At 41.7% G+C, this 54,764-nt stretch carries 49 protein-coding genes, 3 tRNA genes and 2 pseudogenes; 20 read left to right on the forward strand and 34 right to left on the reverse strand.

The features are described from left to right. The 4 genes and pseudogenes from BUB92_RS05200 to BUB92_RS05215 form a co-directional block, all read right to left on the reverse strand. Positions 1–233: pseudogene (locus tag BUB92_RS05200) on the reverse strand (recombinase family protein); the annotation flags it as partial. A 120-nt stretch (positions 234–353) separates the two neighbouring features. Further along, positions 354–2,057, reverse strand: coding sequence for an adenine deaminase (gene ade / locus BUB92_RS05205; RefSeq protein WP_073091167.1), 1,704 nt, complete (start codon positions 2,055–2,057; stop codon positions 354–356). A gap of 95 nt (positions 2,058–2,152) precedes the next feature. Further along, entirely contained in the window at positions 2,153–3,478 is a 1,326-nt protein-coding gene (locus tag BUB92_RS05210; RefSeq protein WP_073091054.1) for an NCS2 family permease, read from the reverse strand. Positions 3,479–3,759: 281 nt separating this feature from the next. Continuing rightward, on the reverse strand, positions 3,760–4,542 hold the full coding sequence (locus BUB92_RS05215) for an enoyl-CoA hydratase/isomerase family protein (RefSeq protein WP_073091057.1): 783 nt from the start codon (positions 4,540–4,542) through the stop codon (positions 3,760–3,762). Positions 4,543–4,727: 185 nt separating this feature from the next. Between BUB92_RS05215 and BUB92_RS05220 the strand changes: the two genes are divergently transcribed. Next, a complete protein-coding gene (locus tag BUB92_RS05220) occupies positions 4,728–5,540 on the forward strand; it encodes an MBL fold metallo-hydrolase (RefSeq protein ID WP_073091059.1) in 813 nt (270 codons plus the stop codon). A 52-nt stretch (positions 5,541–5,592) separates the two neighbouring features. On the opposite strand, the gene BUB92_RS05225 is transcribed toward BUB92_RS05220, so the two are convergent. The 10 genes from BUB92_RS05225 to BUB92_RS05270 all read right to left on the reverse strand — a co-directional run bounded on the left by BUB92_RS05225 (position 5,593) and on the right by BUB92_RS05270 (position 15,157). After that, positions 5,593–5,979 carry a bacteriohemerythrin gene (locus BUB92_RS05225; RefSeq protein WP_073091061.1) on the reverse strand — a complete coding sequence of 129 codons (387 nt, stop codon included), beginning with the start codon at positions 5,977–5,979 and terminating at the stop codon, positions 5,593–5,595. A 125-nt stretch (positions 5,980–6,104) separates the two neighbouring features. Beyond that, positions 6,105–6,191 (reverse strand) — tRNA-Leu (locus BUB92_RS05230). Between the two features lie 105 nt (positions 6,192–6,296). Continuing rightward, positions 6,297–7,913: an ABC transporter substrate-binding protein gene (locus BUB92_RS05235; protein ID WP_073091064.1), complete on the reverse strand. Its 1,617-nt coding sequence runs from the start codon at positions 7,911–7,913 to the stop codon at positions 6,297–6,299. A 105-nt stretch (positions 7,914–8,018) separates the two neighbouring features. After that, on the reverse strand, positions 8,019–8,585 hold the full coding sequence (locus tag BUB92_RS05240) for a lytic transglycosylase domain-containing protein (protein WP_073091066.1): 567 nt from the start codon (positions 8,583–8,585) through the stop codon (positions 8,019–8,021). Between the two features lie 46 nt (positions 8,586–8,631). Then, the gene (coaE, locus tag BUB92_RS05245) at positions 8,632–9,234 is read right to left on the reverse strand and encodes a dephospho-CoA kinase (protein ID WP_073091068.1); all 603 of its coding nucleotides are present in this window, start codon (positions 9,232–9,234) and stop codon (positions 8,632–8,634) included. A 16-nt stretch (positions 9,235–9,250) separates the two neighbouring features. Then, positions 9,251–9,883, reverse strand: a complete 633-nt coding sequence (gene ytaF / locus BUB92_RS05250; RefSeq protein ID WP_073091071.1) for a sporulation membrane protein YtaF — start codon at positions 9,881–9,883, stop codon at positions 9,251–9,253. A gap of 78 nt (positions 9,884–9,961) precedes the next feature. Next, a complete protein-coding gene (gene mutM / locus BUB92_RS05255) occupies positions 9,962–10,768 on the reverse strand; it encodes a bifunctional DNA-formamidopyrimidine glycosylase/DNA-(apurinic or apyrimidinic site) lyase (RefSeq protein ID WP_073091073.1) in 807 nt (268 codons plus the stop codon). Between the two features lie 14 nt (positions 10,769–10,782). Beyond that, positions 10,783–13,404 (reverse strand): DNA polymerase I, encoded by a 2,622-nt coding sequence (polA, locus tag BUB92_RS05260; protein WP_073091075.1) that lies wholly within the window; start codon positions 13,402–13,404, stop codon positions 10,783–10,785. Between the two features lie 113 nt (positions 13,405–13,517). Beyond that, positions 13,518–14,540 (reverse strand): zf-HC2 domain-containing protein, encoded by a 1,023-nt coding sequence (locus BUB92_RS05265; protein WP_073091078.1) that lies wholly within the window; start codon positions 14,538–14,540, stop codon positions 13,518–13,520. Between the two features lie 35 nt (positions 14,541–14,575). Further along, positions 14,576–15,157, reverse strand: a complete 582-nt coding sequence (locus BUB92_RS05270; RefSeq protein ID WP_073091080.1) for an RNA polymerase sigma factor — start codon at positions 15,155–15,157, stop codon at positions 14,576–14,578. A 227-nt stretch (positions 15,158–15,384) separates the two neighbouring features. On the opposite strand from BUB92_RS05270, the gene BUB92_RS05275 reads away from it, so the two are divergent. From BUB92_RS05275 to BUB92_RS05290, 4 genes are all read left to right on the forward strand, one after another. Beyond that, positions 15,385–15,468 (forward strand) — tRNA-Leu (locus tag BUB92_RS05275). A 123-nt stretch (positions 15,469–15,591) separates the two neighbouring features. Next, the gene (locus BUB92_RS05280; RefSeq protein ID WP_073091082.1) at positions 15,592–16,089 is read left to right on the forward strand and encodes a peptidoglycan-binding protein; all 498 of its coding nucleotides are present in this window, start codon (positions 15,592–15,594) and stop codon (positions 16,087–16,089) included. Positions 16,090–16,444: 355 nt separating this feature from the next. Further along, positions 16,445–17,299: a 3-hydroxyacyl-CoA dehydrogenase family protein gene (locus tag BUB92_RS05285; RefSeq protein WP_073091170.1), complete on the forward strand. Its 855-nt coding sequence runs from the start codon at positions 16,445–16,447 to the stop codon at positions 17,297–17,299. A 34-nt stretch (positions 17,300–17,333) separates the two neighbouring features. Beyond that, a complete protein-coding gene (locus BUB92_RS05290) occupies positions 17,334–18,131 on the forward strand; it encodes an enoyl-CoA hydratase/isomerase family protein (RefSeq protein ID WP_073091085.1) in 798 nt (265 codons plus the stop codon). A 149-nt stretch (positions 18,132–18,280) separates the two neighbouring features. Here BUB92_RS05290 and pyk read toward each other — a convergent pair whose 3' ends face one another. The 5 genes from pyk to BUB92_RS05315 all read right to left on the reverse strand — a co-directional run bounded on the left by pyk (position 18,281) and on the right by BUB92_RS05315 (position 24,402). Continuing rightward, positions 18,281–20,026 carry a pyruvate kinase gene (pyk, locus tag BUB92_RS05295; protein WP_073091087.1) on the reverse strand — a complete coding sequence of 582 codons (1,746 nt, stop codon included), beginning with the start codon at positions 20,024–20,026 and terminating at the stop codon, positions 18,281–18,283. Between the two features lie 60 nt (positions 20,027–20,086). Beyond that, positions 20,087–20,332: a trp RNA-binding attenuation protein MtrB gene (mtrB, locus tag BUB92_RS05300; protein ID WP_073091091.1), complete on the reverse strand. Its 246-nt coding sequence runs from the start codon at positions 20,330–20,332 to the stop codon at positions 20,087–20,089. A 21-nt stretch (positions 20,333–20,353) separates the two neighbouring features. Beyond that, positions 20,354–23,749: a DNA polymerase III subunit alpha gene (locus tag BUB92_RS05305; RefSeq protein WP_073091093.1), complete on the reverse strand. Its 3,396-nt coding sequence runs from the start codon at positions 23,747–23,749 to the stop codon at positions 20,354–20,356. A gap of 88 nt (positions 23,750–23,837) precedes the next feature. Further along, a complete protein-coding gene (locus BUB92_RS05310; RefSeq protein WP_242939007.1) occupies positions 23,838–24,026 on the reverse strand; it encodes an alpha/beta-type small acid-soluble spore protein in 189 nt (62 codons plus the stop codon). Between the two features lie 76 nt (positions 24,027–24,102). Further along, complete coding sequence (locus tag BUB92_RS05315; RefSeq protein ID WP_073091096.1) at positions 24,103–24,402, reverse strand: carboxymuconolactone decarboxylase family protein; 300 nt, start codon at positions 24,400–24,402, stop codon at positions 24,103–24,105. A 120-nt stretch (positions 24,403–24,522) separates the two neighbouring features. Here BUB92_RS05315 and BUB92_RS05320 point away from each other — a divergent pair, with 120 nt between their 5' ends. Further along, positions 24,523–25,683, forward strand: coding sequence for an ATP-binding protein (locus BUB92_RS05320; RefSeq protein ID WP_073091099.1), 1,161 nt, complete (start codon positions 24,523–24,525; stop codon positions 25,681–25,683). A 48-nt stretch (positions 25,684–25,731) separates the two neighbouring features. Here BUB92_RS05320 and BUB92_RS05325 read toward each other — a convergent pair whose 3' ends face one another. The 3 genes from BUB92_RS05325 to BUB92_RS05335 all read right to left on the reverse strand — a co-directional run bounded on the left by BUB92_RS05325 (position 25,732) and on the right by BUB92_RS05335 (position 30,071). Further along, positions 25,732–27,501 (reverse strand): hypothetical protein, encoded by a 1,770-nt coding sequence (locus BUB92_RS05325; RefSeq protein WP_073091102.1) that lies wholly within the window; start codon positions 27,499–27,501, stop codon positions 25,732–25,734. Between the two features lie 35 nt (positions 27,502–27,536). Beyond that, entirely contained in the window at positions 27,537–28,352 is an 816-nt protein-coding gene (locus BUB92_RS05330) for a sulfite exporter TauE/SafE family protein (protein ID WP_073091105.1), read from the reverse strand. Between the two features lie 126 nt (positions 28,353–28,478). After that, positions 28,479–30,071 (reverse strand): aldehyde dehydrogenase family protein, encoded by a 1,593-nt coding sequence (locus tag BUB92_RS05335; protein WP_073091107.1) that lies wholly within the window; start codon positions 30,069–30,071, stop codon positions 28,479–28,481. Positions 30,072–30,411: 340 nt separating this feature from the next. On the opposite strand from BUB92_RS05335, the gene BUB92_RS05340 reads away from it, so the two are divergent. The 8 genes from BUB92_RS05340 to hydF all read left to right on the forward strand — a co-directional run bounded on the left by BUB92_RS05340 (position 30,412) and on the right by hydF (position 38,488). Beyond that, positions 30,412–30,858 (forward strand): NADH-quinone oxidoreductase subunit NuoE family protein, encoded by a 447-nt coding sequence (locus BUB92_RS05340; RefSeq protein ID WP_073091109.1) that lies wholly within the window; start codon positions 30,412–30,414, stop codon positions 30,856–30,858. 60 nt (positions 30,859–30,918) lie between these two features. Beyond that, a complete protein-coding gene (nuoF, locus tag BUB92_RS05345; protein ID WP_073091112.1) occupies positions 30,919–32,142 on the forward strand; it encodes an NADH-quinone oxidoreductase subunit NuoF in 1,224 nt (407 codons plus the stop codon). 33 nt (positions 32,143–32,175) lie between these two features. Continuing rightward, on the forward strand, positions 32,176–33,900 hold the full coding sequence (locus BUB92_RS05350) for an NADH-dependent [FeFe] hydrogenase, group A6 (RefSeq protein WP_143156874.1): 1,725 nt from the start codon (positions 32,176–32,178) through the stop codon (positions 33,898–33,900). Positions 33,901–34,048: 148 nt separating this feature from the next. Further along, the gene (locus BUB92_RS05355; protein ID WP_073091116.1) at positions 34,049–34,297 is read left to right on the forward strand and encodes a TM1266 family iron-only hydrogenase system putative regulator; all 249 of its coding nucleotides are present in this window, start codon (positions 34,049–34,051) and stop codon (positions 34,295–34,297) included. Between the two features lie 156 nt (positions 34,298–34,453). After that, a complete protein-coding gene (gene hydG / locus BUB92_RS05360; RefSeq protein ID WP_143156873.1) occupies positions 34,454–35,923 on the forward strand; it encodes a [FeFe] hydrogenase H-cluster radical SAM maturase HydG in 1,470 nt (489 codons plus the stop codon). Positions 35,924–35,943: 20 nt separating this feature from the next. Next, the gene (locus BUB92_RS05365) at positions 35,944–36,243 is read left to right on the forward strand and encodes a hypothetical protein (RefSeq protein ID WP_073091119.1); all 300 of its coding nucleotides are present in this window, start codon (positions 35,944–35,946) and stop codon (positions 36,241–36,243) included. Continuing rightward, a complete protein-coding gene (gene hydE, locus BUB92_RS05370; protein ID WP_073091121.1) occupies positions 36,230–37,285 on the forward strand; it encodes a [FeFe] hydrogenase H-cluster radical SAM maturase HydE in 1,056 nt (351 codons plus the stop codon). The genes BUB92_RS05365 and hydE overlap by 14 nt, the downstream gene beginning before the upstream one ends. 3 nt (positions 37,286–37,288) lie before the next feature. After that, positions 37,289–38,488 (forward strand): [FeFe] hydrogenase H-cluster maturation GTPase HydF, encoded by a 1,200-nt coding sequence (gene hydF, locus BUB92_RS05375; RefSeq protein WP_073091124.1) that lies wholly within the window; start codon positions 37,289–37,291, stop codon positions 38,486–38,488. A 35-nt stretch (positions 38,489–38,523) separates the two neighbouring features. On the opposite strand, the gene BUB92_RS05380 is transcribed toward hydF, so the two are convergent. The 6 genes from BUB92_RS05380 to BUB92_RS05405 all read right to left on the reverse strand — a co-directional run bounded on the left by BUB92_RS05380 (position 38,524) and on the right by BUB92_RS05405 (position 44,656). Beyond that, positions 38,524–39,330: an enoyl-CoA hydratase/isomerase family protein gene (locus BUB92_RS05380; RefSeq protein ID WP_073091127.1), complete on the reverse strand. Its 807-nt coding sequence runs from the start codon at positions 39,328–39,330 to the stop codon at positions 38,524–38,526. Between the two features lie 240 nt (positions 39,331–39,570). Beyond that, positions 39,571–39,647 (reverse strand) — tRNA-Pro (locus BUB92_RS05385). Positions 39,648–39,807: 160 nt separating this feature from the next. Beyond that, complete coding sequence (locus BUB92_RS05390; RefSeq protein ID WP_073091130.1) at positions 39,808–40,764, reverse strand: HD-GYP domain-containing protein; 957 nt, start codon at positions 40,762–40,764, stop codon at positions 39,808–39,810. A gap of 139 nt (positions 40,765–40,903) precedes the next feature. After that, a complete protein-coding gene (locus BUB92_RS05395; protein WP_073091133.1) occupies positions 40,904–41,179 on the reverse strand; it encodes a hypothetical protein in 276 nt (91 codons plus the stop codon). A gap of 65 nt (positions 41,180–41,244) precedes the next feature. Continuing rightward, a complete protein-coding gene (locus BUB92_RS05400; RefSeq protein WP_073091136.1) occupies positions 41,245–43,578 on the reverse strand; it encodes a PAS domain S-box protein in 2,334 nt (777 codons plus the stop codon). Positions 43,579–43,828: 250 nt separating this feature from the next. Continuing rightward, positions 43,829–44,656, reverse strand: a complete 828-nt coding sequence (locus tag BUB92_RS05405) for a pyruvate, water dikinase regulatory protein (protein WP_073091139.1) — start codon at positions 44,654–44,656, stop codon at positions 43,829–43,831. A 508-nt stretch (positions 44,657–45,164) separates the two neighbouring features. On the opposite strand from BUB92_RS05405, the gene BUB92_RS05410 reads away from it, so the two are divergent. Continuing rightward, positions 45,165–46,346: a DUF763 domain-containing protein gene (locus BUB92_RS05410; protein WP_073091142.1), complete on the forward strand. Its 1,182-nt coding sequence runs from the start codon at positions 45,165–45,167 to the stop codon at positions 46,344–46,346. 41 nt (positions 46,347–46,387) lie between these two features. Here the strand turns inward: BUB92_RS05410 and BUB92_RS05415 are convergent, their stop codons facing one another. Then, the gene (locus BUB92_RS05415) at positions 46,388–48,088 is read right to left on the reverse strand and encodes an acyl-CoA dehydrogenase family protein (protein ID WP_073091145.1); all 1,701 of its coding nucleotides are present in this window, start codon (positions 48,086–48,088) and stop codon (positions 46,388–46,390) included. Positions 48,089–48,389: 301 nt separating this feature from the next. Here BUB92_RS05415 and BUB92_RS05420 point away from each other — a divergent pair, with 301 nt between their 5' ends. The 5 genes from BUB92_RS05420 (at position 48,390) to BUB92_RS05435 (ending at position 51,215) form a co-directional block, all read left to right on the forward strand. Next, positions 48,390–48,989: a hypothetical protein gene (locus BUB92_RS05420; protein WP_073091147.1), complete on the forward strand. Its 600-nt coding sequence runs from the start codon at positions 48,390–48,392 to the stop codon at positions 48,987–48,989. Positions 48,990–49,077: 88 nt separating this feature from the next. Beyond that, a complete protein-coding gene (locus BUB92_RS11530; protein WP_159432309.1) occupies positions 49,078–49,236 on the forward strand; it encodes a hypothetical protein in 159 nt (52 codons plus the stop codon). A gap of 283 nt (positions 49,237–49,519) precedes the next feature. After that, positions 49,520–50,332 carry a septum site-determining protein MinD gene (gene minD / locus BUB92_RS05425; RefSeq protein WP_073091150.1) on the forward strand — a complete coding sequence of 271 codons (813 nt, stop codon included), beginning with the start codon at positions 49,520–49,522 and terminating at the stop codon, positions 50,330–50,332. Positions 50,333–50,350: 18 nt separating this feature from the next. Then, positions 50,351–50,602: a cell division topological specificity factor MinE gene (gene minE, locus BUB92_RS05430; protein WP_073091152.1), complete on the forward strand. Its 252-nt coding sequence runs from the start codon at positions 50,351–50,353 to the stop codon at positions 50,600–50,602. A gap of 10 nt (positions 50,603–50,612) precedes the next feature. Continuing rightward, positions 50,613–51,215, forward strand: coding sequence for a septum site-determining protein MinC (locus BUB92_RS05435; RefSeq protein WP_073091155.1), 603 nt, complete (start codon positions 50,613–50,615; stop codon positions 51,213–51,215). 14 nt (positions 51,216–51,229) lie between these two features. Here the strand turns inward: BUB92_RS05435 and BUB92_RS11355 are convergent, their stop codons facing one another. From BUB92_RS11355 to BUB92_RS05460, 5 genes and pseudogenes are all read right to left on the reverse strand, one after another. Beyond that, positions 51,230–52,600: a nucleoside recognition domain-containing protein gene (locus BUB92_RS11355; protein ID WP_073091157.1), complete on the reverse strand. Its 1,371-nt coding sequence runs from the start codon at positions 52,598–52,600 to the stop codon at positions 51,230–51,232. After that, entirely contained in the window at positions 52,597–53,355 is a 759-nt protein-coding gene (locus BUB92_RS11360; RefSeq protein WP_073091160.1) for a FeoB small GTPase domain-containing protein, read from the reverse strand. The genes BUB92_RS11355 and BUB92_RS11360 overlap by 4 nt, the downstream gene beginning before the upstream one ends. A gap of 23 nt (positions 53,356–53,378) precedes the next feature. Then, positions 53,379–53,600, reverse strand: a complete 222-nt coding sequence (locus BUB92_RS05450; protein ID WP_073091162.1) for a FeoA family protein — start codon at positions 53,598–53,600, stop codon at positions 53,379–53,381. Between the two features lie 175 nt (positions 53,601–53,775). After that, positions 53,776–54,357: an NAD(P)H-dependent oxidoreductase gene (locus tag BUB92_RS05455; protein WP_073091165.1), complete on the reverse strand. Its 582-nt coding sequence runs from the start codon at positions 54,355–54,357 to the stop codon at positions 53,776–53,778. 129 nt (positions 54,358–54,486) lie between these two features. Further along, positions 54,487–54,764: pseudogene (locus BUB92_RS05460) on the reverse strand (UPF0236 family protein); the annotation flags it as partial.

A 54,764-nucleotide genomic window follows, 5' to 3' on the forward strand; every position in this document is an offset into this window, starting at 1 on the left:
GTTGCAAATTCTAAAAGCCTGGCTACCTGCCTGTCTAAGTCTGCTTTCTGGTCGGCACTTGATACTCTTGCGTATATAGCCGTTTTGCCTCCCTCCTTTTCTTCGCCGACCTTAACCAGTATTGTCCCGGTTGGGGTCTGGTAAGCCGGGACAGGCAGCTTGCCTTCTTTATACCACTTCCAGGCGGTTTTATAGTTAATTCCTTGTTTTTTTGCCCATTCGCTTAGTTTCATGTAGATATTATATCATAAAAAGTAATATTTTAACATATTTTTGTTAACAGTTGGGAACCCCCTTTAGCTATACAGGCAAAAACCCTGCCCTATTCAGGCAGGGTTTTTGCCTTAACCTGCCTATACCCATAAGGAAGTAAATTCAATTTTGCTGCTGTCAATAAGTCCACGATCAGAAAGACGCAGATTGGGGATTACAGGTAGAGCAATAAAGCCCAGGCTCAAAACCGCGTCAATCTCCGGCTTTACTCCCAGGTTTTCGGCTCTTTTCAGGATTATCTTCAGCCGGTCTTTCACTTCTTCCAGGGGAAGGGTGCTCATAAGGCCTCCTATGGGCAGAGGCAGTTCATAAAACTCCTCCTCATCCCAGAGGACTATGCCGCCTTTTATTTCTCTGAGCCGTTCCACTACTTTCAGGATCGCTTCATCTGCAACCCCAACCGCCACTATGTTATGGGAATCATGGGATATAGTCTGGGCAATAGCACCTTTTTTGAGGCCATATCCGGTTAAAAAGCCGGCTGCCATGCCGCCATTTTTGCCATGCCTTTCTATAACGGCTACTTTTAATATATCCCTTTGCGGATCAGCCTGTAAAAGCCCTCCTTCTACCCGGGGTTCTACTATCTCACATTCGGTTATAATCTGATGGGGCAAAAGCTTAATAGCCTTTACTTTATTGCTCCTGGCCGGAATATCAAGATTTAAGCTGCTTACATCTACATGTACGGTATTAGGGAAGCTATCATACAGATTGCGCTTTAACCCATCAGCAATTTCTCCATCTTTGACAATAAGCCTTCCTCTCTTAAATACCATTTTGGGAGTAAATTTTTCCAGATCCTCAAAAACATTGAGGTCTGCTAGCTTACCTGGAGCAATAATCCCTCGATCCTTAAATCCAAAATAGCGAGCCGGATTGATAGTGGCCAGCCTTAAGGCGATAACCGGATCAATTCCTTTTTTCACCAGAAAAGACAGATGCATATTAAGATGTCCTTCATTAAGGAGATCTTCGGGATGTCTATCATCTGCGCACAGGAGTAAAAACTCGGAGGTTTTTTCATTTACCAGGGAGTAAAGGTTAAAAATATCTTTAGCTGCCGAACCATAGCGCAGGAGTACATACATGCCGTAGCGCAGCTTTTCTAAGCCTTCTTCAACTGTCGCCACTTCATGATCAGATTGTACTCCAGAAGCCAGATAAGCATTAAGCCATTTATCTCCTATCATAGGAGCATGACCGGCTACTTCCATGCCCATAGCTTTAGTCTTTTCAATCTTAGTTAAAAGGTCATCATCTCCCAGAACTACCCCTGGGAAATCCATGACCTCCCCTAATCCCACTATCCGGGGATATTTGAGAGCAGCTTGCACCGCGCCCTCATCTAATTCCGCCCCGGCAGTTTCCAGAGAAGTAGCAGGAACACAGGAAGGAACCTCTAGAAATAGGTCTATTATAGCATTTTTACTGTCTTCCAGCATAAACTTTATACCTTCAAGCCCCATAACATTAGCTATTTCATGAGGATCAGCTACTACGGTAGTCGTGCCGTAAAGGGCTACCGCCTTTAAAAACTCCAAAGGAGTAACCAGCGAACTTTCAATATGCACATGGCTTTCAATAAATCCCGGAGTAACATAAGCACCGTTTAAGTCTATCACTTCATAAGCTTCATAATCTCCTAACCCCGCAATAACCCCTTCACATATAGCAATATCTTTCTCTATTATTTCACCGGTAGGCAAAAATACTACTTTCCCATTTTTGAGTAAGAGATCAGCAGGTTTTTCTCCTCTCGCCACTTCTAAAACCCGGCGCATATCCACCTTATTTTCCCCCTTTTGCTGTTAAATACCTGCTTTTATAGGCGGTATAACAAAAAAGAGGGGAGCCCCCTCTTTTTTGCCCAAACAGTTTAGTGTAAGCGCATAGCAAAGTTGATGACAAACAGAATAGCAATTATATACATCATCCAGTGCAGTTCTTTATAGCGTCCAGTTAAGATTTTAACTGCAGCATAAGCGATGAAGCCCAAACCCAATCCGGTAGCAATGCTGTAGGTCAGAGGCATTCCTATTACCATTAAGAATGCCGGAAACGCGTCAGTAAAGTCTTCAAAGTTTACATGAACGATTTCAGAGAGCATGAGGGCTCCAACGATAATCAGAGCAGGAGCTGTCGCAAACCCTGGAACCAGCCCTACCAGAGGAGCAAAAATTAGAGCCAGGATAAAGAGCACAGCAACCGTAACAGCCGTAAGTCCAGTTTTACCACCTTCAGCAATACCGGCTGCACTTTCAATATAAGAAGTCACTGTACAAGTTCCTACAACTGCACTAGTCATAGTCCCAATAGAGTCGCTTATAAATGCTTTGCCTAATTCCGGAGGCTGTCCTTCATCACCCATAAGTCCGGCTTTACGCAAAAGTCCCATCAGGGTTCCCATATTGTCAAACAGCTCAACGATAGTAAAGGTGAATATAATGTTAAATAATCCAAACTGTAAAGCTCCTTTAAGATCAAGTTGACCAAAAGTAGGTGCAAGACTAGGCAATTTAAAGCTCATAATATCACTTATGCCTTTGGGAGCAGGAACCGCCCCTACTATCATACCAGCAACGGTAGTAGCTAAAATTCCTATAATAAGGGCACCTTTTACCCTGAGGGACATAAGAACAACAGACACAATTATACCAAATATAGCTAAAAGCGCTTCCGGAGAGCCTAGGTCACCCAAGCCTACAGAAGTAGCTTCATTTGATACAACTATGCCTGCACTCTTAAGGCCTATAAAAGCTATGAACAAACCTATACCAACCGGAATAGCTGCCCTTAAAGAAGGGGGAACTGCATCAATAATCCAGGCCCGTACCTTGGTTACGGTCAGGATAAAGAACAGAACCCCGGAGAAGAATACCGCCCCTAAAGCAACTGTCCAATGCAAGCCAAAACCTAAAACAACCGTATAGGTAAAGAAGGCGTTAAGCCCCATACCAGGTGCAACGGCAATCGGATAGTTGGCTAGAAAAGCCATCAAAAGTGTTGCAATAACGGTAGCTACGATAGTTGCAGCAATAGCTGCCTCTTTGGGTATTCCAGCATCAGCCAGAATTGCCGGGTTAACAAAGATAATATAACCCAGGGTTACAAAAGTAGTAATCCCAGCAAGAATCTCGGTTTTTACACTTGAGCCGCGCTCACTGATCTTAAAAAACTTGTCCAGGGCATGTGCGTTTCCCAAAGCAATCCCTCCTGCAAATTATTTGTGCTTTAAACTGCGGGTTCCGGAACCCACTTAAATATTTTGCAATAAACATGCCAACTGCTTAACCCGCAATAACTAACATTTATAGGCTGCGGGACAGAAAAAATTACTCAGAATAATTTTCCTCCTTAGAAAATTATTCACCGCCTTAATAAAATCGAGAATTAGGAATTTTTAATACTTGATTCCCTTCTCTTGGTCCTTTCCTTAGTATGTACTGCCCATAGCTAAATATGCGAAATAGCTTTTATAAATAGCTACCTCTCTTTAAATTCCGGCCTGCGCTTTTCAAAAAATGCCCTTATAGCCTCCTTCTGGTCTTCGGTTCCACAGCAGAAGATGGATTGGATTTGTTCTAAAAGCATTCCTCCGGCTATGCTGCTGTCCAGAGAGGCATTTATCGCTTTCTTGCCAAACCTCACTGCCCAGGGCGGATTATTAACAATCCTTTTGGCCATTTTAAGTGCCCTTTCATAAAGCTGTTCTCTGGGAACTACTACCTCAACAAACCCTATTTCCCTGGCTTCCCTGGCATCTATCTCCTCACAGGCCAAAATGAGCCTTTTGGCCTGTCCTGGACCTATAAGGCGCGGCAGTCTCTGGCTTCCACCCATATCCGGCGATAAACCAAACCTTACTTCCGGTATGGCAAACCGGGCATCCTCGGAAGCTATCCTTATATCCATGCAGGTAATAAGCTCAAAACCTGAACCATAACATAAACCATGTACAGCTGCAATGCTTACCGCATTCATCTCCTGCCATCTGTTGTAAAGCCTTTGCAGCCAGGCTATATTATCTGCCACCCAGTAGGAATCAACTTTTTCTAAATCTTTTAAATCAATGCCGGCACAAAAATGTTCCCCTTCCGCTTTGATGATAACTGCCCTTACCTCCCGATGGGCATCAATCTCATCCTGAATAACAGCCATTTCCTTCCACGGCCCATATCCCATCGTATTCAAGCGATCGGGACGATTTAAAGTAATGATGGCAATAGGCCCATCCAGAACTAAATCATAAAACTCATACTTGCCCATTTTTTAGCCTCCTTTAATTTACATACAAATATAATACACCTTAAAATATTTTAGCATAATAATTAAATAAGAGAGTAAATTGCAAGCAGCCAGGCGAATAAAATAAAAAAATAAAAGGAATTATGGCTTGCACCGCGAATTTATCATCACAACCTGTTAAATTAAACTGCAGGGGGCTTGGCCAAATGGAAAAAAGCTATTTTAAGTTTACCGACTTTAACCTTCATGTTATAAGAGGATATATATGCAATATATTTCTAGTAGAGTATCCCCACGGTCTTCTACTGCTTGACTCCGGATCAATAAATGATGTAAAACGTATTGAAAAATACTGCCATGAACATTTAGGCTGTTCTCCCCATGCTATCAGACTGGCCATCGTCTCCCACATGCATCCTGACCATTCCGGAGGAGCTAATACTTTAAGGCGAAAATACGGCATACCGATTGCCGCCTATCACACTATAGACAACTGGTACAGCGGCATAGGCGGAAGACTGCAGCATAAACTGGACTGCATCATGGCTCAATCAGTTGCCCGGGGACAAAAGCGCCGTTTGGAAAGAACCTTCTTTGATCCCAGAATAAATCCAGAATATCCCTTGCAGGACGGAGATTATCTGCCTTTTTTCCCGGACTGGCAGGTTCTTTATGTGCCAGGCCATACTCTGCATGACATAGTCCTGTTTAACCGCAGGGAAGATATAATGTACATAGCAGATGTAATAGTCAATATAAAAGACAAATTCCTTTTGCCCCTTCCCGTACTGTTTAGGGATAAAATGTCTTCTTCCCTAGAAAAAATAGCCCAAACCCAGGCCTCCTTGCTTTTGCCTGCCCATGGTAAATTTATAGAAATGGAAAAAAACCCGCATCTTTTTTCCCATATGCAAAAACTTCTCTTGAAACCTCCCAGCAGCTTTGAAAAAAGAGTACACCTGCTCTCCATATACTCACCTGAGATCTGGAAAGAAAAAAAAGCTTCGTCCAAAAGCTAATTTAAAAAAAGTAAAAGCATATACCCTTTGCGGATATATGCTTTTAAAAACCTTACTTTATCATCTTATCCATGCCCAATATATGTTTATCAATCCAGTTAACTATAAAATCCAAAAGCTCCAGTATAAACTTATCCTGCTCCTCATCAACCTTTTCTAAATCGATGCTGTTTATTTTTTCTATAAAATCATTATGCTCTACCTTATGGGACAAAAACTTTTTATAGCCTATACTCTGCATATACTCTTCTTCCGATTGGAAATGATAGACAGTGTACTCTTTAAGTTCCTGCAGAATGGCCACAATCTGGTCATACTTATCAATACTCACATCATCACGCATCACCTGATAAGCCCGGCCTGCAATTTCAAAAAGCCTGCGGTGCTGTTCATCAATATGTTCTACCCCGATAGTATAATCTTCTTTCCAGTTTATCACTGCTTTCAACCTCCTTTTTTTAAATCAGCATTCATAAATTAGTTCCATCTATCATGCCCCAATTCCTTTTTACATCTATGAAAATAAAAAAGCTGCAGCTTTTACTGCAGCTCTCCCTGGCATTATGGTGCGGTGAGAGGGATTTGAACCCTCACTCCCTACTGGGAACTTGCCCCTCAAACAAGCGTGTCTGCCTATTCCACCATCACCGCATATCTTTTTTATATTAACCGGCAAAAGTTATTATATATCAATTTATCCGCAGCTGTCAACACTTAATAACTTAAACTCTGCAGATAAACCAGGGTTCGTTCCCATTAAGTTTTTTCCCCCCCTATCGGTTTTAACAATTCTATTTCATGCCAGTTGAGCATTCCCATAGAGTCTAATTTCAGGTTATTTACTTCTTTCCCTTTAAGAGCAAACTTTCTATTCTGGAACAGAAATAGACAGGCTGCATCATCAGTGATTATCTCTTCCGCCCTTTTCAAAAGTTTAATCCTTTCTCCATTGCTTTTTACTTCCGCTCTGGCTGCGTTAAGCAGCTTATCTACCTGGGGATTATAATATCCTGTATAATTGGTAAGCCCTATCATCTTACTATGGAACATGCTATACAAAAAATTATCCGCATCAGGATAATCAGCATACCAGCCCAGGCGGAAGAAAACAAAATCCCTTTCCTGCAAGCCTTTCTTAAACTCTCCCCATTCTAATGGCCTCATCCTAACCTGAATCCCTATATTCCCTAACTGTTGGGCTATGGACTCTGCTACCATCCTGTGTCCTTCATCTAGGTTATAACTGAGTATCAGAGGAGGCAGCCCTTTCCCTTCAGGATACCCTGCCTCTGCTAAAAGTTTCTTCGCCTTATCCGGATCATAGGTATATCCCCACATCTCACTCCGGTAGCTTCCCAAACCTTCCGGCACCACTCCTTTAAGCGGAATACAAGATCCTGCCAGTACATTTTCGATAATAGCCTTGCGGTCAATCGCATAATTTACCGCTCTTCTAAGCTGATAATTATCCATAAAAGGCTCCCTGTGCAAATTAAATCCTATACAGTAGGTAGCAAAAAGCTTCTTCTCTACCCAAAGGCCTTTATATTCATCCCCGGCTTTTAAGTTTTTTATCTCCGGCAAAGGAACCTTATCGAGATAATCTAGTTTACCAGCTTTATATTCATTTAAAGCTGAATAAGGATCTTTAAACCATCTTATGTTCAGAACAGAAATTCGTGGCTCCTGGCGGTGGTACTTCTCATTCTTTACCAGGATTATGCTCCCATCTTTATCCTCTTTAAACATAAAGGGCCCGGTTCCTGGAGCAACTTTTACTTTATCATCCAGATCGTATATATAAAAAACAGGATTAGTCAGCATAAAAATAAAAGCAGAATTAGGCTCTTTAAACCTTACTCTTACTGTATACTTATTTATAACTTCTATACCCGAAATTTCCGTGCTCTTCCCTTTAAGCCTCTCTTCACTGCCGGCAATCGATAAAAACATACTCATATCTGATACTTCTTTAGTGTTAATAAAACTATTTTCGAAGGATTTTTTTACATCATAGGCAGTAAATATCTTACCATTATGGAACCTCACATCAGGCTTTAAGTATAAAAGCAGGCTTTTTCCATCATTAGCATATTTCCAGTTAACTGCCAAGTTAGGCCTTATGCTTTGGCTTTCCTCATCATAACATACCAGGCCTTCATACATAGCAGAAGCTATCATCTTTTCCTCCGGGCTGGAAAACAGAGGAGGAGAAATATTATAAATATTTCCAACCACTCCGACATTAAACGGCCGTTCTTCCAGGTTGGATACGGAAATTATTCTGTTTTGCGCCCATACGATACCTATTATTAAAATAAACAAGCCCAAAAAAGATGTAATTACTGCTGCCTGTCTAAATTTTATATACAAAAATATCCCCCCATCGCATTCAGGCTATCAACAATATATTCCCACATAAGCAAATTTATTCCTTCAAGGTCCAAAAAAATAACCGGATATCCGGTTAGCTCTTTTCTATTCTTCATATATAGCTTTATAAGCTTCATAAGCTTTCAGCACATTGCGCACATAAGTCCTGGTTTCGGGAAAAGGTATTTTATCAAGCTCCTTAAGATTACCATTCCATCTTCCTTCATTCAACCATTCCCTCACATTTCCCCGTCCTGCATTATATGCTGCTATAACCAGAGGCAAATTGCCTTTATATTCCCGGGAAAGATCAGCCAGATACCAGCAGCCAAAAGCTATATTAACCTCGGGATCATACAAAGAAGTTATATCAAAATTATTAATACCTTTCTGTTTGGCTATCCAAAACGCAGTATCCGGCATAATCTGCATTAGTCCCCTGGCTCCGGCTGAAGATTCAGCTGCTGTCTGATATTTACTTTCAGTGCGCATGATGGCAAAAACCAGATATGGATCTATATTGTTCTTGCCCGCTTCAGCAAATACTATTTCACTATGCGGTTTAGGGTAAAAAAAGGTAATCCATTTGGGAAAAGTTAAAACAAGTGCTAAAAATACCAAAATAGAAATCCATATTATAACTTCTAACGGCGAAGACTTTTTTCTTCTCAAATCTAAACCTCCAGGCTCAATATATACTTATACTTAATAATTTATTTTAAGGATCTCCCACTATTTCATTAAAATATTTAACAGTTTTAGCCATGGTCTCTTCCAAGCTGTGACGATTATCTATTACCACCTTGGCTCTCCTGGCTTTCTCATCCAACGGCATTTGAGCACTAATCCTCTTAACCGCATCCTCAACACTTATCTTATCTCGCCTGCACAGCCTCTCTATTTGCGTTTCATAGTCTACCCATACTACCCAGACTTCATCACATATGCGGTCCATATGGGTTTCATACAATAAAGGCACTTCCAGAACTATAACTGAATCGCTCTTCTCAGCCTTAAGCCTTTGTATCTCCTCCTTAAAAAACTCCATAATCCGCGGATGGGTTATGTTGTTTAATTTTTGTAAAAGGTCAGGATTATTGAATACTATCTTCCCTAATCTTTCACGATTTACAGTCTTATCAGCATTTAACACCTCTTCCCCAAATTCTTCAACAATATCATACCAGGCCGGTTTATAAGGTTCTATTATCATATGGGCAACCTTATCTGCATCAATAACATAAGCCCCCAATTGCGCAAGTTTTTTAGCTACCGTACTTTTCCCACTGGCAATCCCGCCAGTTAATCCTATTATTTTCACCTATTATCACCATCTCTTAAAAGAATTCCAGCATGCCAATAGTTATAAAAATCAAACCTGAAACTAATGCCGATAAATGTTTATATTTATGGCTCTGAACCAAATTTCCTGCCCCAAGCCCAACCTTTACTAAGATAAATTTTATCATACCAACCAGGGCAGCAGTAAACAAAATATCAAAACCAGCCATGGCCAGACCTATCCCGGCCCCGAAAGCATCCATAGCCAAAGCCATACCTAAAAAGAAAGCTTCCCGGCTGCTTATCTCGCCTGAACAATCAAAATCAGCCTTCACAGGTTCCTTCAATATCAGGATAATTATTCCCAGTGATTTTATGCTAAAAGTCAACAGAGGCTCATCTTCTTGTGGCCATGCTGATATCCTTTCCCGGCAGGCACAAAACAAAAAATAAAGGCCTACTAATACCAGCATAAACCCTCCTGCCATCTTCGCCCCTTGTGGAGATAAAAAAAGGCTTAATCCTTTGCCACACAACATGGAAAGGGTTACAGCACCTGCAGAAGCTAAGGATATAACCAGGAGAGAAAGCAGGGGGATCTTTATCTTTCTTATTCCATATGCCGTTCCTACCATAAAGCCATCTGCGCTCACCGCCAGGGAAAACAGCAAAATAGATAAAAGCTCCATATAAATTCCACTCCTATCCAGTTAGTAATTTTGTAAGCACTATATATATATGGATAAGAGCGGTAAAGTGTGAAACCCCTACTTCTGGCATTCCGGGCAAAAATAGCTGCTTCTTCCCCCTATCTTTTCCCGGCTAATCTTAGCACCGCAGCGTGGACAGGCCTCACCTTCCCGTCCGTACACGGCAAGAAAGTTTTGGAAATTGCCCTTTCTCCCATATCCATCCCTGTAATCGCGAAAAGTAGTACCTTTTGCTTCTATGCTCCTCAATAAAACTTCCTTTATTGCTTTACATAAAGCTTCTACTTCATCATGGGTTAGGCTGCACGCTTTTCTATCCGGCCTTATCCCGGAAGCAAAAAGCGCTTCATCGGCATATATGTTGCCTATACCGGCTACCACCTTCTGCTGGAGCAAAAGGCTTTTAATCGCCGTCTTATGCCTTTTGGCTATTTCACTCAGATAGGCACAGTTGAAATCATCATGCAGGGGTTCTTTCCCCATACAGCTAAAAAAACTTTCCCGGTCTTTAACCAGCCAGATCCCGCCAAAACGCCGGGGATCCTGATAAACAAGCTTGTAAGCATTGTCCAAATAAATTATGCAGTGGATATGGGGCTGGTCTATTAAAATTTCTTCCTCAACGACAAAAAAACGTCCACTCATGCCCAAATGCAAGATAATATGCAAATCTTTTTCCAGTTTTAAAATCAGAAACTTGCCCCTGCGCCCGATATCCTCTATTTTTTGCCCATAAAGCTCTTTAAAATCATAATCTTTGCTCCGTACAACATCTTCCCGCCGCATATCGACATGTCTGATGCGGGCTCCGCATAAAAAAGCCAGCGATCTTCTTATAGTTTCTACTTCCGGCAATTCAGGCAAAGCTATACCTCCTACTAAGACTTCCCTAATTCTAAAGGCTGCATATCATACCAGTTAGGTCCAACTTTAATCGCTACTTCCAGGGGCACTTTAAGCCTTATAGCATTCTCCATGCCCTGCTTTATAAGAGCTGCCGTTTCTTCCAGCTCGTCCCTGGGCACTTCGAAAATCAGGTCATCGTGTACCTGCAAAAGCATTTTGGCTTTTAAGCCTCGTTTTTTTAGCTCTTCATCAATCCTGAGCATCGCCAGCTTAATTATATCGGCCGAAGTGCCCTGTATAGGCGTGTTAAGTGCCATACGCCTGGCTAAAGCCTGCAAAGTTTTATTGGGGGAATTAAGTTCCGGCAAATACCGCCTTCTTTTTAATATCGTCTCTACATAACCATATTTTTTACCCATCTCAACTATTTCTTCCATATACCTCTTGACCCCAGGATAACTGTTAAGGTATTTTTCAATATATTCTCTAGCTTCCTTCCGGCTTACTCCGGTATCCCTGGCCAATCCAAAATCACTTATACCATAAATAATACCAAAATTAACTGCTTTGGCCCGCCTTCGCAATTCCTCGTCCACCTTCTCCAGGGGAACCTTAAATATTTCACTTGCGGTACGCCTGTGTATATCTATCCCTTTAACAAAAGTATCGATAAGCACCTCATCACCGCTTATATGTGCCAGAGATCGCAAATCTATCTGCGAATAATCAGCCGACAAGAGTACATGATCTTCATCGCAGGCTACAAAAGCTTTCCTTATTCTGCGTCCTTCTTCCATTTTTACCGGAATATTTTGTAAATTGGGCTCCACACTGGACAACCTGCCGGTTACCGTCTGCGCCTGCTTAAAAATAGTATGTACCCTGCCCGTTACCGGATGAATAAGATTTGCCAGGGCATCAGTATAAGTTGACTTCAGTTTAGCCAGTTGCCTATAGCCTAATATATAAGGTATTATTTCATGCTGATCATATAGTTCTTCTAAAACCTCAACTCCGGTAGCATATCCCGTCTTAGTCTTTTTTACCACCTTTAAACCCAAATCTTCAAACAATACTTTTCCCAATTGTTTGGGAGAATTAATATTAAACTCGCCACCTGCCAGGGTATAAATTTTCTCCTCATATTTTTTTATGCGGTTGGCAAACTCTGCGGTCAGCTCTTCTAAAACCCTTTTATCCACCTTTATTCCTGCCATCTCCATATCGGCAAGTATAAAGGAGAGCGGCATCTCTACCCTATCCAAAAGTTCAATAAGCTCGGCAGGGGTTTCTTGATAAATTACCTGGTAAAGATCATTAAACATACCGACCTGTAAAGGGATATCGCTTTTTTCCACTCTAATTCCCAAGAACCGGGTAAAAAGCTGACAGATATCCTCAGCATCCAGAGCCGGGTCATGAACATAAGAGAGCAAAAGGATATCCCCTTTTAAACCTCGCAAACTTACACCATAGCGGCTCAGGATAACCTGCATAAACTTGGCATTATGCACAACTTTCTTTATATTTTCATCTTCCAAAAGAGGCCTTAGCCACAAGATTTTCTCTTCCTCATCTAAATGCAAACGATATACATCTTTTCCTAGCGCACAGAAAATATCTTCTATCCTGGCCCACATAGGATGATGATAATCGGCCTTGAAAGCTAAAGCTATTTCTCCTTCGCGTTTCGCCCTTTGTACCAGCTCTAAAGCCTCTTTTTCACCCTTTACTTCCCTGACCTCCAAAGAAGGAAGGGTGGAGGTTTCCGGCATCAGCCCTGATCCTTTCTTTTCCAGAGCCTGTAAAAAACTGTTAAATTCTAGTTTCTGGTACAGGTCTTTTAAAACCTGCCAATCTGGTTCCCGCCTTTTAAATTTTTCCTCATCCCAGGCAATATCCACATTTCTTTTGATAGTCGCCAGTTCCCGGCTTAAAAATGCTATATCCTTTTGTTCCTTTAGCTTTTCGGCCAGCTTGCCCCCTTTTATCTCATCAATGTGCGCATACAGGTTTTCTAAATCCCCGTATTCTTTAATCAGTTTAACAGCAGTTTTAGGTCCTATCCCGTCCACCCCGGGAATATTATCAGAGCTATCCCCCATTAAAGCTTTTACCTCCACCAAACGATAAGGCTCTACTCCCCATTTATTTTTTACTTCTTCTTCATCATACACGGCTATATCAGTTATCCCTTTGCGGCTCATCAATACCTTTACTTTATCCGATACCAGCTGCAGAGCATCGCCATCACCAGTTACAATAACTGTATCTATACCTCTTTGTTCTGCCTTATAACTCAAAGTGCCTATAATATCATCGGCTTCATACCCTTCCTGCTCCAGATATGTTATGTTAAGGGCATCCAAAACCTGGCGTATAAGCGCAAACTGTCCTAAAAGCTCATCGGGAGCTGCAACCCGGTTAGCCTTGTAATCGCCATACATCTCCTGGCGAAAAGTTTTTTTATCTTTATCAAAAGCTACTACTACATGGGTAGGGTTTTCCTGTTCCAGAACCCGGTTAAGCATAGTTAAAAAACCATAAACCGCATTGGTAAAAACCCCTTCCCGATTGTGCAGAAGGGGCAGAGCATAAAAAGCCTTAAAAAGCAGGCTGTTCCCATCTACCAGCATAAGTTTTTCTCCACTCATAAAACCCACTCTCCGCAAGGTTACTCTTGATTTATTATAACCATTCTTAACCTGGTTAGGTTAAAAAATAATAAAAAAACAGGACACCCTGTCCTGTTTAAGCTCTTCTATTTTTACGGCTTAACATTTTCCACCAGATATACCTTCAAGGTAATTTTAGCCATCTTCCCTTCGATATCATTTTTTACCCCGTTTAATTCCTGCAGCTTCTTCTCTAAATCAGCTTTAGCTTCAGCATTCCCTTCCTTTTCTGCCTGGGCTATTTTTTCGTTTAATATATTAATTTCTTCCTGCACTTTATTATACTGTTCGGTTAAGGATACCTGATTACGGGAAGTATCGCTTACTTCTCCCAGTAAGCTTAATTGCTGTATTATGCTGTCAGCTTTATCTTTTTCTACCGCTAACTCGATGGTTTTAGTAGCTTCTCCCGAAAGCGGCTGCATACTATCAACTATTTTATATTCTGCCCCGCTAGCCTGCGCCAGTTTTATGACTTCCTGGGTCGATTTGTCAATATCACCTACTTTAATCTGGGCAGCCAGCTGTTCGGCTACATATATACCGCCAGCAGATTTTTTACCTGGGACAGCAGGTTTCACCGTCTCTTTATCGGTTACAGCAACATTTCCGCCATCATTATCTTCATCTTCCGTAAAGGGCGCCTGAGCTACCCTTTTTTCTTCTTTTCCTATGCCTGTTATCCCCATTATGCGGTCTAGAGGCCCTTTTCCAACTATGGCCACATTTTTGCCTGCTTCACTATCTTTATCCCGCCATAGAAAAGCTATGTTTTCTACTGGTAAAATACTGTTGATATATATACCGATAAGAAGAGCAATACCAGCAATCCCGGCTGCCATCCATCCCTGTCTTTTGGGTTTGGCTGCCTCGCGCAGGGAAAATACTTTATTCTTTTCTTCCACAATACGTTTGCGCACATCAAGAACCAATCCTTCTGGACAAGGAGGAACCTCCATTTTATTAAGGCAAAGAGCTATAAACTGCATTCTTTCCAGTTCCTCACGACAAGATGGACATTCAGCCAGATGCTCTTTAACTAATCTATTCTCTTTTTCATTAGTCATTCCATCCATATAAGGGGACAACAGGTCCTTTATCTGATTGCACCTCATGATATCTTTCCTCCTCGCTTTTTTAGACGAGAGGATTAAAACAAAAGTTCCTTCTCCTCAATTTTTTTGCGCAAAATATTTCTGGCCCGGTTCAGCCTGGATTTTACCGTTCCTACGGAACAGTTTAGTATTTGTGCTATTTCCTCATAGCTTAAATCCATCATATCCCTTAAAACGATAATAGTTTTATGTTCAGGTTTCATCTGATTGAGAAAGGTCCATATGTATTCGGAAAATTCCCGTCTTTCATATATTATGTCCGCTCCTGGTGAAGGATCAATTATATCTTTTTCCAGCTCATCGCCATCTTCCGTAGCTAGAGGCTCATCCAGCGATAGAGGAATAACCCTGCGTTTGCGCCTCCTCAATTCATCTAAACACACATTGGTAGCTACCCGGTAAAGCCAGGTACCAAAGCTGGAATTTCCCTTAAAAGTCCTTAAAGAACGAAAAGCTTTTAAAAAAATTTCCTGGGTTATATCATAAGCATCTTCTTCATTTCCCATATATCGATAAGCCAGGGCGTATACCTTATTCTGATAGCGTAAAACTAGTTCTTCAAAAGCTGCCACATCTCCCTTAAGACTCTTCTTTACCAGCTGCTCATCTGTATACATGATGCGAATTCCCCTTTTGGCAGTTATTTTCTCGCCTCTCTTTAGTATGATGGATTTCCTTACTCAAAATTTTCGGCAAAATAGGGCAAAATCCTTTTTCCGCATTATGGAATAAATGGTATTGCTCTGATGAAAAACATACCTTTTATATTTTATGCCTTTTTCATCCGTCTTGACAATAAACCCCCCAGTCTTTATAATAATATTGCGTTTGAATTAAACAATAAGCCAGAGTGTCGGAATTGGCAGACGAGCGCGACTCAAAATCGTGTGCCTTTGGCGTGTGGGTTCGAGTCCCACCTCTGGCACCATAGAGCTAAAAAGCAGTAGAGATACTGCTTTTTATTTTTGTAACAGGCGATATTGCTAAATTATTTCCAATATTCTAAAATCTAATTGTACATCTGCTTTTTAATCGGGGGAGGAGTTAGTCCATGCGCAAAGAATATATCGTATTTTTTTCCCTGATCCTGGCAGCTGCCATAACTGCTGGTTCCACATTAAGCCTGGCCGCTAATGCCCAGGCTCTGGCCAAATACAGCACTGCCCAGCCTCAAACAGAAAAGACAACATCTCCCGCGGAAGAAGAAGACAAAACTTCTTCTCTCAAGCAAGAAGAAAAAAAAGAAGAAATTTCTTCTTCTTATTTCCATAAGGATAACGCAAATAATCCGCAAATCAGCTATATTTATATTGCCGATAGGAATAAACCGGTAAATTTAACCGAAGAACAAAAAAAAGAAGTCATCTCCCTGCTCAAAGAGCTGGGTATGCAAAATGAAGAAGAATACACCTCTTTTTTGCAGGAGTTTCAGCAGCAGCGTAATTTACCCCCTACCGGACAATTAGATACCTTCACCCTGGAGTTGATAATCAATCAGGTCCAGATCGAGCGCGCTTTGGCTCAAATCCGGGCTGCCCACCGTCGTTAATCATCTCCAAATTATTTTTTAAATATTTTTTATTTTTATTTTTTATAAAAACGACAAAAATGGTATAAAACTTTTTTCTTAAATGTGCTATTATTATTTATGTGGAGAGGAATGCAATTACCCCTTTAATTTTTCCTTTCTTAGTTGCCAGTAATAATTTAGTAACCAGCAAATATAATAATATATTGGGACAGGCTCTATTTTGTACTTTTTAGAAATCGGTTTTGTGTTTAAGCATAAATGCCCGCTAATTATTTTAGCCATTTATGGGGGGTGATAAAAAAGAAGGCAGGATTTTATTTAATAACAGGGAAGCAAAATTTTTTAAAAATTATGAGGGGGTAATATGATGGCTATTGAAAAAATTGCTGTTTTAGGTGCTGGAACAATGGGAATGGGTATTACCTGGGCAGTTGCTGGCGCAGGTAAAAAGGTCATTGTTTATGATATCAAACAGGAAATCGTAGATGGTTGTATCGCTAAAATAGGCAAAGGATTGGCCAAAGCTGAAGAAAAAGGACAGGTTCCTGCCGGCGCTAAAGATTTTGTATTAGGTAACATTACCGGAACTACTAATTTACAGGACATCGCTGAAGTAGATTTCGTTATTGAAACAGTAGTTGAAAATCTCGAAATAAAGAAAGACCTCTATAAGAAACTCTCGGACATCGTAAAGCCGGAAGTAATTGTTGCCACCAACACTTCTTCTCTGCCCATAACGGAAATTGCTGCTGCTTATGCAAGACCTGATAAGGTTGTAGGTATGCACTTCTTCAATCCTGCTATGGTTATGCAGTTAATAGAAGTTATCCCTGCTCTCCAAACTTCCGAAGAAACTGTTGAAGCTGTAATAGCTCTCTCCAAAGAAATCGGCAAGAAGCCTATAAAAGTAAAAGAAGGTCCGGGCTTTGTTGTAAACCGCATCCTCATCCCCGGAATGAACGAAGCTGCTTTCATACTCATGGAAGGGTTAGCAACTATCGAAGATATCGACAAAGCTATGCGGCTTGGTGCTGGATGGCCGATGGGTCCGTTCACCTTGGCTGACATGGTTGGTCTTGACATAGCTCTCGAAGTTGCCAACGTACTCTTCAGAGAAACTGGCGATCCCAAATATCGTCCTGCTCCCATTATCAAACAGTATGTACGTGCTGGATGGCTGGGAAGAAAAACAGGCCGCGGCTTCTATGATTACAGCCAGCAGAAGTAATTTTTAAGCGGGGGAATTAGAAGGAGGTTAATTCATGTCCTATCGTGAAAAACAATATGAAACTATATTAGTTAGAATGGAAGAACCCGGCATTTTGATCATGCAGCTCAATCGTCCCAAAGCTTTCAATGCTGTAAATCCCACCGTACTAGATGAAGCTTATGAGGTTTTAAGCGGAGCTAATGACGATCCGGAAGTAAAGGTTATAATTATAACCGGTAATGAAAACGCTTTTGCCGCTGGTGCCGACCTGGCAGCAGTCAAAGACTACAATGCTTTCCAGGCTCGAGACTTCCTGGATAAAGTACATCGCACTATCTTTGCTATCGAAGACAACCATAAACCGGTAATCGCCGCTGTAAACGGCCTGGCTTTAGGCGGCGGGCTGGAAATGGTTTTAGCAGCTGATATCAGGATAGTTGCCGATAATGCTACTCTTGGCCTTCCGGAAATCAACCTGGGTATATTCCCGGGTGCAGGAGGGACCCAGAGATTTCCGCGTTCTGCTTCCATCTGCATAGCCAAGCAGTATATATTCACCGGCGAATTCTTCAATGCCCAGATCGCTGAAAAAATCGGCCTAGTGAATATGGTAGTTCCGGCTGCTGAAGTTATGAATGAAGCTATTAAATTTGCCAAGAAACTGTGCAAGAAATCTCCTCTGGCTTTAAGAGAAGCCAAGAACGCTATCAATATGTCCATGAATACCGATATTAAAACGGGAAGCCGCTTAGAACAGCTCGGCTGGTCCATGCTCTTCGCTTCTGAAGACCAGAAAGAAGGCATGTACGCCTTCCTGGAAAAGAGAAAAGCCGAGTTCAAAGGTAAATAATATTATTAAGGCCTGAAAAACGGTTTAGCGGTTTAAACTGAAAACCACTCTTTTAAAAAGGTCTGCACTCTATAAAGTTTAAGCCGTAAACCTGACGGAAAAAATAGAAAAGGCTGCCTTGAAGGCAGCCTTTTTTTTGCTGACAGGCTCTATTTTACCTGGGCTAATCCCTGGTATACTTTGCCGCGTGGAGTATCCATGGTTATTATCATACCATCTTTCAATATACTGGTAGCATTCGCTGCTCCTACAATAACCGGGATATGATAAGTAAGTCCCATAATAGCTGCATTAGAAGTAAGTCCTCCTTCTTCAGCAATAAGGCCAGCTATTTTTTCCAGACAGGGAGCGAGCATTTCATCTGCCCCAGTAGTTACAACTATATCGCCTGCTTCTACTTTGGCTAAATCATCCGGATGAACTACTATTTTTACCCTGCCGCTTACGGCATCGCCTATCCCCATACCTTCCAGCAAGATATTACCCACCACATGCACCTTCAAAAGATTAGTCCCTCCCGAAACGCTTGCTCTAGTACCGGCAGTAAGCACTACCAGATCTCCATGTTTGATATAACCATTTTCTAAGGCTTTTTTTATCGATTCTTCAAAAAGCGCATCTGTCCCCTCGGTTTCATCAATAACTACCGGATATACTCCCCATACCAGGGCTAATTTATTAAATACCCGCCTATCCGGGGTAGCAGCAATAATCTTGGCCTGCGGCCGGTACTTGGCTACCATCTTGGCTGTATAGCCAGTACGGGTAGCAGTTATTATGGCTCCGGCATCCAGGTTGGCAGCCGTCGCACAGGTAGCATAACTTATAGCATCAGTCACCGAATTAGTACGGTGCAAAGCCTTGCGGCGCAGGATTTCATCATAAGCCAGATCTTCTTCTGCCCTTTTAGCAATACGGGCCATAGTTTCCACTACTATGACCGGATACTTGCCGGCAGCTGTCTCTCCGGAAAGCATTACTGCATCTGCTCCCCCGAATATAGCATTGGCTACATCAGAAACTTCCGCCCGGGTAGGACGCGGGTTATTGATCATGGATTCCAGCATCTGGGTAGCTATGATTACCATTTTGCCCGCCTGATTGCACTTTTCCACTATCTTGCGCTGCACCAGAGGCACTTCTTCTGCCGGTATCTCTACCCCTAAATCGCCCCTGGCCACCATAATGCCGTCAGCAACTTTTATTATGTCATCCAGGTTATTTACGGCTTCCTGGCTTTCTATTTTAGCAATTATATCGATATCAGCCCCCCTGCTTTCTAAAATGCGCCTTATCTCCAGAACATCATCTGCTGTGCGGACAAAAGAAGCCGCAATATAATCTACCTCATTTTCAATGCCGAAAATTATATCTTCCTTATCCTTTTCACTTAGAAAAGGCAGGTTAAGAGGAACACCGGGAATATTTACCCCCTTTTTTTCTCCTAACTCGCCCCCGTTTATTACCCGGCAAACTATGTCGGTCCCCTTAATCTCTTCTACCAGAAGGCTTATAAGGCCATCAGCCAAAAGAATCGAAGTCCCTATTTCTATTTCTTCCGGCAAATGCGGGTAATTTACATGTACCTCCTTTTCATTGCCTATAATATCCCGGGTAGTAAGAACAAACCTCTGCCCGCTTAAAAGCTTTACTTTTCCTTTTTCCAGTTTCCCGGTTCTTATTTCCGGGCCCTTGGTATCCAGCATTATAGCCAGGGGTTCTCTTTTATCCCGCGCCACCAAACGAAGATTATCAATCCTTCTTTTATGTTCTTCGTGCGTGCCATGAGAAAAATTAAGCCGGGCCACATTCATGCCTTTTTGCAACATCTCTTCCAGTATTTCCACCTTTTCACTGGCTGGTCCAATAGTACAAATTATCTTAGTCTTGCGCATATATTCACCTCTTCCTTAAAATCTTCCCTTTCCCCCAGGCCTACTGCTCTTGCCCTCTTTTTATTTGCTTCCGCCCCCTGCACTTTCACTGGTTATAACTCCATGTTTAGTATAAATCTGGGCATGACCGCGTATCTTCATAGCCGAAGTATGTTCGGTAAACTGAAGGAGCATAACTTCCCCTTTATCCAGTTTTTCTGTATGATGAAACTTGGTATCTTTGCCTCTGGTCAGTCCTATAATGGTAACCCCGTTTTCTAAAGCCTTTACCACTACATATTCCTCTCCCAGGTAGTTATGATTCATAAGACTCCCTCCTTGGCTTTTTTAAGCAAACCATACATTTCCCTTTCCACACATCTTCTCCAGTTCCTGCTTTAATTCCAAACTAGGCTTTACATTATAATCATCTTTTAATATTACCGGTTTTCCCTGCCTCCGATACAGAATAACCCTGGCCTTACCCTTATTCTTCCTTAATAAGCCTATAAGCATGTCCTTTAAACCATTTTCATCCTGCACTCCCTCCGGCAGCCTTATATGCAGTTCATTGATATCAGAAGACAGCCTTTTTATCCGGTTAACTATCAGCTTGGGTTCCTCATCCTGATTATTGTAATAGCCTTCTATAACCAGAGGATAATCAGTACGCAGGTTATTTATGTTACTCCGGTAAGCAGAAGGAAACAAAAAGGCTTCCATACGCCCGGTCAAGTCCTCAACATTAAAGCGGGCATAATTTTCCCCCTTGCGGCTGGTGAGACGCCGCACCTCGGCTACCATACCGGCTACCTGCACATGTACTTCTTCCTCTTTCATTTTAAGCTCATCCAGGCTATGCGTGGCCAGTAGAGGTAAAACATTTCTATATTCCTCCAGAGGGTTGCGGGAAACATAAAAACCTAAAGCTTCCTTTTCCCGGCGCAAAAGCTCATCCCCACTTAATTCACCTACTTCCGGCAAGGAAGGCTCCTTAAATACCTCTTCGGTTTCTCCAAAAAGAGAAAGCTGATCACTATACTCGCTCTCCCTTATTTTAACTGCCAGTTCCATGTATTCTTCCATCACCATAAAAGCCTGTTTGCGGGTTATACCTAAGGAATCAAAACACCCGGCGGCAATAAGATTTTCCAACATCCTCTTGTTTATAACCCCCCAGTCTACCCGCCGGCAAAAATCAAAAAAGGAAGCAAAAGGCTTTTCCCGGCGCACTTCCACGATATTTTTGACCGCAGCCAGGCCTACATTTTTTATAGCTCCCAGCCCAAACCTTATTCCTTCTTTTACTACGGTAAAATTTTCAAAACTTTCGTTTATATCCGGCGGCAAAATTTTTATCCCCAGCCGGCGGCATTCCTTAATATAAAAAACTACTTTATCCTGGTTATCGATCACACTGGATAAAAAGGCACACATATATTCAGTCGGGTAATGGGCCTTAAGGTAAGCTGTTTGATAAGAAATCATGGCATATGCAGCAGAATGGCTCTTATTAAAACCATAGCCGGCAAAACTCTCCATAAGGTCAAAAATATGCCCGGCGACCTCAGCATCTACTCCATTTTGGCGAGCACCGTTTATAAACTTATCCCTCTGGGCTTTAAGCTCTTCCGGTTTTTTCTTACCCATAGCCCGGCGCAGCACATCAGCCTCTCCCAGGGTAAAACCTGCCAGCTCCTCGGCTACCCTCATCACCTGTTCCTGATAAAGCATAACCCCATAAGTTTCCTGGAGGATGCCCTCTAGAGCCGGGTGGGGATATTCTATCTTCTGCCTTCCATGTTTGCGGTTTATAAAATCTTCTACCATGCCGCTGCCTAAAGGTCCAGGGCGATAAAGAGCGATAACGGCAATTATATCTTCAAAACAACCCGGCTTAAGTTCAGTAAGTATCCTTCTTAAACCGTCACTTTCTAGCTGGAATACACCTATAGTATCTCCCCGGGATAAAAGCTTATAAACCTCAGGATCATCAAGAGGTATATTTTCCATCTGGATTTTTACCCCGTGTACTTTTTCGATGATATTAACCGCCCGTTCTATAACGGTGAGGGTTCTAAGCCCCAAAATATCCATTTTAAGAAGGCCGATATCTTCAACCGTTTCTTTGGCAAATTGCGTAACCACATGTCCTTCCGGTGTTTTCTGCAAAGGAAGGATAGAGGTGAGTTTTTCCCTGCCTATTACCACCCCGGCGGCATGTATAGAAGCATGGCGGGGCATTCCTTCCAAAGCCCGGGCAATATCTACTATGCGCCTGGTCGTGTAATCACTCGCATAAGCCTGCATAAGTTCAGGCGATACTTTAAGCGCCCGATCTATAGTTACTCCCAGCTCAGCAGGAACCATCTTGGCTATCCTGTCTACTTCACTATAAGGAACATTCAAGGCCCTTCCCACATCACGTATGGCCGCCCGGGCGGCCATAGTTCCAAAAGTTATAATCTGCGCCACCTTATCGGCACCATATTTATTGATAATATACTCAATAACCTTATCCCTTTTTTCAAAACAAAAATCGATATCAATATCAGGCATGCTTATCCGTTCTGGATTTAAAAACCGTTCAAAAAGCAGATCATATTTAATAGGATCTATGGTAGTAATCCCCAAAACATAAGAAACCAGGCTACCCGCTGCCGAACCTCTTCCTGGCCCTACCGGAATGCGGTTAGCCCGAGCCCAGTTGACCAGATCCTGCACGATCAAGAAATACGGGGCAAATCCCATCTCATTTATTATTTTAAGCTCATAACTAAGCCTGTTTTCCAATTCCCGGGAGGGATGCGGGAATTTCTCCTTAAACTTTTTCTCCACCAGCTCAGTCAGGTAAGATTCTTCAGTATAGCCAGCAGGAATCGTAAAATAAGGCAGGTGAAACTGTCCAAAATGGAAATCCAGATGGCATCTTTCGGCTATCAGCCAGGTATTTTCCAGAGCTTCGGGATAATCAGCAAACAAATCCCGCATTTCCTGCTCTGATTTTAAATAAAACTCACTATTGGGAAAGCGGAGTCTTTTTTCATCATCAATGGTAGAAGCTGTCTGAATACAGAGAAGAACATCATGTACCGGAGCATCTTTCCTGTCAATATAATGTACATCATTGGTAGCTACCAGGGGTATACCGGTAGCCTGGCTTATCCTTTTAAGTTCGCTGCATATATATTTTTCTTCCTTTAAACCATGATCCTGCAGTTCAAGATAAAAATTGCCCCGTCCAAAAAGTTCATCCATAAAAAGAGAGGTCTGAAGGGCCTTATCATATTGGCCTTTCAGTATAAGCTGAGGAATTTCTCCCGCCACACACCCCGAAAGGGCAATAAGCCCTTCGTGATGCTTTGCCAAAAGCTCCCTGTCCACCCGGGGCTTATAATAAAAACCTTCCAGATAAGCCTTGCTTACCAGCTCAATAAGGTTTTTATAGCCTTTATCATCCGCACAGAGCAGAACTAAATGGTACTGATCATCATCTAGCTTAACTTCCCGGTCAAAACGGCTGCGCGTAGCAACATAAACTTCACAGCCGATAACCGGCTTAATTCCTTGTTTTTTAGCCTCCCGATAAAAATCAATTACCCCGTAAAGAACTCCATGGTCGGTAATGGCCAAAGCCGGCATTTCAAGTTCACAGGCCCTTTTTACCAGCTCTTTAATGCGGCAGGCCCCATCCAAAAGGCTGTATTCCGTATGATTATGTAAATGTACAAAACCTCTCCTCATAGCCTCTCCTGTCCTATTCCACCTTAATATATATTAATTTATTATAGCAGAAAAAGAGAGCCGCTCGCTGACTCTCTTCCTAAACCTTTCATTCTTCTTTCTTTTTATGCCTCAACCGTTTGCTCATGATCCCTCCTATCCTTCCACAGGCTGCATTGCTTAAGGAATCCCAGCCTTCCCTTTCTATTTGTTCCCACAGGCCTAATTCTTTGGCTATCTCTATCTTGAGCAAATCCTTCTCGCTTAAAACCTTCTTCTTTTTATTCGGAATAAACAACACCTCCGCCTAAAGTTCTTCTTAATATATATATTCCCTTTAAGCAGAGGCTTTTTGCCTGCCAATTTAAGTAAGGTTATTCAAAAGCTGCTAAAGAAGTCTTTATAACTTCCATGCCGCTTACATAATAAGCAAGCCTTACCACTTCTTTTATTTCTTCTTCCGTAGCTCCTTTTTCCCGGGCTTTTTGCGCTAAAACCCTTACCCCTTCTGCTGCCCCCTTGGCTATATCTAGAGCAAGAACGATAAGGTACTTGGTTTTTTCATCCAGAGCCGAAGTAGCCATAGCCTTATCCAGAACTTCTTTTAGACATCTGTAAAATTCCTCATCATAAAGGCTGAATTTTTCTACAAACCAGGGTAATCTGTCCGGCATAAAAACTCATCTCCTTTCTTAATAAGAAAAAAATTAAAAAATTTTTAAATCATAAAAAGGAATTTTAAGGAAAATATAGAAAATAGTTGTTATTATCCTGATTATTAAGGAGGATGAATCATGTTTTTCACTTTTTTAAATAAGGAAAATCCCTGCTGCTTGGATTTTTCGATTTTCCAAAGCTACCCTCCCGCCAAGGTATTATTTTATTTCTATAATGCCGCCCTTAAGATACCGGTAGAATATTATCTAAAATTAAGCGAAGAAGCCCAGCCCACCTCCTGTCAAAAAGCCTGGCTCTCTTTTCTGGAAGATAACCTTAAAATAATCGAAGATATCGAAAACTTTGTTGCCAATGAATACCTGGAAAACCTGGGCCCTTATTATTATCCTTTTACCAATACCTGTTTTTATTTTATCAAAGGTAAGGAAGAAGAGAGGATTACTGCTGAAGATTTAAGTATACTGGAAAATCTCAGACAAAGCCCGGATATGGATAAAGAAATACACGACTATTACAAAGCACGCAAAAACAGCAAAAAGCCCTATAAAACCAAAGAAGAGCTTTTGAAAGATATAAATATGTGTATAGCCAGCCTTAAGGAAACGGAAATTTTAAACCGGCACATCAACTTTCTGCATAAGCTGCTGGAAAATAGATCAGGCATATTAGAACAGGAAGAAATAATGCCTTTTAAGCCTGATAATATCCCTTCCAAACCTCAAAAACCAGAAAAAACCGGGGTTAATAAAGAAAACCTTATCTTCTTTAATTTTAGCAAAAAAACTAAAGCCAAAAGCTCTGAAATCTATCACCAGGAGCGAAAAATATATTTTATCAGATACCGTGAATACGAAAAAGCCTGTGATCGCTATAAAGAAGTCCTTAAAGACTGGGAAAATATAAAGCAAGAATTCATAAATAAATGCGAGCAGGAAATCAGAGAAATCGAGCACCGACTTAAACAGGCACACCGGGCTTTAGATGTCTACAATACTATAATAGAAAGATCTTTTATCCACAGCAACTACCAGGAGGTAAAAACCTTAGAAGCTTTTAAGAATTATCTGGAAACCGGAAGAGCCATCAGTTTACAGGAATGCATGAACATCTATGAAGAAGAAAAATACTGGCAGGAAATAAGAGACAGCCAGTATCGTATCGAAAATACCATCTACTTTTTGCAGAACATCAATCTAGCAGAATACCGGGAAGAAGAAATCCTAAGCCAGCTGCGCAGTCTCGAAAATAAAGTAGAAAATAAACTCCTCCCTGGATAAATGCGAACAGGAAAAGGCAGGATTTTTTTATCTCCTGCCTCTTTAATCCTAAAACGCCATAAACTTCAGCCTGGCTATACTCTCTATTTCCCTGGCAATAATCAGGGCTACTGAGCGATAACATATATACCGCATATAATCAATTTCTTCTTCATTTTCTAATCCCTGCGGTTCATTTTGCAGGGGATCTATATACCTGTTTCTTAATTTCCAGGCGGCCAATAAATATCCAGTTAAAAGGTATATATCCTCCTTCTCCTTGCTATCACCACAGGCCAGCTCTATAAATAAAAACCAGGCAGCCAAAGCAATATTATCCGGAACTGTTCTTACATAAGGGTTATGGCAAAAGGAATGAAACATGCGGGGAAAAATATCTTCTAGATAGATCTTAAGCCCTTCTTTCTCATTTTCTACCATCTGTTTTATCCTTTGATACAGCTCGGCATAATCTTCCTTCTGGACTTTTTCTTTAAGATCTCTTTTTAGTCTGATACCCTCTTCCCCTATCCTTATACTGCTCAATACCAGATCTTCCAGAACGGCTGCATAAAGGAGCAAAGGATAAGCCCCGTTATCTATGATGCCTGACAGCTTCTTTTCCTGGTATAGCTGATATAAAATCTCTGCTTCCAGCAAGTTTTTAAACCACACCGCCTGCCGGGGATTACTTATAGCATAAGAAATGCCTGGAACTTCCTGTTCTACAATCTGTTTTATACCAGATAAGAGCTCTTCTTTGTCATCGGCTCCTATCTTATCTTTTAGAAGATACAGCTCTTCCTTTAGCTTCTGCCATCTCCGTTCTAAAAGCACATCATGCCAGGCCAGAGTAAGCATAATTTCTTCTGCCTTTTCCTGCAAAGATGATGACTGGTGATTTAATTCATTTAATCTCTTTAAAACCAGGGTGCTTTCATTTTTGCCGCTTTCTATAAGACGGGTTAGGTTATCATTTATTTCTTCCAGGATATTCATTATGCGCTGGGTAAGCTTTTGCATCTTCCCCACCAGATCAGCAGCGTAATCAGCCAGCTCGCCGGCCATTTCCTCCCGAAAAACTTTCACCCGGTTTTCCAGCGATTTCTGCAAAATCCCGGTAAACTGCTCTACCAGCTTGTAAACATCAAAATACTGAGTAATATCCTGGTCAGCAGGCTGGTCTTTAACCTGCTCTCTTAGCAGTTTATAAATATAATCATAGAAAATCTCTTTCTCATTATGCAGCCCATCTTGTAAGTTTTTAGCCTTATTTTGCAGAAACCGCTCCAGATCATCACTGTTCCTTACCGGCAAAATATCTAATTCGCCGGTTATGCTGGACAGCATGTCGACATTTTCTCCTAATTTATTTATAAGCTTATATCTCTCCTCATTCCCGGAGCGCACTATCTTTAAAACCGGCCTTATTTCATTTATGTGCTTTTCTACCTCCCGGGAAAAATCCTGCCCGGCCTGCCAGAACCAGCGCAGGTTTTCTTCAAACTCCTGGTGCATCTCATCCAGCAGAGGCTCTAAAACCTCTTTCACTTCCCGCGCAAAAGCTTCTTCACATAGAGGTTTTATTTCCCTTAAAAGATCCTGTACCTTATTTTCAACTTCCACCTCTCTGGCTTCTGCCTCCCGGTCATAAGCCAGAGTATGGATAAAAAATATGCCCATAATTCCTAGGCCTATAAATACCAAAAGGAGGGGATAAGAAAACCTCCCGGCCAGAGCCAAAAAGGTTAGCCCATTGATTAAGATCAAAAGCCAGAGCATAATCCATAAACTGCGGTTATGATACATGCTGTTTCTGAGCCTTGCTCCCAAATTCACCTCTATACCACCTCAAAATATATATCGCCTATACTTTAAAAAAACTTAAGGAAAATACCCCTGTAAGCCAAAAGGATATTAACCAGGGGGGAAAGATAATCAAAAGCCAAGAAAGCGAATATAAAAGCAAAACAGGTTTTAAAAACTTCAACTTTCACATAGCCTGAAACCTTTACCCCTATCTGGGCCCCTATAACCGTACCGGTTCCCATCAAAAGGGCTGCCCTTAAATCTACAAATCCATGTCCAAGCTTTATAATGCCTCCGGTTAAAGCAACCGGAAGCATAGCCAGAAGGGTGGTAGCCGCCGCTTCCTGAGGTTTTAAGCCCAACATCCACATCATGGCCGGCACCATAATAAAACCTCCTCCCAGCCCTAAAAGGCCGGTAAGGCTGCCGGTAATAATCCCCAGTAAAACCAGGTAATAAAAAGGCAGTTCCCTTACCCTATAATCTTCTCCATTAACTCCATTTTTAAAAGCATCATAAGCTTCTAAGGCCATTTTTACCGCCATAATAAAAAAAATAACGCCCAGCATGCTTTCTAATATGGCCAACCGGGAAGCCAGATAATATTTAAAAACATAAGACCCGGCCAGAACTCCAGTTATCCCTCCTAAGGCCACATATAAGCCGCTTTTTACCTTTACATTGCCGGCCCGATAGTGCCCAAGGGCTCCCGAAAAGGAAGTGAAAACAATAGCCAAAAGGGTGGTCCCTATAGCTACCGGAGTAGAAAGCCCCAAAAATATTTGCGAGGCAGGGAGCATGATTACTCCCCCGCCTAAACCTAAAACGGCCCCTATAATACCAGCCAAAATACCTAAAACTAAAACTACCAGCCCAGACACCTTTTCTTTCTCCCTCAGCAAAAAATATTTCCGGCCTCGATGCCGGAAAAAAGTTTTCATATCTAAATTATAATAAATATGGTATATAAAAGGTTACAAAAAAATAAATTGCTAAACCTTGACATTCTATATCCGCAAAAAGTTAGAAGTATTTTCTTTAAGACAGTCAAAAAAGAGAGAACGCCCATTTTCATTAGCTACCACCAGGGAACGTATAGAAAAAGCCCTTAAGGCATCATATACCGACAGAGTTCCTTCAGCTGAATCCTTGCGCCCGGTAAAAGGCAGTTCGTCCGGCCCTCTTCGGCACTGGCTGTTAAGATTAACCCTTGATACCTGATGTACCAAAATATCTATAAGGGGTATAGCACTTTCGGCCCGGCTGCTGAATATGCTGGCTTGCTGGCCGTAGTCAGAAGTAAAAAGATATTCTTTAAGCTCGCTTATATCCTTAAAAGAAGAAACTGGTATCACCGGCCCAAATTGTTCAACATGGTATAATTTCATATCCCGGGTAACCGGATAAAGAATCGTAGGATAATAAAGTTGCGCAAAGCTTTTTCCTCCATCCCGGTTTATTATGCGGGCTCCTTTCTGCAGAGCATCTTCCACCAATTCCCCTAACCATTCTATTTTGTTCTTCTCCGGCAGTGGGGTTATCACCACATCTTCTTCCCAGGGCATTCCGCATTTCATCTCCTCTACCCTGGCACACAGGAGTTCAAGAAACGGTTCAGCTATATCCTCCTCCACCCAGATATGCTTTAAAGCCGTACATCTCTGGCCGTTAAATTCCAGCGCCCCTCTGGCACATTCCCCTGCTGCTTTTTCTAAGTCGGCATCTTTTAATACCAAAGCCGGGTTTTTAGCTTCTAGTCCCAGTATAGTTCGCAAGCGATTAGGATGGGGATGCTGATTTATAATAAGCCTTGCTACCTGGGTGGAGCCAATAAAACCTAAAACCGATATTTCCCCCGATTTGATTATAGGCCCCACCACTTCTTCCCCTTCTCCATTTATAAAATTTATCACCCCTTCAGGAAAACACTGGGCAAAAGCAGGCATAAAAAGGCTTAAACAGAGAGCTCCATAACGCGGGGGCTTTACTATTACTGAATTTCCCATAATAAGAGCCGGAACAAGCATAGCAAATGTCTCATTTAAAGGGTAATTAAAAGGTCCCATACATAAAACTACCCCCAGAGGAGTCCTTCTGATTTGCGCCATAAAATTTTCGATACTAATTATCCTGCCGCTTTCGCGATCAAGTTCCCATAAAGTAGCCATCGTATCTTCAATATACCTCATCGTACGGTCAAACTCATCTAAACAGGCAGAATATGGTTTAGCTATCTCCCACATAGCAAGGAGGGCAAAATCTTCCCTTAAATCTCTTACCCTATCTAAAAAATCAGCCCAACATCTTATGCGCTCTTCCACCTTCATGCTCGCCCAGGCTCCAGTTCCTCCTTTATAGGCATCTAGAGCAGCTTTAAGGCAAAAGGCAGCTTTTTCCGCATTAAGCCGTGGATACTCTCCTAACTTTACCTGCTTTATATGACCATTTTCCTTTATTTTAACGGGAGAGTAAACTTCACTTCCCTCATCTCCGGTCAAAAGCTTTCCCTTGACCAAATACTGACGATTTAAAGAAAATTCTTTAATTCTGAACTTATCGGGAATATCTTTAAGTTCGGGATAAAATTTATCTGTATTCACGCTATCTCTCCTTTACTTCTAAGTAGTCTCTCTTATCTATTTTGGACTCCCTTTTCCATTTCATGCGTTTAAAATAAAACCAGCCTTGTCTTCTAAAATCTGTTAAAAACATGCAAATTGGTGTTTAAGCCGCCCACAAAAATTAAAAAGATGCAAATTTTCAAAACAGTATAAAACAAAAATATTTATTCAAAATCTCAAGATTATGGTTTATAATTTTGTTATAACCCATATATTCATACAGTAATAAACTTTTACAATTTAATTTACTGTATTATCTTTTATGTAGAGGCATGGGTTGGTTTTTACCTGAAAAAATCATACGAGGGGGGGAAAGGTGATGAAGGGTTATAAGGAAATTATAGCCAGCTATGCCAACGTTCCGGGGGGCATCATCGAAGCATATCATGCCATCCAGAAAGAATTCAGCTACCTGCCTGAAGAAGCAATCCTGGAAGCAGCTAAAGTATTCAACCTGCCTGTATCCGAAGCATACGGAGTAGCAACTTTCTATTCCATGTTCTCAGTAAAACCCAGAGGTAAAAATGTAATACGCATTTGTGAAAGTGCACCCTGTCACGTTGCAGGCGCCGCCGAAGTAGTAGCAGCACTGGAGAGGGAATTAGGCATCTGCATGGGAGAAAGCACTCAGGACGGTCTTTTTGCCCTTGAATTTACTGAGTGTGTAGGACAGTGTCAGGCTACTCCGGTAATCACTATTAACGGTAAACCTTATCTCAATGTAAGTCCTGCCAAAATACCGGAAATCCTTGCCGAATACAAATAACACCGGTTATCTATTCTGTCAAATCGCTACGAAGCTAATATCGTGAAGGGAGGGCAAAACATGGCCGAAGAAATGCGCATTGTCCTGCGCAACTACGGCAAAATCGACCCGCTTAAGATAGATGATTATATTGCTCAGGGCGGGTATAAAGCTTTAGAAAAAGCCCGTAGTATGGATAGGGAAACATTGATAGAAGAAGTTAAAAAATCCAAGCTCAGAGGACGTGGGGGAGCTGGATTTAACTGTGGTCAAAAATGGTCTTTTGCCTATCAGGCTCAGGCCGATCAAAAATATGTAGTATGTAATGCTGATGAAGGTGAACCTGGTACTTATAAAGATCGCCTTATTATGGAAAATGATCCCCATACCTTGATTGAAGGTATGGCTATTTGTGCTTATGCCATAGGTGCAACTAAAGGATATATCTACTGCCGCGGTGAATATCCGCATCTGGTCGGCATCTTAAATACAGCTATAAGCCAGGCTAAAGAAAAAGGATTCCTTAAGGATTTCGATATCGAAGTAAGAAGCGGTGCCGGCGCTTATGTATGCGGTGAAGAAACTGCCCTTATCGAATCTATCGAAGGTAAGAGGGGAGAACCTCGCTTTAAGCCTCCTTATCCGCCTTCTGAAGGTTTATGGGGCAAACCTACCATCGTAAACAATGTGGAAACCTTTGCTAATATCCCCGTTATTGTAGAAAAAGGTGCTGATTGGTATGCATCTATTGGCGTACCTTCTTATCCCGGAACTAAAGTATTTACCTTAACCGGCGATATCAATAACAAAACCTTCTTTGAAGTTCCCACCAACACTACTATCCGTGAACTGATCTATAAATACGGAGGCGGAATACCCGGCGGCAAGAAATTCAAAGCCGTCCAGATCGGAGGAACTTCAGGAGCATTTATTCCCGAAGAACTTCTGGATACCCCGGTTGCTTTTGACAACATGGCAGCTATCGGGGCTACCTTAGGTTCAGGTGCCGTTTTTGTGCTTGATGAAACCCGGGATATCGTCGATGTAGTTACCAGAATAGCCAAGTTCTTCGAACATGAATCCTGCGGCAAATGTGCACCCTGCCGTGAAGGTACTGCCAGAATGTATGAAATCATGAGCAAAATCAACAGCGGCAAAGGAACTACAAAAGATATTGAAACCATATCCAGACTTGGTCGGGTTATGTCATGTTCATGCCTGTGTGGGCTGGGTCAGGCTGCCCCCGCACCAGTACTTACTACTATTCAGCACTTTAAGGCCGACTACCATGCTAAATTAGTGTAGGAAAGAAGAGCAAAAGGAGTGAAACGAATGGGAATGGTTAACCTTACTATAGATGGAATTAAAGTCTCCGTTCCTAAAGGCTCAACCATCCTGCAGGCAGCTAAAGAAGTCGGTATTAAAATTCCTACTCTCTGCTATCATCCCGATCAGTCTGTAAAAGCAAACTGTAGGGTATGTGTATGTGAGGTGGAAGGAAACAGACTTCTGCAGGCAGCCTGTTCGATGCCGGTTACCGAAGGAATGGTAGTTAAAACCAGAAGCCCCAAAGTTATTGAGGCCAGAAAAACTATCCTGGAACTTATACTTTCCAACCATCCGCAGGAATGCTTAACCTGTGCCCGAAACCAGAACTGTGAATTGCAGGAACTGGCTGAAGAATACTCTATCCGCGAATACGCTTTTGAACACAAGGTCAGAGGGCTGGCCAAAGATACTTCTACCCCTTCTATTGTCAGAGATCCTGACAAGTGTATACTCTGCCGCCGCTGTATTGATGCGTGCAGCGTAACCCAGTCGGTATATGCCCTGGGAATAGAAAACAGAGGCCACCATGCTATGGTAGTTCCTTCCATGGGCAAGGACCTGATTGACAGCCCGTGCGTAATGTGCGGTCAGTGTATCCATGCCTGCCCGGTAGGAGCTATAACCGAAAGAGAACAGATCGACGAATTCCTGGCCGCAGTTGCTGATCCGGACAAGATAGTAGTAACCCAGATCGCACCAGCTGTTCGTCTGGCTATAGCTGAAGAAGTCGGCATGAAACCGGGTGAAATGCCGATGGATGTTTTCGTAGCTGGACTGCGCCAGATTGGATTTGACTATGTTCTGCACACCAACTTTACAGCCGACCTTACCATAATTGAAGAAGGTAATGAGCTCTTAAAACGGCTCAAAGAAGGCGGAGTTCTGCCTATGTTTACTTCCTGCAGCCCGGGATGGATTAACTTCTGTGAAACCTACTATCCGGATCTTTTAGACCATCTTTCGACCTGTAAGTCTCCACAGCAGATGTTTGGAGCTCTGGTAAAGACCTACTGGGCAGAAAAGATGGGCATCGATCCTGCTAAAATTTATTCTGTATCCATCATGCCGTGTACAGCTAAGAAATATGAAGCATCTCGTCCAGAAATGCAGGACAGCGGCTACCGCGATGTTGACCTGGTTCTCACCACCCGTGAGATCGGCAGGCTCTTTAGAATGAGCGGTATCGACTTTACCAAACTGGAAGGTTCCAGCTTCGATTCCTGGATGGGCAAATACACCGGTGCTGCTGTAATATTCGGAGCTACCGGTGGGGTTATGGAAGCTGCCCTGCGTACCGTCTATGAAGTAGTAACTGGTCAAGAGCTGAAAGATGTCAACTTTACTGCCGTACGCGGTATGGAAGGCATCAAAGAAGCGGAAGTCGACCTTAATGGTACCGTGGTAAAAGTTGCTGTTGCTCATGGCCTCAGCAATGCTAGAAAGCTCATGGATCAGGTAAGAGCCGGCGAATCTCCTTACCACTTCATCGAAATAATGGCATGTCCTGGCGGATGTATCGGTGGCGGCGGACAGCCTATAACCAAGTCCAATGCTCAGCGTCAGGTACGTATTGATGCCATCTATGTAGAAGATGAAAACTGTGAAATCCGTAAATCTCATGAAAACCCGGAAGTTAAAATACTTTATGATGAATTCCTGCATGAACCGCTGGGACATAAATCGCACGAACTCTTGCATACGCACTATCATCCGAAAAACAAAAAGTATTTATAAAAATCAAAACCGCCTTCAAGCTTCCTGATAAAGAGGCAGTCTGCTGATTTAAAGGGAAGAGCAGGAAAGGCTTTAACCCAAGTTTTAAAATATCCTGCTCCTTCCTTAAAGGAGCAGGATATTTTTTAAGCCAGGAAAGGAGCCTGTTATGGACAAAAGGTTAGGAGTAATAGGTATTGTCGTTGAAGACCGCAACTTGGCCGGTGAAGTAAACCGGATCATAAGCGAATATGCAGATATAATAATAGGCCGTATGGGTGTGCCTTATAAAGAAAAAGAAGTCTCGGTCATATCCCTTATTGTAGATGGAACTACCGACCAGATTGGAGCCTTAACGGGGAAATTGGGCAATATCCCCGGGGTTAATGTCAAAAGCGCCTTAACCCGGAATAAATAACAAGAAGTAAAAAAAGAAAATTATCGTCCCTGATAGCAAGGTAACTCTGAGTTAAAGGGGAGCTTAAAATAGATTTAAGCTGCTTGCTCTATCAGGGCAGGCAGTTTCTTTTTAAGGCCCCTTTTAGCAACCAGTAAACTAAAGGAGGTATATTTTATGATTATGAGCAAGGCGGAAATAGATCGCTGGGTCAGCCAGGTTATAAAGCCGGAACAGATTGAAAGGTACCTGGTAAATGGACATGATTTTATTGATGACAGTTTTATACAGGAAACCCTGCTTAAGAATAAAAACCCGGATAAGTCAAGGATCCGGGAAATAATCGCCAAATCGCTGGAACTGCAGAGATTAGAGCCGGAAGAAACAGCTGCCCTTTTAAACTGTGAAGATGAAGAACTATGGGAAGAGATGTATAAAGCAGGCGGGCAAATTAAAGAAAAAGTTTACGGCCGCCGCATAGTATTTTTTGCTCCCCTCTATATAAGCAATTACTGTGTTAACAGCTGCGTTTACTGCGGATTCCGCTCGGAAAACGACAAATCTATCCGCAAACAGCTGACTATGGAAGAAGTAGCCGCGGAAGTAAGAGCCTTAGTTTCCAAAGGGCATAAACGCCTCATCGTAGTCTTTGGCGAACATCCGCTTTCTGATGTCCATTTTATAGCTAAAACCCTGGAAACCGTATACAGCACCAAAGAAGGACGGGGAGAAATCAGACGCTGCAATGTAAATGCTGCCCCCATGTCGATAGAAGATTTAGAAATCCTGCGCGATGTAGGCATTGGAACCTTCCAGGTATTTCAGGAAACTTACCATCATGAAACTTACAAAAAACTTCATCCCCGGGGGATAAAAGCCAACTACGGCTGGCGGCTCTATGCCCTGCACCGGGCTATGGAAGCCGGAGTAGATGATGTAGGCATAGGGGCTCTTTTTGGCCTTTATGACCCTAAATTTGAGGTTATGGGGCTCCTCATGCACACCATCGACCTGGAAAAAAGGTTTGGCGGAGTAGGGCCTCATACTATATCTTTTCCTCGTCTGGAACCAGCTTCCAATACCCCATTTACCCGGAAAAGCAAATATCTGGTCGATGATAAAACCTTCAAAAAGCTGGTAACCGTAATCAGGCTTTCGGTTCCTTATACCGGTATGATTTTGACCGCCCGGGAAACCCCGGAAGTCAGAAGAGATATTATCCCGGTAGGAGTTACCCAAATAGATGCTGGCTCCAACATCGGCATAGGAGCCTACAGCACCGATACCGTCGACTATGACCGGCAGCAGTTTATATTAGGCGACAACCGCAGCCTGGATGAAGTCATAAGGGAAATGGCAGAAAGCGGACGCATAACCTCTTTCTGCACCGCCGATTATCGCTGTGGACGTACCGGCAATTACTTTATGGATATAGCTAAAAAAGGAAAAATCCATCACCTGTGTATGCCCAATGCCATACTGACATTTAAAGAATACCTTCTCGACTATGCCAGTGAAGAAACGAAAAAAGTCGGCGAAAAACTTATTCAAAAAGAGTTGGAAGCTCTTCCCAGCGAAGCTCTGCGCAATACCGTCAAAGAAATGCTAACCCGTATAGAAAAGGGAGAAAGAGACCTCTTCCTTTAAAAAAAGGATGGTGGATAAGAATGGACCTTTCCCGGCTGCTTGCCCAAAAGCACCTGTATAGCGAAGAAAGGCTGGTAGAGGAATGCCATACCCTCATAAGCCGGTTATATCCCGGACTTGCCGTCAGGTGGGCCAAAATTTACGGTAAACGCTGGGCTTTTATCAAAGGCAATCAGGAAGGGCTAAGCCTCCATGCGGAGAAATACCAGCTGAGTCCCCATATCGGCATAATACTTGACAATCCGGAGGCAATAAGCCCGGAAGATAAAAAAGAGCTGTTAGCTGCTCTTAAGGAGTGTTTTAATCATGGAACAGGATAAAATACTGGATTTTTTGAAAAGCGACAAAAGCGAAGATATGGACTATCTCTTTACAGAAGCTTTTTCTATTCGGCAAAAAACTATAGGCAACCGGGTATACCTGCGCGGTCTTATAGAATTTTCTAATTTTTGCACCCTGGACTGTTTATACTGCGGGGTTCGCCGAAGCAATCACAAGGTTATGCGTTATAAGCTGTCCCGGGAAGAAATAATCTCTCTGGCCTTGCTAGCTTACGAGCAAGGCTTTCAGTCATTAGCCCTGCAGTCTGGCGAAATAAGAAGCGACACTCATATCGACTGGCTGGCCGACCTGGTTTATGAAATAAAAAAGATGACCAGCCAGGGGCAAAATCCTGGCCTGGGTATAACTTTAAGTGTAGGCGAACTAGACTACTATCAGTATAAAAAGCTCTATGACGCCGGGGCTCACCGCTACCTTCTGCGCATCGAAACCTCCAATCCCCGCCTCTTTGCCCGTATCCACCCTCCCGGGCAAAGCTTTGAAAAAAGGCGGGAAGCCCTGTATGCGCTTAAAGAGATCGGCTACCAGGTGGGAACAGGTGTAATGATCGGACTTCCCTATCAGACCTATGAAGACCTCTTATCTGACCTGGAATTTTTTATAAAAATGGATATAGATATGCTGGGCATGGGGCCTTATATTCCTCACCCTGACACCCCTCTTTTTAAGGAAATTGAACACATAAAAATAGACCCTTATACTTCAAGCCTCAAAATGATAAGCTTAGCCCGTATACTAATGCCGGATATCAATATAGTCGCTTCTACTGCTCTGCAGACCATTCATCCGGAAGGCCTCAAAAACGGGCTTAAAGCCGGGGCTAATATAGTTATGCCGGTTCTAACCCCGGAAGAAAACCGCCTGCACTATACCTTGTATGCAGGCAAAAAATATACTCCTTTTAGCCAGCTCATAGCCGAAATAAAAAACAGCGGCTTTGAAGTAGGCCTATGGCAGTACGGAGATTCTCCCCACTTCTTCAAAAGGCAGAAAAGCCAGATTCAGGTTAAGGGAGGCTAAAAAATGCAGGAAACCCCAAGAGCTAACCGCTTGCATATAGCCATATTTGGACGCCGCAATGCCGGCAAATCAAGCCTTATAAATGCTATTACCGGGCAGGACATCGCCTTAGTTTCCGATAAAGCAGGGACTACTACTGATCCTGTTTATAAAGCTATGGAAATCCTGCCCTTAGGACCCTGTGTGCTTATTGATACCGCGGGAATCGATGATGAAGGAGAGCTGGGGGTTTTGCGCATCAAAAAAACCCGGGAAGTCCTTGATAAAACTGATTTAGCCCTTCTCGTCATAGACCCTCTGCAGGGAATAAGCACTTTTGAACTGGAGCTGGTAGAGGAATTTCGCCGGCGCAATATCCCCTTTATACCTGTAATAAATAAAATCGATCAGGCGACCCCTTCCCCTGCTGATATTGAAAAAGAGATAAAAGAAAAAGTCCATCTGGTAAGCGCTGTCAGCAAAGAAGGCATAGACCAGCTCAAAGAACTCATAGCCCTTAAAGCTCCTTCTGACTACCAGGAACCAGCCATCATAGGCGACCTTTTACAGCCCGGAGACATGTGCATACTGGTAACCCCCATCGACAGTGCCGCCCCCAAAGGCAGGCTTATCCTTCCTCAGGTGCAAACTATCCGGGATATACTGGATCACGATAGCCAGGCCCTGGTGGTGAAGGAAACCGAACTGGCAAAAGCTTTAGCCAGCCTGAAAAATCCTCCGCGCATCGTAATTACCGATTCCCAGGCCTTTAAGGAAGTAGAAAGGATACTCGACCCTTCTATCCCCCTTACATCTTTTTCCATACTCTATGCCCGTTATAAAGGAGACCTAAAAATCCTCCTTGCAGGGATAGAAAAGCTAAAAGAAATAAAGCCGGGGGATAAAATCCTCATCGCTGAAGCCTGTACCCATCACCGCCAGCAGGATGATATAGGTACGGTAAAAATACCCCGCCTCCTTGAAAAAATAGCCGGAGGCAAACTGGACCTCCACTGGAGCAGCGGCAGCGGATACCCGGAAAACTTGAGCTCATTTGAACTGATAATCCACTGCGGAGGTTGTATGCTAAACCGCAGACAGATGCTGAGTCGAATAAACAAAGCCCGAGAAAAAGGAGTACCTATCACCAATTACGGACTATTCCTGGCCTATGCCAACGGCATCTTAGAGCGGGCTTTAGCCCCTCTTGTGCATAAGTTATAAAAATAGATAAAAGCCTGCATGAAGCAGGCTTTTATCTATTTTCTCCACAGAATCTTACCGGTGAAATTAGGCCTGCGCTTTTCCACAAAAGCCCGGGTTCCTTCTTTAAAATCATCGGAGGCCCAGGCTAGAATCTGATTTAAGCTTTCTAATTCCGCCTGAGCATAAAAATCATTTTTAAGAGCTGCCCTTAAGAGCTTCTTATCCATCCACACCGTATAAAGCGGCTTCCTTATAAGCCTTTCTGCCCATTTTTCCGCTTCTGCCAGCACCTGATCTGCAGGCACCACTAAATTTACCAGGCCTAATTTTTCAGCTTCGGCACTGTCCATTATCTTGCCATACCATAAAATTTCCAGCGCCTTATGATACCCTACCTTCTGTACCAGGAAATAAGAAGCCCCACTATCCGGGGTAAAACCGATATTGATAAAATTAAAACCAAATTTAGCTGTATCAGCGGCGATAATAATATCACATGAAAACATAGCTGCAATACCTGCCCCGGCTACTGGTCCATTTACCGCCGCAATAACCGGCTTTTCAATCTCATATATAGCCTGTACCAGCCCGGTAGAAGCATCATAAGTAGCCTTCGCCTTTTGCGGGGTGTCCATAGCTGCCAGAATCGAAATATCTCCTCCTGCCGACCAGCCCGGCCCAGCTCCCGTTATAATCAACACCTGGATATCATCATTTTCCCTTACCGCTTTACAGGCTTCCGGCACTTCCGTAACCAGCTCATAATTAAAAGCATTAAGCGCTTCTGGCCGGTTAAAAGTCATAATTCCGATCCCATTTTCCTTTACTTCCAGCTTAACCGTTTTCCAATTATAGGCCATTCCCTTCTATCCCCCCAAATAAAAATATCCTGGAAAATACTATCATAAATATTATATCACTTGAATAAAAAATAAAAAACAAAAATATTTCGTAGGCAGGGATGGCTCTTAAAGGGAAACCCTGGGTAAGGTAAAATAATTTTATATTACCAAACCCTAGTTTAAAAACCAGAAAATATCAATCCCCTCCTAGTAAGGAGGGGAGTTATAAAGTACACAGCAAATTGTAAGCATAAAAAATGGTCGGGATGACAGGATTTGAACCTGCGACCTTCTGGTCCCGAACCAGACGCTCTACCAAACTGAGCCACATCCCGACACCTATTAACCAGCGCAAAATTTATTTTAACGCAAAAATCACATTATTGCAAGACCAAGTTTAAAAACCTTCTTCATTAGCCCTTATTTTCTGCCTCTAGCTGTTCTATTTTCTGTTAGCCAACTGCTTTATTATAGCCATCTCCAGCCTAAACCACTTTAACCGGAATGGTCGGCCATAAAAGCATGGATTTTATCATACAAAATGCGGGTGACTTTAGCATCCAGCTGGCCAAAAGACCTGTTTCTTAGTTCCTCCAAAGAAGCAGGAATAGCAACTGCCCTGGCATAGGAACGGTCAGTAGTCATGGCATTGAATATGCTGGCAACTGCCACTATGCGCGGATAAAGAGGTATATCACTCCCTAAAATCCCTTGCGGATATCCTGTTCCATCCAGTCTTTCATGATGCATTAAAACCCCCACTATAACGCGAGGTGGCATCCAGTCGGTTTTTAAAAGATTTTTCGCACCTAAAATAGGATGAGTCTTTACCAGAGCCCATTCTTCCGCATTCAACGGCCCCTTTTTCTTGAGCATTCCTTCCGGAAGCTGCAGTTCTCCTATATCATGTAGCAACCCGGTTAATCCCACTTCCCATATTTCATAAAGAGAGAGCCCCAGCCACTTTCCTAAAAGAATACTTAATATAGCCGTATTTAAAGCATGGTATTCATATTCATAATCTTTTTTGGCATTTTTAATCTGCAAATAATAACGCAGGCTGGCCTGTTCATCTTCTATTAAATAGCGGGCAAATAACATCACATCATCTTTTAGATTAGCCTGCATAAGCTTGTTATATTTACCTCTTAAAGCCGTACGCCGCACTTCATAAAGCAGCGTATCATATAGCCTTGCAAACTGGGCAAAATTATCAGTATGGGCTTTAAATTTCTCTATCTGCTCCAGGTCAGGTTTGCTATCACCATCTTTATTTGCAGGGTCTTCAACTTCAATATATACCATCTCAATCCCTTTCCGCAAAAGGCCTTCCTTCAGCTCGGCAATTAAAACCGTGCCGCTTTTTAAAAGCAGCCTTCCCTGACTGTCAAACACATCCTGGGCTAAACTCTCCCCTACCGGCAAATCATGCAGTGAAATACTCCTCTTCACTCCAACCCCCCCACCCATTTTCACTTTTTCCCTTATCCGTTTCGCTTTAAGTTTAGCAAATTTTCCATCTAATGTCTTACTTTATTATACATTTTATTTCATTTTTCGCATAAGGTTTTAAAAAAATAAGGTTGATAGTTTATAATAACCTATCAACCTCTAAACAAGCCTCCTTAGCATACATATCCTGTATTTCCGCTATCCTGGGTACTAATTCATGATATTTCTGGTGTACACTCCCCTCATCAGCCTGGGCCAGCAGTAAAACCTTATTTTCGCCAATTTCTAATCCTATATTATATATACCGCTTGCCACATCAGCCCCTACCAGGAGCCCTTCATACTCTTCCTTTACATAGCTGCTGTTTTGCAAGAACTCCTCTTTGCTTACAATTTTGCCCTGGCGGTAATCCACAAGCCTTCCTCCTTCATCTTTTTAACTGCTATTTTCCCTAAAAAACAAATCATTATGCATAAAACCTATACATCAACCAGAGGCAGATAGACTTCTACTCTCGTACCCTTGCACAATTTGCTCTCCAGCTTGATTTCGCCCCCATGTTCCTTTATTATTTTATAACTTATGGAAAGGCCAAGGCCTGTGCTGTTATCCTTGGTAGTAAAAAAAGGCTCCATTACCCGCTCCAGGTAAACTTCGTCGATCCCTTCACCTTCATCGGCAAAAACAATACAGGCAAAATTATCTTTCTTTCCTATCTCGATCCTTACAGTATCTCCGGGTGCGGAAGCCTCAAGAGCATTACATAAAATATTTCTTAAAGCCTGCTCCATCTGGTTTTGATCAACGCGAACCTTTAAGCCACTAAAATCATAACTTCTTATGAGATTTACATGACGGGTTAAAAATTCATCCCATAAAGAAACTAAAACCCTGTCTACTAAATAGCTTATCTCAGTTTCCTTCAGTTCAGTTATAATATCACGCGAAAGGCGCAAAAAATTCCTTATTATATCATCTACCCTGTCTATCTCTTCGATTATCATATTATAGTAGTCTGTATTCTGGGGATTTTCTAACGTGAGCATCTGCGCCAACCCCTTGATAGTAGTCATAGGATTGCGCATCTCATGGGCAATATTCACCGCTATATCTCCTATCAAGGTAAAACGCTGCAAGAGATCAAGCTTCTCCTTTTCTCTCCCTGCTTTTTCTCCATCATCTTTATTCCAGGCAAGCATTCTCGCCAGGGCCAGGGAAACATCGCTCATTATCCTGGCTATAATATGGTTGCTGCTCCTTTCCTCCTCTTTACGATAAGCCCATTTAAATATACCTATATTTTTATTAAGGCCGTATAAATGAACTTTCGCTGCATAATCATACCCCTCAGCCAATAATTCCCTATCATCAAAACAGGTGCTGTTTTTCAGGCTATATTCTCTGAACAAACCATAACCATATTCTTCGTCTATTTCCAGCTCACTCCGGTGCAGCACGGAAAAAAAATTCTTATTATTTCTCCGCGCATAAATATGAACCAAATTATCCCGGTATATATAAAAAGCAAAACTATAATCAGGCATTTCCTCGGCTAAACATTGCAAAATAGCAAAAAAAGCTTCTCTTATACCTTTACTCTCCGCAATAACCTTCAGTATGCGCTTTTCTATCCTATCTTTAATTATATCACTGTAATTAAACTCATTGCTCCTCAAGTCTACAGCAGGCAGGGAAATTATAACTGCCGGCTTGTCATTATAAGAAATAAAAGATAAATGCAAAATGCTCCTCAGCCTCTCTCCCCGGCAGGTAAATATATCTGCTTTCAGCTTAAATAACTCCTGTTCTTCCTGCTGGCACCTTTTAATTAAAGCCGCCACCCTGCCTCGATATTCAGGAGCCAGCCACTTCCAGCTGGCAGAACTTTGGAGTTCCTCTTCGGTATAGCCGGTAAGCCGGCAAAAACTCTTATTGGCAAAAATAACCCTGTGATCAGCAACCATGATGATAGGCTCATAAGCCAGATAGAGCAACCTGCGGTATTTTTCCTCTATATACCGCATCTTCTGCCGGTAACATTCCATATCCTGTATCTTACGCACATGTACCTGCAAAGCAAACTGTCCTTCGTAAATAGTTGAAAAATAGCTGACCTCACAGTCAACAGGCATTTTAAACTTGTTTACAAAACCATATACTAATCTTTCTCTCACTAAAATTTCATTATCCATTATCGTATGCAAATAATACTCCATACTTTTTCGGTTTTCTTCTTTTATAAAATCAAGAGGATGTAAATCATATATTTCCTGTAAACTATAACCAAAAATAGAGGCAAATCTTTCATTAACAGCCAGAAAGCCTTTTTTCCCTATTATGCAGATCCCCTCTAAAGCGTTTTCCAGAATGCTTTTATAACGCTGTTTTATAACCAGCAAAGCTTCTTTCACATCCTGGTATCCTTCTGCTTCGATTAAAAAAACTAAATAAATACCTTTATGCTCGTATAGGTCAATAAAGAAAGATATATTTTCTTCCTCTTTATTTTTAAGGTAAATAGCTCTATCTATAATCTCGTTCATACCGGCTCCAAAAAATCCCTCATCTAAATCTTGCTTTTCCACTAAAATACTTAAAAAATTCTCGTTTATAATATCCTGCCTTTTTTTATACCCCAGCAGCACATGGGCTCGGACATTTATGTCCAAAATATTTCCCGCTATATCACATAAAACAACAGGCACTCCTAAAAACTCGAGAAGACGCCGTCTCCTATATTCATCGCCATTAAGCCAAACCTCTATTATCTGCTGAGCCCTCCGCTTCAGATCCTGTTTAGTGCCTGTTTTCATCTTGCTCCCCCTCTCTCCACGCAAACATATTCTATCTATTTCGTAAATATCCTTGCTCCAAAAACAGCCAAATTATATAAAATAACTGCATATTATTTTGCCATTTTTTAGAATGCACAATTTCATAAACTGCTAAGATAGAGGGAGCTTCATCCCCATATATCTGACATCATATTTATAGCCTAAAACCCTGACCTGAATAACCAGCCAATCTTCCTATAAAAAAAGGAGCCGTTTAGGCCCCTTTCTTCTAAAACCGGTGATGAGTTACCCGTAAAGGAAGCTTGAACTTATGGGTTATAGTGTTGCCTATTTCTTCGATATCATGGGAAGTAACATCTATTACCAGACATTTCAGTTTAGCGTAAATCCTGTAAGCATTATCCAGTTCTTCTGCTACCATTTCATCAACACTATTCACATTAGGCGGCAGATCAAAACTCCGCATTCTCTCTTTACGCAGTTTTATCAAGGTTTCCATATCAATAGTAAGTCCTACCATGGGCACTTTGCCTTTCAGTTCTATAATTTCCTTCGGTAATTCAGTATTAAGAGTAATAGGATAATTAGCTACCTTGATACCCAGATTGGCCAGATGCATGGAAAGCGGGGTTTTGGAAGTCTGCGGCAGGCCCAGTATTATGAGGTCAGCTTCTTTTATGGTATCCAGATTTTGTCCATTATCATGTTCAATCGCAAACTCTATTGCCTGCATGCGGTTAAAATACTGTTCATCCATCTTATGTCTGAGCCCAGTAACATACATAGGCTGAACCCCGGTTTTCTGCTCAATAACCTGCAAAATAGGATCCATAACATTTATAGCAGCAATATTTCTTTCTCTGGCCTTATCCTCCATGAATTTTGCCAGGCTTGGCTTTACTATGGTAAAAACTATGATCGCATCTTCTTTTTCAGCTTCATCCAGTATCTTTAAAACCTGTTCTTCCTTGGTAACTCTTGAAAACCTGGTTACACTTCTCTCCATGGGAAATTGCAGGGAAGAAGCTACCGCAATTTTTTCCGCGGTTTCTCCTACCGAATCAGAAACCGCAAAGATATGCAGTTTTTTATTCATATAACCATCCCCCTCTCTCGGTTGCCAGCCTCTATATATATTATTCTGTATACTGCCAGGTTTTCCTTTTTTTCTTCAACATTTTTCCGCACCAATCATTTTATGCCCAGATTTCGACGGTTCCTCTTCTCTCTTCTTCAGGACTTTCCGGGGGAATAGCCCCTCCCTTAATATTTTAATCTTCACCTGCAGAGGGGTTACTGCCTGAATTTTCTAATAAGTTTTTTATTTTTATCCCTGCGCTTTTTTTCGCTATTAAGTGTTATCATATATATTTAAGAACAGCTTTTTCGAGGTGAAAAGCGCCATGACCAGCAGCGAATCTGTCACTCTAATAATTCTGCTTCTGCTTTTAGGAGGTGGAATCCTGGCCGCTTTAGCCTGTTTTTTCATTTTCAGCGACCGGGATTTCTGGAAAAACCTTTTTTAATATTAGAACCTATGTTCCGAAAATTGTCTTTTTAAGTTATAATAAGTTATAAACTTCAGGTTAATAAGGAGACCGAGGATGAAAACCGGTACTGCTGATCTTCCCCTGCATAGTGGCAAATGCCCGGCCTGGCTTTTTGAACACATGAAAAAACTAAGTGCTGCGATTATCGAAGTAATTCTAGAAGAAAAAGGAAGAGAAGAAGTTTTATACCGTCTTTCCCATCCCTACTGGTTTCAGGCTTTAGGTTGTGTAGTAGGCTTTGACTGGCACTCTTCCGGACTTACTACCACACTATGTGGAGCCATAAAAGAAGGATTGTCCCCTTTAGCATCCAAGACAGGTATTTTCTTTGCCGGAGGTAAAGGTAAGACAGCAGTAAATACCCCTCAGGAAATTAACACCATAGCCGAAAAAAACCATTTAGAGATAAATCCTGAAAACCTTATATATGCAAGCAAGATGGCAGCTAAAGTTGATAATGCTGCTGTTCAGGACGGCTATCAAATCTACCACCATTTTTTTGTTTTTACCCAGGAAGGCAACTGGGCAGTAATCCAGCAGGGAATGAATGAAGATGCAAAACAGGCCCGCCGCTATCACTGGCTCAGCTTAAACCTGAAAGATTTTACCAACGAACCTCATACCGCTATTTGCTGCAATCATAAAAACCAGGCTTTAAACCTGGTGGCTAAAGAAAATTACGCTTTACGCACCGCCAGCACAGAACTTGCCCAAAGCAAGCCAGAAAAAATCCTTAAGGAGCTTAAGCTTATAGAAAAAGATCTTATAAGGCTTAAACTCCCTTTCTGCCACTATATACCTAATACCAGATACCTTAATAAATCACTGCAAACCGTGTACGAAAAAAGCCCGCATACTTTTGAAGAGCTCCTTGCTATCCCGGGAGCCGGCCCGGGTACAATAAGAGCATTATGTCTGGTAGCTGAAGTAGCATATGGAATCAAGGCTAGTTTTGAAGACCCGGTACGCTACTCATTTGCTCACGGAGGCAAAGATGGTTTTCCTTTCCCCGTAAACGAAGCTGACCTGGAACATTCCTATCAGACTTTAAGACGGGCATTAAAAAAAGCCAAAGCAGGTAATCACGAAACCCTGCAAGGCCTTAAGCGTCTGGCCATCTGGCATGCGGAAATGGTAAACATAAAAGCTACCCCAAAGGTGCCAGAAAAAACCGCAAATAATCCTTCTTCCCCCTTATCTGCTCCCCAGGAAACCATTCAGCTTTCATTATTTTAAGCCCTGCTAAAAAGGGAGGCTTAAAGCCCCCCTTTTTTTAATTACGGATTCATTTTATAAGCTCCTACCAGTGATAGTACATGTTCTTTCCATACCTTATCAGTATTATCACTGTTTACCGGCAGCTTGATTATCTTCATAAGGTTAGCTATTTGCGCTTCACTATTGCGATGACTGGAAACCATCCGCAGAGCATATTGAGAAGTATCCCGTACGATAAAGTTAAAGATTTCATCTACGATGTCCTGGGGTATATTATAAATCTTGGCATTTTCCAGGATAAGCTGGGCATAAGGAATCATAGTAAATATTTCCCCTAAAGCCAGCATATAATCTTTATTTTCTGCCTGTTCTTTATCCGGAGGCGTATCAGCCAGGAAAGCACGCAAAAGCTCAATCTGTTCTTTAAATACTTCGATATTCGGAGTAGATATACCGCTGTAAGGACGTTTATAATCGGGAAACTTGACAGTTTTAAGGCTTCCTGCCTTCTGATTCAAAATATAATCATCATTGGTCATATCATCGCGAACCGGAATTTCAGGCAGATCTATATTATTGAAAAGGTAATTCTCCATAAATCTTACTACCAATCCCATATTAACATGGGTAGTTCCTTCCAGGCGCGGAATCATGCCGATATCCCTTATGGCCATTTCGAAATAGGTATCCTGTTCAAACCCTTTGGCCGCAATGGCATCTAAGAGCATATCTATAATCTTCATGCCTTCCGTAGTTACCTTCATCTTCTGAATCGGGTTGTAAAGGAGATAACGCCGGTCATTATCATTAGCCGAACGGAAATAGTCAATAGCCCGCATAGCAAAAAGGCGCATAGCCATAAGGCGTACAAAAGATTCGGTAAAGATCTTCTTAATATGCGGAAAATCAGTTACCCGATGACCATAGAGCCAGCGGTTATAGGCATGATTTATCGCTTCATAGAAAGCATGGGTACAAATACCTACTGAACAAAAACCAAGCTGGAATTTCCCGATATTAACAGTATTAAGAGCTGAATCCCAGGCTTTCTGTCCGCTTGATAATATTTCCTTCGGGGTGATAGGGTAATCATGCAGGTGGTATTCAGCAACATAAGCCGGACGGTTGCCAGAAGTATTAATTTTTTTCACACATTCATAATTAGGATGATTTGATTCTACTGCAAAGAATACAAACTCATCAGTATCTGCATATTTGCCAAAAGTAGAAACTAAAGCCGCTTTATTGCCATTTCCTATATAATATTTTTCTCCTTTCGCCGAATAAGTCCCATCTCCCTTAGGATAGAGCTTCATCTCCGTAGCATATAAGTCAGCCCCATGTTCTTTTTCCGAAAGTCCAAAAGCAAAAATGCCGCCTTCTTTCAAAAGCTGAGCCGTCTTTTTCTTGACTTCTTCATTATCTCCCAGCCAGATAGGCCCTAAACCTAATATACTTACCTGATAACAATACTGGTAGGAAAGTCCGTAAAAACCAAGCAGTTCATTGTACTGGGCAATCCTGTACATATCAAAACGGGCATCAGGATCACCATAGCCGGCCGGAGTCAAAAGAGTAGCATAAGCCTGGGTTTCCTTCAGCATATTAAGATAATCATCATACCATCTTATATCCTGATCATCTTCCTTTATACTGGCCAAGCCCTTATTTTCAAAAAAGTCAATCGTTTTCTGGTAAATGTCATTAGTCTTCTCATCCTTAAACGGCCGGTGATAATTCTTAGGGTTAAGCAAAAACATATTTTCCCCTCCCGCAGAAATATTACTTTTTTAAATATTATGTCATATTGATTTTTGATAGTCAAATAAAATAAAGTTCGAAATAAGCTTTAACTTTAATCATGCACACGCATGTACACATATGCTCTTGTGTTCTCCTAAAACTGTCCCCTAGGGGCATAAACACAGATTATGGCGGAAATAAAATTAATCATGTGAAAAAAGGTACAAAAACCTCTTGCTATTCTTTGTGAAAGATAGTACAATCACAATAGAAAAATTAATTCCCCCGCGGGGAAAAATAAATAAGGAGGACGAAAATATGAACGCAACCGCCCTTTTAATCCCGAACGAAATAGCTAAAAACGAAGAAAAAATCAAGTTTAAAATCCCGGCAACTACCAGTGAAACATACAGACTAGGAATTACCATGTCCGAGCTGTTCCTGCATGTACTCGTTATCTTAAAAGCCCAATGCCACAGTGAAAGTGGCCGTAAGATTTTAGACCTTTTTATAAAACAGGAAGAAAAAGATTTAGAAGCTTTATCTTTCCATTTTAAATATGCCCTTAACTGCGAAATTGCTAAATTTTATCAATTCCGGGGAGAAGTCGTAAATAATGAATTACCTGCAGGTCTTATGTCGGAAACTAAATTGCTTATAACCAGAAATCTGGAAAATTTCTTTGCCTGGATGCAGGAAATCGAAAAAAGCTTTTCCTCTTTCCCGGCACCTGATATAACTAAATACTTCCATACTCAAACCAAAGATGATGTTTTGGCTACCTGTCTTAAAGCCAGGAATAATATAATTGAACTTTATCGCCGGTTAGCCAAGCTTTATCCGGAAGGCAATATAAGTTCAGCCTTTATGGAAATGGCGGAGATTTTGGAAGAAGGCAATAAAAATTTATTAAGTTAAATTAATCAGAGTCATTAAAAAAGTTTATTAGCCAGATTTTAATTTCCATTATATTATTCTATAGGGTCAAAGAAAGGAGGCAGTCGTAGTGAGAGAAAGAGATAAGCATTTTGCCCTCGCGGTTGATGAAATCGTAAAAGGAATCGATGAAGCCTTTGCTCAAAAACCTATTCTTGGGTGGACTAAAAAAACCCCCCGGAAAGGTATTGCCCAGCTCCTCATAAATTTAATTAATATCTTTAAATAACTATTTCTAATATTTAGATTATTACAAAAAGTATTGCAAAATCAGTTTTAACATGTAATAATAAAAGTACCTTCACCCCCCAAGTATAAATATAAATTCCATCACATTCCCTCTCCACATGAGCCCGTAAAGGGCTCATGTTTGTTTTCTGTCTATTTTTAAGTTCCAGCTTTATACATCCATTTTCCATAAATAGCAGTTTATTCTGAATTAAATATGATTTAAAATTAATAAGGATAGAATCTTAATCAGGTAAATAAACGCTCAGGGAGGGCCATCAGTTATGAACAACAGTGAAAATAACGGAAGTCAAGTTATAGTAGTAACTTCGGGTAAAGGTGGAGTAGGTAAAACAACTACGGTTGCCAATGTCAGCTGCGCCCTTGCCCGTATGGGATATAAGGTAGCCGTTATGGATCTTGACATAGGACTAAAAAAGCTGGATCTTATATTAGGTCTGGAAAATCGAGTCATATATGATATAGTCCAGGTTATTGAAGGAGAATGTACTTTAAAACAGGCTTTAGTTAAGGATAAACGTTTTAACCACCTTTACATGCTGCCGGCTGCCCAAACCCGCAACAAAGATGACATAACACCCGAACAGGTAAAAGCCCTGTGTGATGAGATGCGCAAAGATTTCCACTTTATTTTCATAGATTGCCCTGCCGGTATTGAGCAGGGATTCCGCAATGCCATCAGTGCTGCTGATAAAGCTATCGTAGTTACCAATCCGGAAGTATCAGCCGTAAGAGATGCTGATCGCATAATAGGAATGCTGGAATCTGCTCAATTCAAAGATATAAAACTGATCATCAACCGCATCCGCATGGATATGGTAAAATCAGGAAATATGCTTAGTATTGAAGACCTGCTTGAACACCTGTGTATTGAGCTTCTAGGGGTAGTTCCGGAAGATAAAAATGTGGTGGTATCCACTAATAAAGGAGAACCTATTATATTGAATGAAAAGTCAGCAGCCGCTATCGCCTTTAACAACATAGCCCGCCGCATTGCTGGAGAGAAGGTGGAAATCCCTGATTTCTCTGAAAATTCTTCCTTCTGGAGTAGAATAAAAACCCTTTTCTCAAGGTAGTTAAAGGAGGAACCGGCCATGATAGATTTTCTTAAAAAAATTTACGCGCGGGAAAACAGCTCCAGCCGGGATAAGGCTAATGAAAGGCTGCGCATAGTTCTGGCTCATGACCGCACCGGCACTTCTACCCATCTTATTGAAGTGCTCAAAGAAGAAATAATAGAGGTAATAAAAAAACATGTGGAAATAGACGGTACACCCGAAGTAACTATTGTCCATGAAGGCAGGCAGTCTGCCCTCGATATCAATATTCCTCTAAAAGGCAGGTAAAGGTCGGAATATGATCAGCATAAAAGGAATCAATGGCAACCTGGTATTCAACTTCCTTCCCGGAAACTTTGAGGATTATATCCGTTTCCTTACGCAAAAATTTTCATCTAATCCCCGTTTGTTTGCCGGCTCTAAAGTAGTATTCCGGGGGGAAGGCTTAAATTTCCTCTCCCATGAGGAAATAGCTGCACTGCAAAAGCTTTGTCTGGATTACGGTATGGTGCTGAACAATAATCCAAGCTCTTTAGAAAAAGGAGCCGGCCAGGATGTTATAATATACCGCAATATAAGAAGCGGACAAAAAATCTTCTCTGAAGGCTCGGTCATCGTATGGGGCAATGTACATGAAAGTGCGGAAATAATTGCTGCCCGGGATATAATTATCCTGGGTAAACTGGAAGGCATAGTACATGCAGGATTTTACGGAGATAAAAACAGCATCGTTTTTGCTTTGCAAATGGCTCCAGGCCAAATACGCATAGCCGATAAATTTTCTAGGGCCCCTGCTGACTATACCCCTAAAGATTATCCAGAAATAGCTTATCTGGAAGAGGACACCATATGTATAAAACGCTATGTTCCTCAGGAAAATTTAGCCCGGTTAAACAGCTGATGTTTAACCGGGTTTTATATGCCTATTAACTTTGCCATTTGCTTTGCCATGAAACATGCACATATAGCCACAACCAGAGGTATTATAAAAGCTAGTACCGCCCATTTCAGGCTTCCGGTTTCTTTTTTTACCGTCCATAAAGTAGTAGCACAGGGGTAATGCAAAAGAGAAAAGAGCATCACACAAACTGCTGTTCCCGCCGTCCATCCCTGCTGTTCAACCAGTATTTTTTTTAAAGCCGTAAGGCTTTCTACTTCTATCATGGTGCCGGTTGCCAGATAGCCCATAAGCATCAGAGGAAGCACCAGCTCATTAGCCGGCAATCCTAAAATAAAGGCAGTCAAGATAACCCCATCTATCCCTATAATCCTGGCCGGGAAATCAAGAAGATTGGTCATATGCTTAAAAAGACTTGCATCTCCCACCATAGTATTAGCCATAAGCCAAATTAATGCTCCGGCAGGGGCAGCAACCTTTACTGCCCTCATCAAAACAAAAATAATCCTATCCAGAATTGACCTTACTATAACCTGCCCTAAAACAGGCTTACGGTATGGTGGAAGCTCTAAAGCAAAACTTGATGGCATTCCTTTAAGTAAAGTCTTTGTTAAAAGAAATGATATAAAAAAAGTAGTTAAGATCCCTGTTAATACCAAGAAAGCTACACAGAAGGCAGCTATAAAATTTTTATAAATACCCATTCCGCCCCAAAAAATTATAGATAAAGCAATGAAGAGCGGAAATCGGCCATTACAGGGAACAAAGTTGTTGGTAAGTACAGCGATCATACGTTCCCGCGGAGAATCTATAATCCGGCACGAAGTTACTCCCGCCGCATTACACCCAAATCCCATACACATGGTAAGAGCCTGCTTACCGCAAGTTCCCACCTTATTAAATATGCTATCCAGATTAAAAGCAACCCGGGGTAAATATCCTGCATCTTCCAAAAGAGTAAACAAAGGAAAAAAAATTGCCATGGGAGGCAGCATAACGGCAACTACCCAAGTAGTACAGCGATAAACACCCTGCACCAAAAATCCATAAATAAAATCCGGGCACCCCAAGAATAAAAGAAGACGGGTAATCTTATCTTCTAGAAAATTAAAGAAAGCAAACAAAGCCAGAGAAGGATAATTGGCACCGACAATAGTTATAAAAAACACCAGGGCCAACAAGATAAGCATTACAGGAATGCCCAAATATTTGGAAGTTACTATATCATCAATAAAATGGTCTATATCCTTTTGGCGGCCACCCTTTACCACTACCTTGCGAGCTATAGTTTCTGCCTGCTGATAAATATTAGTCAGGATAAGCTCACTATATTCTCGCCCTTCTTTTTCCATATCTATTTTGTATAAATGAGAAACCGTATTATTCATATAAAAAGAACACCACTTTCCTCCATCCAATACTTTCTTATCCCTTCCCAGATACTCTCATCACCATCTAAAACGCGTAAAGCAAGCCAGCGCGGATTTATAAACCGGCTGCCAGGCCAGGCCTTTATCTCTTCCTGTATCCTATCCAGCAGGGCTTCTAAATCATCATCATATCTGACCACCCGGGGAGAAGTCTTTATTTTACCTTCTACCATATCCCTGATTAATGATTTAAGTTCTTCTATCCCTATCCCTTTTCTAGCTGCTGCCTCCACCACCGGAACCCCTAGTTCTTCCGCTAAAGCTTTGGTATTTACATATATAGATTTTCTTTCGGCTTCATCAATCAAATTTACACAAACAATAACCTTATCTGTTATTTCTAGTATCTGCAAAACCAGGTTGAGATTTCTTTCCAAACAGGTAGCATCCACAACTACTACCGTAACATCCGGACAGGCAAAACAGATAAAATCCCGTGCAACCAGTTCATCAGAAGAACGGGCCAAAAGCGAATAAGTTCCAGGTAAATCCACGATTTTATAAGTGCGCCCGGCAAAAGCATATTCACCCTGGGTTATAATAACCGTTTTCCCCGGCCAGTTGCCGGTATGCTGTCTGAGACCAGTCAAGCTGTTAAATAAAGTGCTTTTACCTGTATTAGGATTACCGGCTAAAGCTATTACTGGCTCATCCGCGGAAGAAAGATGGATATTAAATCTTTTTCTAACCTTAAAAAAATGCCCCGCATCCATATAGAAACATCTCCTCCCTGCTGCTATTTGGCGATTAATATCTTACCTGCCTCCTTGGCGCGTAAGGCAATAAGCGTATCACGTACTTCAAAAACAATTGGGCTTCCTCCTGGTCCTTGGCGTATACTCTTAACAGCGGTTCCCGGTACAAACCCTAAATCCAAAAGCCTCCTTCTAACAAACCCTTCTAACCTTACCTCCTTTATTACTCCACTCTCTCCGGTTTGAAGCTGGGAAAGCCTCATCCATAAAGGCCTCCTTTATTTATAGTTTTAAGTATAGGTTCTGACATTTTATAATAAGCAAATAATCTGAAAAATGTTACTTTATAGTCGCTTTATTGAACCTACACCACAAACAAAAAACTCCGGCAAGCTTTTTACTTACCGGAGTAATGTTTGCACTTCGACGGCTCAGGTATCAAACAAATTCCTGAATAAGCCGTCTAACTTCGTTCAGCATATTTTTTCTTTCCTCATCACTAACGGTTGTTACCGCATAGAAAATCTTGCTCTTGTACTCGGCAAAACCACAAAAACCAAACAGAGCCTGGGCAATCCCCCAATCTATTACTTTATCCAGGCCGGTAGCCTTAGCAGCATTTTCATCAGCACCGGCAGTAGTAATAACAAGCCCTTTTTTGCCTGTAAGCAACCCTCTAGGGCCGCTTTCCGTATACTCATAAGCAAACCCTACACTGAAAACCCGATCCATATAGCCCCGCATTATAGCCGGCACTGAATACCACCATATCGGTGCCACCAAAATTACTATGTCAGCATTTTTCACATCTTCCTGCTCCCTTTTTATATCTGCAGGAATATTCCCGGTATGAAAGCCTTCAAAATCCTCCCTTGAAAGTACAGGATTAAAATTCATAGCATAGAGATCTTTTACCTTGACTTCAACCCCTTTTTTCTGAAGCTCTTCCTTAACTACTGCGGCAATAGCTGCATTAAAACTTAAAGGATTAGGATGGGCATATACCAGTAATGCCTGCACAAAAACACCTCCTCACATTTGCCCTATTATTATATCCAGAAAATAAAGGAAATTGCAATAAACTGCCTCTATCCGATAGTGTCAACTTTTTATAGGATATTTATAAATTAATGACCACTCTATTTTGGTTTATAAATTAGATGTTCCATTATGCATATCTTTCAAACATTTAAACATTGGTATCACTTTACCTTTGCTTAATATGGGCACATTATTTAATTGTTCACGTGTTCTGGTAAAGGTATTGCTGACCTTTAAGGCCATAGCTTTTTCTAGGCTATAGCTTTTCTTTGGTTCCTGTTTTAAATGCTTCAGGCTGATCTTGCCGCCGCTACTTAAGTATGCTCGCAGTTCAGCCATTGCTCGCAGTCCTTCCCGACTCCAACCCATTGGGCGGCTACTTAAAC

It is taken from the genome of Thermosyntropha lipolytica DSM 11003 (genome assembly GCF_900129805.1).
Taxonomy (GTDB): Bacteria; Bacillota; Syntrophomonadia; order Syntrophomonadales; family Syntrophomonadaceae; genus Thermosyntropha; species Thermosyntropha lipolytica.

Coding starts and splice junctions, on each gene's coding strand:
- ade (WP_073091167.1), bottom strand. CDS start 2,057: ATGCGCCGGGTTTTAGAAGTGGCGAGAGGAGAAAAACCTGCTGATCTC.
- BUB92_RS05215 (WP_073091057.1), bottom strand. CDS start 4,542: ATGGGCAAGTATGAGTTTTATGATTTAGTTCTGGATGGGCCTATTGCC.
- BUB92_RS05220 (WP_073091059.1), top strand. CDS start 4,728: ATGGAAAAAAGCTATTTTAAGTTTACCGACTTTAACCTTCATGTTATA.
- ytaF (WP_073091071.1), bottom strand. CDS start 9,883: ATGGAGCTTTTATCTATTTTGCTGTTTTCCCTGGCGGTGAGCGCAGAT.
- polA (WP_073091075.1), bottom strand. CDS start 13,404: ATGAGTGGAGAAAAACTTATGCTGGTAGATGGGAACAGCCTGCTTTTT.
- BUB92_RS05265 (WP_073091078.1), bottom strand. CDS start 14,540: ATGAGGTGCAATCAGATAAAGGACCTGTTGTCCCCTTATATGGATGGA.
- BUB92_RS05270 (WP_073091080.1), bottom strand. CDS start 15,157: ATGTATACAGATGAGCAGCTGGTAAAGAAGAGTCTTAAGGGAGATGTG.
- BUB92_RS05280 (WP_073091082.1), top strand. CDS start 15,592: ATGCGCAAAGAATATATCGTATTTTTTTCCCTGATCCTGGCAGCTGCC.
- BUB92_RS05290 (WP_073091085.1), top strand. CDS start 17,334: ATGTCCTATCGTGAAAAACAATATGAAACTATATTAGTTAGAATGGAA.
- pyk (WP_073091087.1), bottom strand. CDS start 20,026: ATGCGCAAGACTAAGATAATTTGTACTATTGGACCAGCCAGTGAAAAG.
- mtrB (WP_073091091.1), bottom strand. CDS start 20,332: ATGAATCATAACTACCTGGGAGAGGAATATGTAGTGGTAAAGGCTTTA.
- BUB92_RS05305 (WP_073091093.1), bottom strand. CDS start 23,749: ATGAGGAGAGGTTTTGTACATTTACATAATCATACGGAATACAGCCTT.
- BUB92_RS05315 (WP_073091096.1), bottom strand. CDS start 24,402: ATGCCGGACAGATTACCCTGGTTTGTAGAAAAATTCAGCCTTTATGAT.
- BUB92_RS05320 (WP_073091099.1), top strand. CDS start 24,523: ATGTTTTTCACTTTTTTAAATAAGGAAAATCCCTGCTGCTTGGATTTT.
- BUB92_RS05340 (WP_073091109.1), top strand. CDS start 30,412: ATGAAGGGTTATAAGGAAATTATAGCCAGCTATGCCAACGTTCCGGGG.
- nuoF (WP_073091112.1), top strand. CDS start 30,919: ATGGCCGAAGAAATGCGCATTGTCCTGCGCAACTACGGCAAAATCGAC.
- BUB92_RS05350 (WP_143156874.1), top strand. CDS start 32,176: ATGGTTAACCTTACTATAGATGGAATTAAAGTCTCCGTTCCTAAAGGC.
- BUB92_RS05355 (WP_073091116.1), top strand. CDS start 34,049: ATGGACAAAAGGTTAGGAGTAATAGGTATTGTCGTTGAAGACCGCAAC.
- hydG (WP_143156873.1), top strand. CDS start 34,454: ATGATTATGAGCAAGGCGGAAATAGATCGCTGGGTCAGCCAGGTTATA.
- BUB92_RS05365 (WP_073091119.1), top strand. CDS start 35,944: ATGGACCTTTCCCGGCTGCTTGCCCAAAAGCACCTGTATAGCGAAGAA.
- hydE (WP_073091121.1), top strand. CDS start 36,230: ATGGAACAGGATAAAATACTGGATTTTTTGAAAAGCGACAAAAGCGAA.
- hydF (WP_073091124.1), top strand. CDS start 37,289: ATGCAGGAAACCCCAAGAGCTAACCGCTTGCATATAGCCATATTTGGA.
- BUB92_RS05380 (WP_073091127.1), bottom strand. CDS start 39,330: ATGGCCTATAATTGGAAAACGGTTAAGCTGGAAGTAAAGGAAAATGGG.
- BUB92_RS05400 (WP_073091136.1), bottom strand. CDS start 43,578: ATGAAAACAGGCACTAAACAGGATCTGAAGCGGAGGGCTCAGCAGATA.
- BUB92_RS05405 (WP_073091139.1), bottom strand. CDS start 44,656: ATGAATAAAAAACTGCATATCTTTGCGGTTTCTGATTCGGTAGGAGAA.
- BUB92_RS05410 (WP_073091142.1), top strand. CDS start 45,165: ATGAAAACCGGTACTGCTGATCTTCCCCTGCATAGTGGCAAATGCCCG.
- BUB92_RS05415 (WP_073091145.1), bottom strand. CDS start 48,088: ATGTTTTTGCTTAACCCTAAGAATTATCACCGGCCGTTTAAGGATGAG.
- BUB92_RS05420 (WP_073091147.1), top strand. CDS start 48,390: ATGAACGCAACCGCCCTTTTAATCCCGAACGAAATAGCTAAAAACGAA.
- minD (WP_073091150.1), top strand. CDS start 49,520: ATGAACAACAGTGAAAATAACGGAAGTCAAGTTATAGTAGTAACTTCG.
- minE (WP_073091152.1), top strand. CDS start 50,351: ATGATAGATTTTCTTAAAAAAATTTACGCGCGGGAAAACAGCTCCAGC.
- BUB92_RS05435 (WP_073091155.1), top strand. CDS start 50,613: ATGATCAGCATAAAAGGAATCAATGGCAACCTGGTATTCAACTTCCTT.
- BUB92_RS11355 (WP_073091157.1), bottom strand. CDS start 52,600: ATGAATAATACGGTTTCTCATTTATACAAAATAGATATGGAAAAAGAA.
- BUB92_RS11360 (WP_073091160.1), bottom strand. CDS start 53,355: ATGGATGCGGGGCATTTTTTTAAGGTTAGAAAAAGATTTAATATCCAT.
- BUB92_RS05450 (WP_073091162.1), bottom strand. CDS start 53,600: ATGAGGCTTTCCCAGCTTCAAACCGGAGAGAGTGGAGTAATAAAGGAG.